The sequence below is a fragment of the Butyricimonas sp. RTP31003st1_G1_RTP31003_210430 genome (assembly GCF_040920905.1).
Lineage (GTDB): Bacteria > Bacteroidota > Bacteroidia > Bacteroidales > Marinifilaceae > Butyricimonas > Butyricimonas paravirosa.
In genome coordinates, this window is the sequence record NZ_JBCOSQ010000028.1 from 1 (window position 1) to 57,671 (window position 57,671).

The 57,671-nt window shown below is 44.1% G+C and carries 57 protein-coding genes, 3 tRNA genes and 1 pseudogene (1 of these 61 running past the window's edge); 14 read left to right on the top strand and 47 right to left on the bottom strand.

All coding sequences use genetic code 11. The annotated features are described in order from the left end of the window. A partial coding sequence (locus tag AB5542_RS10275; protein ID WP_368243052.1) for an efflux RND transporter permease subunit occupies window positions 1-2,672 on the top strand: 2,672 nt, incomplete at its 5' end. 245 nt (window positions 2,673-2,917) lie between these two features. Here AB5542_RS10275 and AB5542_RS10280 read toward each other — a convergent pair. From AB5542_RS10280 to AB5542_RS10315, 8 genes are all read right to left on the bottom strand, one after another. Then, window positions 2,918-5,080 carry a S46 family peptidase gene (locus tag AB5542_RS10280; RefSeq protein ID WP_118303816.1) on the bottom strand — a complete coding sequence of 721 codons (2,163 nt, stop codon included), beginning with the start codon at window positions 5,078-5,080 and terminating at the stop codon, window positions 2,918-2,920. 323 nt (window positions 5,081-5,403) lie between these two features. Further along, a complete protein-coding gene (locus tag AB5542_RS10285; protein ID WP_279037016.1) occupies window positions 5,404-6,495 on the bottom strand; it encodes a TlpA disulfide reductase family protein in 1,092 nt (363 codons plus the stop codon). A 91-nt stretch (window positions 6,496-6,586) separates the two neighbouring features. Further along, on the bottom strand, window positions 6,587-9,877 hold the full coding sequence (locus AB5542_RS10290) for a metallopeptidase TldD-related protein (protein WP_279037014.1): 3,291 nt from the start codon (window positions 9,875-9,877) through the stop codon (window positions 6,587-6,589). A gap of 227 nt (window positions 9,878-10,104) precedes the next feature. After that, complete coding sequence (locus AB5542_RS10295; RefSeq protein ID WP_118303810.1) at window positions 10,105-11,679, bottom strand: DUF4998 domain-containing protein; 1,575 nt, start codon at window positions 11,677-11,679, stop codon at window positions 10,105-10,107. Window positions 11,680-11,682: 3 nt separating this feature from the next. After that, window positions 11,683-13,029, bottom strand: coding sequence for a DUF4959 domain-containing protein (locus AB5542_RS10300; protein ID WP_279037012.1), 1,347 nt, complete (start codon window positions 13,027-13,029; stop codon window positions 11,683-11,685). Window positions 13,030-13,079: 50 nt separating this feature from the next. Beyond that, the gene (locus AB5542_RS10305) at window positions 13,080-15,002 is read right to left on the bottom strand and encodes a RagB/SusD family nutrient uptake outer membrane protein (protein WP_118304016.1); all 1,923 of its coding nucleotides are present in this window, start codon (window positions 15,000-15,002) and stop codon (window positions 13,080-13,082) included. A 17-nt stretch (window positions 15,003-15,019) separates the two neighbouring features. After that, window positions 15,020-18,457, bottom strand: coding sequence for a SusC/RagA family TonB-linked outer membrane protein (locus AB5542_RS10310; RefSeq protein WP_087421424.1), 3,438 nt, complete (start codon window positions 18,455-18,457; stop codon window positions 15,020-15,022). Window positions 18,458-18,545: 88 nt separating this feature from the next. Further along, on the bottom strand, window positions 18,546-19,769 hold the full coding sequence (locus AB5542_RS10315) for a FecR family protein (RefSeq protein WP_279037008.1): 1,224 nt from the start codon (window positions 19,767-19,769) through the stop codon (window positions 18,546-18,548). Between the two features lie 208 nt (window positions 19,770-19,977). On the opposite strand from AB5542_RS10315, the gene AB5542_RS10320 reads away from it, so the two are divergent. From AB5542_RS10320 to AB5542_RS10350, 8 genes are all read left to right on the top strand, one after another. Next, window positions 19,978-20,511, top strand: a complete 534-nt coding sequence (locus AB5542_RS10320) for a sigma-70 family RNA polymerase sigma factor (protein WP_087421422.1) — start codon at window positions 19,978-19,980, stop codon at window positions 20,509-20,511. Between the two features lie 79 nt (window positions 20,512-20,590). After that, the gene (locus AB5542_RS21295; protein ID WP_410518799.1) at window positions 20,591-20,758 is read left to right on the top strand and encodes a hypothetical protein; all 168 of its coding nucleotides are present in this window, start codon (window positions 20,591-20,593) and stop codon (window positions 20,756-20,758) included. An 86-nt stretch (window positions 20,759-20,844) separates the two neighbouring features. Then, window positions 20,845-21,723: a PDDEXK nuclease domain-containing protein gene (locus AB5542_RS10325; protein WP_410518798.1), complete on the top strand. Its 879-nt coding sequence runs from the start codon at window positions 20,845-20,847 to the stop codon at window positions 21,721-21,723. A 139-nt stretch (window positions 21,724-21,862) separates the two neighbouring features. Continuing rightward, entirely contained in the window at window positions 21,863-22,897 is a 1,035-nt protein-coding gene (rlmN, locus tag AB5542_RS10330) for a 23S rRNA (adenine(2503)-C(2))-methyltransferase RlmN (RefSeq protein ID WP_118303802.1), read from the top strand. Window positions 22,898-23,241: 344 nt separating this feature from the next. Next, window positions 23,242-23,805, top strand: a complete 564-nt coding sequence (locus tag AB5542_RS10335; RefSeq protein ID WP_229128297.1) for a lipocalin family protein — start codon at window positions 23,242-23,244, stop codon at window positions 23,803-23,805. Between the two features lie 40 nt (window positions 23,806-23,845). Further along, on the top strand, window positions 23,846-25,159 hold the full coding sequence (locus tag AB5542_RS10340; protein WP_279037004.1) for a DNA recombination protein RmuC: 1,314 nt from the start codon (window positions 23,846-23,848) through the stop codon (window positions 25,157-25,159). Between the two features lie 119 nt (window positions 25,160-25,278). Beyond that, window positions 25,279-26,181 carry a sugar phosphate nucleotidyltransferase gene (locus AB5542_RS10345; RefSeq protein WP_087421419.1) on the top strand — a complete coding sequence of 301 codons (903 nt, stop codon included), beginning with the start codon at window positions 25,279-25,281 and terminating at the stop codon, window positions 26,179-26,181. A gap of 39 nt (window positions 26,182-26,220) precedes the next feature. After that, entirely contained in the window at window positions 26,221-27,303 is a 1,083-nt protein-coding gene (locus AB5542_RS10350; protein ID WP_087421418.1) for a phosphotransferase enzyme family protein, read from the top strand. 55 nt (window positions 27,304-27,358) lie between these two features. On the opposite strand, the gene AB5542_RS10355 is transcribed toward AB5542_RS10350, so the two are convergent. The 3 genes from AB5542_RS10355 to AB5542_RS10365 all read right to left on the bottom strand — a co-directional run bounded on the left by AB5542_RS10355 (window position 27,359) and on the right by AB5542_RS10365 (window position 30,847). Next, window positions 27,359-27,907: a heavy-metal-associated domain-containing protein gene (locus AB5542_RS10355; protein WP_270546460.1), complete on the bottom strand. Its 549-nt coding sequence runs from the start codon at window positions 27,905-27,907 to the stop codon at window positions 27,359-27,361. A 55-nt stretch (window positions 27,908-27,962) separates the two neighbouring features. After that, on the bottom strand, window positions 27,963-30,251 hold the full coding sequence (locus AB5542_RS10360; RefSeq protein ID WP_118303794.1) for a TonB-dependent receptor: 2,289 nt from the start codon (window positions 30,249-30,251) through the stop codon (window positions 27,963-27,965). 170 nt (window positions 30,252-30,421) lie between these two features. After that, a complete protein-coding gene (locus AB5542_RS10365) occupies window positions 30,422-30,847 on the bottom strand; it encodes a hypothetical protein (protein ID WP_279036996.1) in 426 nt (141 codons plus the stop codon). Window positions 30,848-31,022: 175 nt separating this feature from the next. Between AB5542_RS10365 and AB5542_RS10370 the strand changes: the two genes are divergently transcribed. From AB5542_RS10370 to AB5542_RS10380, 3 genes are all read left to right on the top strand, one after another. After that, on the top strand, window positions 31,023-32,183 hold the full coding sequence (locus tag AB5542_RS10370; protein WP_279036994.1) for a DUF4369 domain-containing protein: 1,161 nt from the start codon (window positions 31,023-31,025) through the stop codon (window positions 32,181-32,183). A gap of 23 nt (window positions 32,184-32,206) precedes the next feature. Beyond that, a complete protein-coding gene (locus AB5542_RS10375) occupies window positions 32,207-32,968 on the top strand; it encodes a UDP-2,3-diacylglucosamine diphosphatase (protein ID WP_279037186.1) in 762 nt (253 codons plus the stop codon). A 73-nt stretch (window positions 32,969-33,041) separates the two neighbouring features. Continuing rightward, window positions 33,042-34,577, top strand: a complete 1,536-nt coding sequence (locus AB5542_RS10380) for a YifB family Mg chelatase-like AAA ATPase (protein WP_118303788.1) — start codon at window positions 33,042-33,044, stop codon at window positions 34,575-34,577. 84 nt (window positions 34,578-34,661) lie between these two features. Here AB5542_RS10380 and AB5542_RS10385 read toward each other — a convergent pair whose 3' ends face one another. The 10 genes from AB5542_RS10385 to AB5542_RS10430 form a co-directional block, all read right to left on the bottom strand. Then, window positions 34,662-35,333: an inorganic pyrophosphatase gene (locus AB5542_RS10385; protein WP_087421411.1), complete on the bottom strand. Its 672-nt coding sequence runs from the start codon at window positions 35,331-35,333 to the stop codon at window positions 34,662-34,664. 31 nt (window positions 35,334-35,364) lie between these two features. Next, on the bottom strand, window positions 35,365-35,943 hold the full coding sequence (gene lpcA, locus AB5542_RS10390) for a D-sedoheptulose 7-phosphate isomerase (RefSeq protein ID WP_279037185.1): 579 nt from the start codon (window positions 35,941-35,943) through the stop codon (window positions 35,365-35,367). A 17-nt stretch (window positions 35,944-35,960) separates the two neighbouring features. Further along, window positions 35,961-36,911, bottom strand: a complete 951-nt coding sequence (locus AB5542_RS10395) for a hydrogen peroxide-inducible genes activator (RefSeq protein WP_087421410.1) — start codon at window positions 36,909-36,911, stop codon at window positions 35,961-35,963. Between the two features lie 12 nt (window positions 36,912-36,923). Beyond that, window positions 36,924-38,072 (bottom strand): molecular chaperone DnaJ, encoded by a 1,149-nt coding sequence (dnaJ, locus tag AB5542_RS10400; protein WP_087421409.1) that lies wholly within the window; start codon window positions 38,070-38,072, stop codon window positions 36,924-36,926. A gap of 17 nt (window positions 38,073-38,089) precedes the next feature. Further along, complete coding sequence (locus AB5542_RS10405; RefSeq protein WP_279036989.1) at window positions 38,090-38,683, bottom strand: nucleotide exchange factor GrpE; 594 nt, start codon at window positions 38,681-38,683, stop codon at window positions 38,090-38,092. A gap of 177 nt (window positions 38,684-38,860) precedes the next feature. Next, entirely contained in the window at window positions 38,861-39,556 is a 696-nt protein-coding gene (gene radC, locus AB5542_RS10410; RefSeq protein WP_087421869.1) for a RadC family protein, read from the bottom strand. A gap of 142 nt (window positions 39,557-39,698) precedes the next feature. After that, complete coding sequence (rpsT, locus tag AB5542_RS10415; RefSeq protein ID WP_027201645.1) at window positions 39,699-39,950, bottom strand: 30S ribosomal protein S20; 252 nt, start codon at window positions 39,948-39,950, stop codon at window positions 39,699-39,701. 28 nt (window positions 39,951-39,978) lie between these two features. After that, window positions 39,979-40,050: transfer RNA gene (locus AB5542_RS10420), tRNA-Glu, on the bottom strand. Between the two features lie 22 nt (window positions 40,051-40,072). Beyond that, window positions 40,073-40,144 (bottom strand) — tRNA-Glu (locus AB5542_RS10425). A 29-nt stretch (window positions 40,145-40,173) separates the two neighbouring features. Beyond that, window positions 40,174-40,245: transfer RNA gene (locus AB5542_RS10430), tRNA-Glu, on the bottom strand. Window positions 40,246-40,549: 304 nt separating this feature from the next. Here AB5542_RS10430 and rsmI point away from each other — a divergent pair. Further along, window positions 40,550-41,245 (top strand): 16S rRNA (cytidine(1402)-2'-O)-methyltransferase, encoded by a 696-nt coding sequence (rsmI, locus tag AB5542_RS10435; protein WP_027201646.1) that lies wholly within the window; start codon window positions 40,550-40,552, stop codon window positions 41,243-41,245. A gap of 34 nt (window positions 41,246-41,279) precedes the next feature. On the opposite strand, the gene AB5542_RS10440 is transcribed toward rsmI, so the two are convergent. Both AB5542_RS10440 and eno read right to left on the bottom strand, forming a co-directional pair. Beyond that, window positions 41,280-41,933, bottom strand: coding sequence for an MIP family channel protein (locus AB5542_RS10440; protein ID WP_027201647.1), 654 nt, complete (start codon window positions 41,931-41,933; stop codon window positions 41,280-41,282). 129 nt (window positions 41,934-42,062) lie between these two features. Further along, window positions 42,063-43,346, bottom strand: a complete 1,284-nt coding sequence (gene eno / locus AB5542_RS10445) for a phosphopyruvate hydratase (RefSeq protein ID WP_118260062.1) — start codon at window positions 43,344-43,346, stop codon at window positions 42,063-42,065. A gap of 228 nt (window positions 43,347-43,574) precedes the next feature. Here eno and AB5542_RS10450 point away from each other — a divergent pair, with 228 nt between their 5' ends. Further along, a complete protein-coding gene (locus tag AB5542_RS10450) occupies window positions 43,575-46,040 on the top strand; it encodes a TonB-dependent receptor domain-containing protein (RefSeq protein ID WP_279036986.1) in 2,466 nt (821 codons plus the stop codon). Here AB5542_RS10450 and AB5542_RS10455 read toward each other — a convergent pair. From AB5542_RS10455 to rpsC, 24 genes and pseudogenes are all read right to left on the bottom strand, one after another. Then, window positions 46,037-46,213: pseudogene (locus AB5542_RS10455) on the bottom strand (winged helix-turn-helix transcriptional regulator); the annotation flags it as partial. The gene AB5542_RS10450 and the pseudogene AB5542_RS10455 overlap by 4 nt on opposite strands. 127 nt (window positions 46,214-46,340) lie before the next feature. Continuing rightward, window positions 46,341-46,847, bottom strand: a complete 507-nt coding sequence (gene rplQ / locus AB5542_RS10460) for a 50S ribosomal protein L17 (RefSeq protein WP_087421406.1) — start codon at window positions 46,845-46,847, stop codon at window positions 46,341-46,343. A gap of 5 nt (window positions 46,848-46,852) precedes the next feature. Continuing rightward, complete coding sequence (locus AB5542_RS10465) at window positions 46,853-47,845, bottom strand: DNA-directed RNA polymerase subunit alpha (RefSeq protein ID WP_027201651.1); 993 nt, start codon at window positions 47,843-47,845, stop codon at window positions 46,853-46,855. A gap of 16 nt (window positions 47,846-47,861) precedes the next feature. Continuing rightward, window positions 47,862-48,470 carry a 30S ribosomal protein S4 gene (gene rpsD / locus AB5542_RS10470; RefSeq protein WP_087421405.1) on the bottom strand — a complete coding sequence of 203 codons (609 nt, stop codon included), beginning with the start codon at window positions 48,468-48,470 and terminating at the stop codon, window positions 47,862-47,864. 106 nt (window positions 48,471-48,576) lie between these two features. After that, window positions 48,577-48,966: a 30S ribosomal protein S11 gene (rpsK, locus tag AB5542_RS10475; protein WP_027201653.1), complete on the bottom strand. Its 390-nt coding sequence runs from the start codon at window positions 48,964-48,966 to the stop codon at window positions 48,577-48,579. An 18-nt stretch (window positions 48,967-48,984) separates the two neighbouring features. Then, window positions 48,985-49,362, bottom strand: coding sequence for a 30S ribosomal protein S13 (gene rpsM, locus AB5542_RS10480; protein ID WP_027201654.1), 378 nt, complete (start codon window positions 49,360-49,362; stop codon window positions 48,985-48,987). Window positions 49,363-49,395: 33 nt separating this feature from the next. Next, window positions 49,396-49,512 (bottom strand): type B 50S ribosomal protein L36, encoded by a 117-nt coding sequence (ykgO, locus tag AB5542_RS10485; RefSeq protein WP_072025884.1) that lies wholly within the window; start codon window positions 49,510-49,512, stop codon window positions 49,396-49,398. An 11-nt stretch (window positions 49,513-49,523) separates the two neighbouring features. After that, a complete protein-coding gene (gene infA / locus AB5542_RS10490) occupies window positions 49,524-49,745 on the bottom strand; it encodes a translation initiation factor IF-1 (protein ID WP_009137817.1) in 222 nt (73 codons plus the stop codon). Between the two features lie 3 nt (window positions 49,746-49,748). Continuing rightward, a complete protein-coding gene (gene map / locus AB5542_RS10495; protein ID WP_118303780.1) occupies window positions 49,749-50,525 on the bottom strand; it encodes a type I methionyl aminopeptidase in 777 nt (258 codons plus the stop codon). A gap of 23 nt (window positions 50,526-50,548) precedes the next feature. Further along, window positions 50,549-51,892 (bottom strand): preprotein translocase subunit SecY, encoded by a 1,344-nt coding sequence (gene secY, locus AB5542_RS10500; RefSeq protein ID WP_027201656.1) that lies wholly within the window; start codon window positions 51,890-51,892, stop codon window positions 50,549-50,551. Between the two features lie 101 nt (window positions 51,893-51,993). Next, entirely contained in the window at window positions 51,994-52,440 is a 447-nt protein-coding gene (gene rplO, locus AB5542_RS10505; protein WP_087421403.1) for a 50S ribosomal protein L15, read from the bottom strand. A 28-nt stretch (window positions 52,441-52,468) separates the two neighbouring features. Beyond that, window positions 52,469-52,651 (bottom strand): 50S ribosomal protein L30, encoded by a 183-nt coding sequence (rpmD, locus tag AB5542_RS10510; RefSeq protein WP_087421402.1) that lies wholly within the window; start codon window positions 52,649-52,651, stop codon window positions 52,469-52,471. A 13-nt stretch (window positions 52,652-52,664) separates the two neighbouring features. Then, window positions 52,665-53,171, bottom strand: a complete 507-nt coding sequence (rpsE, locus tag AB5542_RS10515) for a 30S ribosomal protein S5 (protein ID WP_027201659.1) — start codon at window positions 53,169-53,171, stop codon at window positions 52,665-52,667. Between the two features lie 12 nt (window positions 53,172-53,183). After that, window positions 53,184-53,540 carry a 50S ribosomal protein L18 gene (rplR, locus tag AB5542_RS10520; RefSeq protein ID WP_027201660.1) on the bottom strand — a complete coding sequence of 119 codons (357 nt, stop codon included), beginning with the start codon at window positions 53,538-53,540 and terminating at the stop codon, window positions 53,184-53,186. A gap of 22 nt (window positions 53,541-53,562) precedes the next feature. After that, on the bottom strand, window positions 53,563-54,117 hold the full coding sequence (gene rplF, locus AB5542_RS10525; RefSeq protein WP_087421401.1) for a 50S ribosomal protein L6: 555 nt from the start codon (window positions 54,115-54,117) through the stop codon (window positions 53,563-53,565). A gap of 15 nt (window positions 54,118-54,132) precedes the next feature. Next, window positions 54,133-54,528 (bottom strand): 30S ribosomal protein S8, encoded by a 396-nt coding sequence (gene rpsH / locus AB5542_RS10530; RefSeq protein WP_018337672.1) that lies wholly within the window; start codon window positions 54,526-54,528, stop codon window positions 54,133-54,135. Window positions 54,529-54,546: 18 nt separating this feature from the next. Then, window positions 54,547-54,816, bottom strand: coding sequence for a 30S ribosomal protein S14 (rpsN, locus tag AB5542_RS10535; protein ID WP_027201662.1), 270 nt, complete (start codon window positions 54,814-54,816; stop codon window positions 54,547-54,549). Window positions 54,817-54,827: 11 nt separating this feature from the next. Further along, window positions 54,828-55,376, bottom strand: coding sequence for a 50S ribosomal protein L5 (gene rplE, locus AB5542_RS10540; protein ID WP_087421400.1), 549 nt, complete (start codon window positions 55,374-55,376; stop codon window positions 54,828-54,830). 119 nt (window positions 55,377-55,495) lie between these two features. Beyond that, window positions 55,496-55,819: a 50S ribosomal protein L24 gene (gene rplX, locus AB5542_RS10545; RefSeq protein WP_027201664.1), complete on the bottom strand. Its 324-nt coding sequence runs from the start codon at window positions 55,817-55,819 to the stop codon at window positions 55,496-55,498. A gap of 91 nt (window positions 55,820-55,910) precedes the next feature. After that, window positions 55,911-56,276, bottom strand: a complete 366-nt coding sequence (gene rplN, locus AB5542_RS10550) for a 50S ribosomal protein L14 (RefSeq protein ID WP_087421399.1) — start codon at window positions 56,274-56,276, stop codon at window positions 55,911-55,913. Between the two features lie 2 nt (window positions 56,277-56,278). Further along, the gene (rpsQ, locus tag AB5542_RS10555) at window positions 56,279-56,533 is read right to left on the bottom strand and encodes a 30S ribosomal protein S17 (RefSeq protein ID WP_027201666.1); all 255 of its coding nucleotides are present in this window, start codon (window positions 56,531-56,533) and stop codon (window positions 56,279-56,281) included. A 7-nt stretch (window positions 56,534-56,540) separates the two neighbouring features. After that, entirely contained in the window at window positions 56,541-56,735 is a 195-nt protein-coding gene (gene rpmC, locus AB5542_RS10560) for a 50S ribosomal protein L29 (RefSeq protein WP_027201667.1), read from the bottom strand. 44 nt (window positions 56,736-56,779) lie between these two features. Beyond that, window positions 56,780-57,199 (bottom strand): 50S ribosomal protein L16, encoded by a 420-nt coding sequence (gene rplP, locus AB5542_RS10565; protein ID WP_027201668.1) that lies wholly within the window; start codon window positions 57,197-57,199, stop codon window positions 56,780-56,782. Between the two features lie 29 nt (window positions 57,200-57,228). Next, window positions 57,229-57,671: the 3' portion of a 30S ribosomal protein S3 gene (gene rpsC, locus AB5542_RS10570; protein ID WP_027201669.1), read on the bottom strand. It continues 286 nt past the right edge of the window; the window shows 443 of its 729 coding nt (coding positions 287-729); the start codon falls outside the window, past its right edge — the gene reads right to left on this strand; it ends in the stop codon at window positions 57,229-57,231.

The following is a 57,671-nucleotide window of genomic DNA, read 5'->3' on the forward strand; positions in this document are numbered from 1 at the left end:
CTCTTTACCTATCCAATTATGCAGAATTGAACCTCGTGAACGAATTATCACGGGTAAAAGGAGTAGGCAGTGTAGGGGAATTCGGAGCCGGAAATTACAGTATGCGTCTCTGGCTGAATCCCGATTTACTGACCATCCGAGGCATCAGCCCGCAAGAGATTATCTCTGCCATCGAAAGCCAAAACATACAGGTAGCACCCGGAGCAGTCGGGGCTCCCCCGCTTGCCAGCCCGGTAGCCTTCCAGTACACGCTGGAAACCCAAGGATTGCTGGTCAGTGAAGAAGAATTCGGAAATATTATTGTGAAAACACTTTCCGACGGAAGATACTTACGCTTGAAAGACGTGGCCACAATCGAGCTGGGAAGTCAGACGTACTCGACAAACGCCCTGTTAAAAGGTCAGGCGGTGGCCGCCATAGCCATCTATCAACTTCCGGGAGCAAACGCCCTGGATGTGGCACAACGTATCAAAGCCCGGGTAAACACATTATCCTCGTATTTACCCGAAGGCGTACACCTAAATATCACGCTTGACACAACCGAATTTATTCACGCATCTGTTAAAGAGATATATAAAACGCTGGGAACAGCTTTTCTACTCGTGTTGATTGTCATTCTGATCTTCTTACAAAACTGGAGAGCCATGCTGATTCCCCTGATCGCCATTCCGGTATCACTTGTCGGAACCTTCACGTTCATGGGACTCATGGGCTTTTCCATCAATACACTAACCCTTTTCGGGTTGGTGCTGGCCATCGGCTTGGTCGTGGACGACGCAATCATCATTGTCGAGAACAGTTACCGCCTGATCGAGACCGGAAAATATGCAGACATGAAATCTGCCGTCACCCAAGCCATGAAAGAGGTGTCGGGGGCTATCGTGGGAATTATCCTTGTCCTCCTGGCCGTGTTCATCCCGACCGCATTTATTGGCGGGATCACGGGAATGCTTTACAAACAATTTGCTTTAACCATCGCGGCTGCAACCGTTATCAGCGGGTTCAATGCCCTGACTCTAAGTCCCGCATTATGCGCCCTTTTCCTAAAACCCGCCAAACCATCCAAATTCTTCCTGTTCAAGGGATTCAACAAGTTTTTCGAGAAAACTACGAACGGGTACACGTGGGTGGTACAAGGTTTTATTCGGAAATCGGCATTGGCAATTCTGGCATTCTTGGTTCTTGCCATACTGGCATTCATCGGTTTCTTACGACTACCGACAACTTTCGTCCCGAACGAGGATCAGGGGTATTTCGTGGTCTCCATGCAACTACCGGACGGTTCATCCCTCTCCCGGACAGAATCCGCATCAGCCAAAGCGGGTGAGATATTAAAGCAAATCGACGGGGTAAAAACCTATATTGCCATCAATGGATTCTCTATGATGGACAACGCCCAGAACTCTAACGCGGCCTCCATCTTCGTCATGCTCGAAAACTGGGACAAACGAAAAAGCAAAGCCTTGGGAGTAGATGCCATCACGACCCGATTCAATGAACTGGCCTATCTCGAAATCCCGGAGGCTCAAAGTTACGCCGTTTCCCCTCCCCCGATCCCCGGCCTGGGAGAAAGTAGCGGGTTCGAGCTCATGGTGGAAGACATCAATAACTACGGTTCCACATCCCTGCAACAAGCCGTCGATCATCTGGTTGATGCAGGAAACGGAACTCCCGGTTTGTCCATGCTCCGGTCCACGTTCAGCGCCAGCGTTCCGCAATATTACCTGAACATCGACCGAGACAAGGTTGAATTAATGCAAATCCCGATAGGAGACGTGTTTAACGCTCTCTCGGCATACATCGGCTCTATTTACGTGAATAACTTCGTGAAATACGGCAGGACCTTCCAAGTTAAACTTCAAGGCATTCCCGACAGCCGGAGAGTGATTGATGACGTTTTGTTTCTGAATGTCAAGAACACGCGGAACGAAATGGTTCCCTTCTCTGCCTTCACGACCGTGGAACAACGCCTAGGGACAGAACTTCTTCCCAAGTACAACACCTATTCGGCAGCCTCCCTATCCGGAAGTGCAGCCCCGGGATATAGCTCCGGTCAAGCCTTGACTATCATGCAACAGGTATTCGAGCAAGAACTAGGCAACACGTTCGGTTACGAATGGACCGGACTGGCCTACCAGGAAGAGAGTGCGGGATCGACCACGACAATGATTTTCATACTCGCCATTCTCGTGGCTTTCCTCATTCTCGCTGCTCAATATGAAAGCTGGACTTCACCATTTGCCGTGATCATGGGACTACCCATTGCCCTGTTGGGAGTTGTCATCGGGTGTCTCGTGATGAATCTTCCGATCAGCGTCTATACCCAAATCGGTATCATCCTGTTAATCGCTCTAACCGCCAAGAATGCCATCTTGATCGTGGAATTTGCCCGAGACTATCGAGCTGCCGGGAAACCGATCTCCGAGGCAGCCATTGAGGCCGGAAAGGTTCGGCTACGCCCGATCCTGATGACCTCATTCGCTTTCATCCTCGGTGTTTTCCCTCTGGTCATCTCCACCGGAGCCGGAGCAGCAAGTCGAATCTCGTTAGGGATAGCCGTTTTCGCCGGGATGCTGATGACCTCGTTGGTGGGTACACTTTTCATGCCCAATTTCTACTACGTCATGCAGTCTTTACAAGAACGACTAACCCGAAAGAAACAGAAATCCTAAGGAAATAATACCTATTATTCGAACTTTATTCAGAGATTATTCGGAGCTTCTCCATACCGTGATATTTAAGCCACGAATAAACTCTGAATGATCTCTGAAGGAGTGAGATTATTTGGGTTAGATTACTTCTTTATTTGGGTTAGTTTCGGGTAGAAATACAAAAAAGAGTGTACTCCACAGTTACATGTGTAAAGTACACTCTTTTAAAAACTTAAATTCACCCTCTTAACGAGACTTTCAAACAATTAGAATACAATCGTCATCTCGTTAATCAAGTTCTGAGCATTCGCAATTTTGTCCACGATGAACAGCATATAACGAGCATCCAAGTTGATACATCTTTGCAAGTTTTCCTCGAAATCAATATCACCGGACATAGCCTCTGAGTTTCCATCAAATGCGGTTCCGATCAACTCACCGTTACCATTGATCACCGGAGAACCGGAGTTACCACCTGTAATATCATTGTTCGTGATAAAGTTCACGGAAATGTTGTCAGCACCGTAACGTCCGAAATTCTTCGCGTAATACAAATCTTTCAAATTTTGCGGAACCTCGAACTCGCCACCTTTCGGGCCTTCTTTTTCCATAACACCGGTTAACGTGGTGTAATAATCATAGAACACAGCATCTCTCGGTTTGTAGCTCTTCACGTTTCCATAAGTCAAACGGATAGTAGAATTAGCGTTCGGAGCCCATACTTTGTTCGGTTCCATTGCCATCAATCCATTCACGAACAAACGGTCTCCTTTAGCAATATTGCTACGCATAGAACTCATTTCCCCGCTTAATTTCTGGTAAACCTCGAACAAGCTCTTTCCCGTGATATAACCCAAATCTTTATTCAATTTCTTCATATCCGGTTTTTCAAGGAATGCGTTCAAACGAGCCTCATCCGTGAAAATAGATTTGTCGGACAATTCTTTAGCGAATTTCTCGTAGTTACCTTTGTATTTTTTGTTGATCAAATTGATCACTTCAGGATGCCATTCGGCAGCCACGTTATCACTATAAATTTTGAACAAAACAGCCATCAAGTTTTTATCAACATCTTTGTTGAAATCCTTAAAGAAACCTGCTGCATTTTTCTTGATTGCCTCGATGTACATATCCTTCATTTCAGCCGGAGTATTTGCATCCAAAGCTCTTTCCAAAGTATTAGCCACTTGGAACGCAAACAATGGAACTTCAGGACCTTGCAATGCAGCCTCCTGCATATAAGACATGGCCACGTTATACGGGTGCATAGCCTCGTAACCCTCTTTGATCAAAGTCAAAGCGTTACCATATTTAGCCTTGCGAGCCGGATCAGCATTCACCCAAGCGGTAAATTCACGCTCGATTCTCTCTTTTTCACCCATCGTGTTCAAATTCTCCAAAGCGATATTCTGCTCGTGAGAATATTTCCAATAGTTAGCACATTGTGCATATTTAGATGCATATTGAATACGAGTGGCAGCCGCAGCGTCCATTCCTTCTTTCATGATACGCAACTTCTCGGTACGTACTTTGTAACGAATATCATTGGTTACATCCATCGTCTCTTTCAAACCGAAGCTAGTCAAGAAACGATCGGTTGTTCCGGGGAATCCCATGATCATGGCGAAATCACCATCCTGTACTCCTTTGGCAGAAACAGGCAAATGATGTTTCGGTTTCAACGGAACATTACTCGTGTTATAAGGAGCCGGTTCGCCATCAGGCCCCGTGTAGATACGCATCATACAGAAGTCTGCCGTATGACGGGGCCAAGACCAGTTGTCCGTGTCACCACCGAATTTACCCATACTTTGAGCCGGTGCGCCTACTAAACGAACATCGCGGTAAATCTTGTAAACCAACAAGAAGAATTGATTTCCCTCGAACATCTCCTGTACCTGAGCTTGAAGGTTAGTTCCTTGTACTGCCTTAGCAGAAATTTGTTTAGAAATAGCATCAATAGCCGCTGCACGTTCTTCTTCTGACATATTATCATTCAAAACAGCGTTCACCTGATCGGTCACATCTTCCATACGTTGTAGGATAGATGCAGTAATACCGGGATTCGGTAACTCTTCACTATATTTGTAAGCCCAGAAACCGTTTGACAAGTAGTCATGTTCTACGGTAGAGTGCTTTTGAATCACGCTGAATCCGCAGTGGTGGTTCGTCAATACCAATCCTTTGTCCGAAATAATCTCTCCGGAACAGAAATGCCAGAAAGGACGTCCGTCGTTTCCTAATCCAACGATTGCATCTTTCAACGATGCCTGATTCACGGAATAAATATCTTCCGCCGTCAATTTACAGCCTTGTGCCTGCATCTGCTCGATGTTCTTCCCGAGCAATGACAAAAGCCACATACCTTCATCCGCCCGCACGATTGACGTTGAAAGCAAAGCAAATACAATAATAAAAACTCTCTTCATCTGTTTAAATTTCACGTTTAATATATAATCTGATCTAATTTAATTCCTGTCAAATTATGCCCTCGCCTCCCACAAACGATCGCGAATATACAATTTAATTCAAAGAAACCTTATGTAACTCACCGTGATTTAATATTATTATAACATTTTACAACACGCTGTCTGAGTAAATTAATCTCGTCTTTTTAACCAATTGAATCTCTCCGATTACTTTTATATTCCCGGTGTCATACATACCATTTTAACACCCACACAAAAAAGCGAGTCCCCTCAAAACGAGAAGTGAGGGGACTCTGATCTAAACAACATGCTCTACTATTACTTTACTTATTTTTCTTTTTCAACATTTCATCGATTTTCTTTTCCAACTCTTTGCCCCGAAGGTTTTTAGCCACGATACGATTTTCATCGTCCAGAATAAATGTACAAGGGAGTGTCTTAACCCGGTAGTTTACAACGATCACGGAATTCGGCCCCCGCATATCAGACACGTTCTTCCAATCGCTGCCATCCTCTCCGATAGCCGTCAGCCAGACACTCTTGTTATCATCCAGCGAAACACTGATAATCTCCAATCCCTTAGGACGGTAACGCTTGTATAATCTCAACAAGTTCACGTTCTCATCCCGGCAAGGCTTACTCCAAGATGCCCAAAAATTGACTATTTTCACTTTAGCCCGTGTCTCATGCAAGGCAAGAACACCTCCATCGGCCAATGGCGCACTGAAATCGGGAGCAACAGCCCCCACAGCAATCTTTTGCATCTTATTCAACTCGTCAACAATCCGTTTCCCATAAAACGTGGCCTGCGCCTCCTCTCCCAGTACCTCGTAACGCTCAGTCAATTTTGCCTCGTCAACACCTTCCATTTTGGATGCTACCATCCAAGCCGCAACAATCGAATGATTATACTTTTTCAATAACGCCAATTCCCCGGTCTCCACGTTCAACAGAATCGTCTGGAATTCTCGCTGGAACTCTTGTAACCGAGCAGGATTTGCAATCGCTTGTGCATCTAACCACTCTTGACTCTCCAACAGATAACGATTCAAATCATTGAACTCTGTCCATATCTTCTGGGCCTCTCCACCTCCTTCCACTACCAAAGTTCCGGAAACAGAAGTAATCAGGTAGGGAGCGTTTTCCAACATAATTGTTGCCAATACCGCATCTTTCTTTCCTGTCATCAAGTATACCACGGTCATTTCCGACATTCTTCCCGAAAACTCAAACCGACCATCCGTGACCGTAATATCCCCCAACTCGATCAACCCGTTCTCCGTGTCGGCAATCAACACCATCTGTCCGTTGACCGTGGGATCCAACCGACCTTCAAGCCTGTAACTGCCATCTTGTGCGACGCTTGTAACGATACCACAAAATAACACGCAAACAGCAAATAAAACCTTTCTCATGTCCACTTGTTTTAGGTTAAAAAGTCTCCCGTCTCGATTTTAATATCTCGACGGGAAACTTAAACTCATATGATGAATTGATGTATTATCCCTATTTCCGTTGTTGCGGGAGTGTCAACACCGGCTCTTTCTCCGCTTTCACGGTAGTCTTCTCAATCACCAAACCGTCCACGATTACTCCGGCAGGATAAATCATCGAGGCCGGATAATTGTTCGGCAAGTAATTCAAGACTTCCTCTTTCGAAGATATAGCCACAAACTTCAACAACTTAGTCAAATCCGGTAACCGGAAACTCGTAGCCCGCACACGGGTCTCCCTCCCGTCTTTCAAATCTACCCGGTACACTTCCAGCGTCACACCGGAAATGCCTCTCACGATATAGGCACAGGATTGTCCGGCCTCTTTTGCCGCCTTGATTAAAGCCTTTTTCATCTTTTCGTGAGAGATACCTTTATCCACCTGTACATGAATGGTTCCGGTTCCAGTCGCCACCGTCGGGCTTTGGGGAATCATCATAAACCGGGAACTACCGGTAGTTTCCAAGGCATTTTTCGTCGGGATTCGCCCGTTCAACATCTTCCCGAATACCCCTTTATCCACCAGCGTCATCTCGGCCTCCGGGGTAACCCCCTCCCCGTCAACCTCGTAATAACCATATAATGGCGTCCCATTATATTCTTTTTTCGCCGTGTAATTCTTAACGGTTAAACGACTATCAATAATCCTCTGACCGAACTGATCAGCCAATCCGCCCCGTGTCGGCCCGAGTGAACGGGTAGCAATCAAACCGCCCCGATTCAATAAATTATTTGCTAGAATCGTGGCCACTGCTCCCCCCTCGAACATCACCGGCCCGTTATAATACTCGGTCACCACTGGCGTACTCTTCAAACGCAACAACCCTTCAGCAAAAGCTTTCGCTCTTTCCTTCAATTGCTCTATGGAAGGAAGTTCTGCCGGGTTCTGCAAGGAAAGCGAGAACGAATCACTCAAACTCGAACCATCGTCACAACGCACGCTACCACTAACAGCCAGAGAGATTGCCCCACCGGGTTTCTTCAACTGCACGCCTTCGGTTGTCAACCTGTAAATATCCATCTCCAGCCCGTTAAGCATCACGCTTGAATTGTAAATATCCTTATAATCCTTAAACACGGCCGAAAGCTCCATGACCAACTGGTCAAAAGCAACCGAATCAATCACGAACGGCATTTCCCGTTCCTCCAGATGAGTCACGGCCGGTAGCGGTTGCATATCAGCTAGCCCGGCCTCATCGGCAGGCAACGGATTCTGTTGCAAATAATTCGTCTTTTGGGCCATCATTCCCAGCGAATACTTGTACATCATGTCTGACGATTCCCATAACCCGCGACGAATAACATCATAGTCCACCTCCGAGGGTAATTGCACCGGGGCAATCTGTTCCAGATATTGCACATTACTGTTATTCTGGTAATCACCAAGCATTACCTGCGTTCCGCCATTCATCCTCCACGGGGAGACACTGGAATGTAGCAATCCTCCCAGTGAGCCGATCATCTGAAAATGACGATAACGGGCTATCGTGTATGAAATATAATAGGGTTTCGGACCTCCCGGCAAAATCAATGCCGCACGATTACGATCCAGTTCCGAACGCATGGCAGCAAAAATAATTTTATCCGTATCTCCAACAGCAATATTCTCAGGTTGCGGAGAAGGCAGGATTGGGGCAATATCACGAGCCTGTGCCCGACGCTGAGTCTCGATCTGACTCACGAATATCGTCGGAGAAGATGCCGTCACGGGTACCCATCCCGACTCCGCACCGCAAACGCCCGTGAAAACGCTGGGTTTATCTCCGGCAGCCATGATATTGGAAAACATGGACAAGGGTGTTCCGATCATATCTACCCCTCGCACCAACTCATCGGGACGACCATCCACGAACACCCGGAATACTTCCAACGGGGTCACGTTGAACGAGTTCAAACTTCCACCTTCACCCGTGTACGTGAAACCGCTTGTCACGGTCTGGAAATAGTAACCATACTCTTTCCCTTGTTTCTTGGCCTCCGCAATCAACATGATCCGCAACTCCTTTTCAGAGTATGGCCGGGTTGTCTCGATCACTAGATTCGACTGTCGGGATACGGGATCTCCCCCTCCGGACGTTCGTCCGTGACCGTTACTCACCGGAAATCCATCCAAAGGAATCCGGCTCATCAAAAACTCTTTCAACACACCGTTCTCCACGTTATCCACCCGGCGAGCTTTCACTCCCTCATCATCATACCGATAATAACCATACATATCCGTCCCGGCATAATGTTCCAGCAATGGGTCACAATATACTTGAAATTCAACGGGCAACACTTGTTCTCCCACCATCTTTTTAAACGTCTGACCGCCTGTTTTCAAACGATGGCCTTCCAACCGATGACCGAATATCTCGTGAAAGAATACCCCACTGGCAGATCCCGACAAAATAGAAGGTCCCGTGTATGGGTCGGCAACCGGAGCATCACGCAATGCCAATAATCGTTTAACTATATCTTCCGCATCAGCAATCATTTGCGCATTACCCGGCAATTCATCCGGCGTGTACGCAAAATAACTGGCATTTAATGGCAATTTCATCCCGTCAGCCGCATTCAGCGATGCCGACAATGTCACCCGTGCTGCCACCCGGTTCTGTACCACCATGGTTCCCTCGCTATTCACAAAATAGGTACGCAATACCTGAAAACTGAAATTAGCCGCTCCTTCACGCAAAACCGGACACGCTTTGAACACGGCAGACACCTCATTCATACGCTTTTCCCAAACCCGGATATCCACATTCTGTTTCCCCGCAGGTACAGGAGCCTCATAATAATACTCCACGGGAACCTCTGAAAAACAAGGAGCTTTATCCTCATCCTCCACGCTCATGGAAGTCTTCGTTTTCACTTGGTCATACATATTACGGGCAAACTCGTAACGTTTTAACGTTTCTCGCCAGATGGCCTCCCGGATTGCCTCCGGAGCCGCATCATCCAATGGCAGGAACACGCCTTGGGCTCCCCTGGCCTTTTCTCCGGCCACTCCACCTTGCTGGTTATATTTAAAATTATCCAGTTCCGGACTACCCAAACGTACTTGCGGAACCAACATTCGGGAATGATTTTCATTCGATACCGCCACGGCACCAAATGAACTTGTCACGGTCACCGTGTAATCGTCCATGACCCGTAAATTCATATAATAGGGAGCAGATTCCTGCTTTTTTAACTCCTCCATGTTGTACTTCAATTCCTGTTTCATCAGTTGCAAGAGGCGATCCTCTTGTTCCTGACCAAACACCCCGGAGAAAGTCAATAGCAATACCCCGCTTAGAAAAAGTCTTATAAAATGATTCATTCTAAACATTACTTCTTGATTCTATTTATGGGGCTGTCCCAAAAGTCATTTTTCAAACTCCCTCCCCCCTTCGGGGTACTCCCTCTATAAACAGAGGGAGAGTTAAAATACTCTCTGTCTTCGGGAAGAGTCACCAGCTCCTCCTCTGTTTATAGAGGAGGTGGCACGAAGTGACGGAGGAGTTTTTTGAAATAAAATGACTTTCTGGCCAACCGTTAAATAATATTTTACTTATAGAGAACTATATCCCCCAAGTTAACTTTACAAAAACCACTCGTATCCATCTGATCACGTAGGGAAATCTTGATATAACGAACCAGTCGGGTCCCCTCAACCATCGGTAACAATGTCACCTCACCAGAACTGCGTCCCAATGTGTTATTTTCAAAATAAGTCACATCCTTCCAAATAATCCCGTCCGCAGATGTCTGCACGGAAATCGTGGTAGGCATGAAATTCACCAACCCGGTATTACCGCCCCATTGGCCGTAATAAGGCTGGGCAATCTTTATTCCCCGAATTTCCGTGGCCGTCAACAATTCCATCTGTAACTCATAATAACGTATACTGGCCAAAGGAGTCGTGATCCAAGCACTTTCCGAATTATTATCCATCAGAAGCTCCAAATCTGCATCCGCATAAGGATCAGACGGTACACATTGAATCCGTTTCCCATCCTCATCCTCTTTAAAAGCCTCTTTCGGGATAATCTCCATAGTTGGTAACTGGGAATATCCCATATAAGTCATGTATGGTAATTCCGAATCAAAATAAGGCACAAAATATCTCGCACGCCCATAATAATCAATCTTTAATCCCAATATATCCGACTCATTTGCCTTATCCAATACTTGACGACTTTTTTCCTTATCTCCCAATATATTACTCTTGGCATACTCCGTCACGTTTCTCTCATCCAAATAACGATTCTTACGAAATACGAGCTTTTTCAAATTCGGGCAATACAGGATATCCTCGAAAGTTTCCATATCGTAATCAAACTCCAACTCCTGCGCATTCTCCACGAACTCTTCAAACCGCACTTCATCCTCTTTTGTATCCGTGTGATAACCATAACGTCTGTGGATCGCATTCACGAACCCAGCACTATAATTTTTCTTCCGGCTTATCACGTACGGGTCGAACTCGATAATATCCGGGCAATCCTCCAACTTTCCTCTCCGAAGTACATAAACCGTGTCTGCCGGGTTCATACTCACATCCGAGATCGTGACAAGCGTATTATAACTAGTCTCTTTATCGAACGTGTAATATCGTGTATCTCCGGCAGAATTCTTGTATTTCAATTGTAACTCAATAATATTTTCGTTCCACTGGTCGGAAAAGAAAATCATCTTATTCTTCAGAAAATAAGATCTCGTAACCCCTCTGGTGAATGCCAACATAATCTCATGTTCTCTCGTATAGGGACGCCCGTAGGTTGTTTCAACCAAAGACTGATTTCCCGCGGCATCCACGGCACAGACATCAAACCGATACGTCCCATCCTCTAAATTCGTTAACTCGTAAGAAGTTGACGCTCCCGGCAACATAACCGAATCCCTGCGTTCCTCACATGACCAGATTACTTTTATCTTATCGATCGTGGCATCTGTTCCATTAATCCAGTCCACCATCAACCTCTCCCAACCGGGAGTGGCGTGAACTTCCGTACATTTAGCCACGTAACGGATTTTCCCGTCTCCCGCGAAATCGCTATACGTGTCCTCCAGACTCTCGTTACAAGCAGTCAATAATAGTACTGCCGCAAACCAGTATAATATATTTCTTCTCATTCTCATCGCTTAATTCTTTTTTACATAAACTTCCAGCTCGTGCAAGGTAAAATACTTTTGCTGATTACTGTTTACTTCCGAATTCATCCGCTTGAAGGTATCATGCACAATAATCTTCAAATAGCGATAGGTCTCGTCAATCGTGGGGAAAACAACATCCACGTAAATCGGATCTTTTTGGGCTAGCTCTTCCACGGTCTTCGCAGCCACAGTGGTCGATGACGTGAGGAATGACCACCTGTCACTCGCAGTAGTGGCATCACGCTTTTGATCCAATTTCCCTAGAGGTACCCAATCCCCGGAATCCGGGTCTGAAGAAGTCTTGCTACCGTACACGGTCAATTTACACGGAGTCTTATCCTCGTAACAACCGGACCAAATATATCCTAACTCCTGCCCCGTAAGCGGGTTGGATGCATTACTCAACGGGTACAAACAATACAAACGCAGCCATGCCGGCACCTTTTGTTCTCTCAAATCCAGAACTATCGGCTTGTCATAAGCCTGGGGACCTGCCAGATAGGTAGCATACGTCGTGGTACTTTTACGTTCCGGTTTATTTTCCTCGATAGCCGAGGCAACCAGACGGACCTCTCCTTTCAACTCCCCATCAAACAAATACTGCACGCCAGTTTTAGCGATACCATTCTCCACGGAAAGCCCGAAATCATTAAAATTTTCTGCTTTCATTGTCCATTGTTCCGTCGGGAAAGCATCAATATCCGGGTAAATTTCCTGTCTCACCCGGTAACCCTGGAAATCTTCGGTACGGATCACCACCGTGTTTTTCGCATTCTCTTGCTGCACGGCAAAATTCAACGTATCACCTCCTTGAAGAATAGGAAAACTTCTCATCTGGATCGTGTCCTGTTTCTGCGTCTTCGGGTCTATTCCCAAGTAAAAAATATGTGCCATCCCGGTTACAACCGCGGGACTCTTGTAAATCACCTGAAAACCATTCCAAGAAGAATGTATCTCTACATTATCGAAAAAAGTCCACGGTGCGCTGTCCAGCGTTTTAAAACTATACTCGTACAAGGCCGATTCCTCATCCCGATGATTGACGAATGAAATCCGGACACTCACGTCCTGCGCTTTCGTAAAACCATCCAGCAAAAGCGAATCACCGCTATATCCACAAGTTTTCAATATTTCCAACCCTTGCCAATTCTTATAACGCACATTCATGGCAAAAATGTCACTGTTATTCGGCAAAGAATAGTGCATCATGGCACCTCCCTCCACCGGGGTAAATTTAAGTTCCAAACCTTCCGTCGACACGCCGAAAACTGAATCGTCGTCACTACAAGCCGAAAAGCTGAATATTAACAATAATAACAAAATTGTATTTTTCATCATTCTATCTTTTACGGGTTAAAATTTACAATCGTAAATCAAAACTTCATTTACCATCCGGGGTTTTGAACCATTCCGGAAATCAAGATCTCTTCAGCATTGAACGGTTCCAGATAATCCCGCGGTGCCACGAACTTATTTTTGCTCCACACCACGATCGGGCCGTTCTCGTTATTATAGAATGTTTGGAATGTTGTTCCCAGAATATTCCAACCATACTGTTTCTCGTTCATCACTTGGTGAGCGATTGTCCAACGACGAATATCCCAATAGCGATGTCCCTCGAAAGCGAATTCGATACTGTATTCTTGGCGAATAATTTCACGCATACCAACTTTCGTATCTACTTTGGAAGAGAAATTGGAAAAAGTTTTCCAGGCCTCCCGTACCGGTAGAATACCAGCCCGTTCCCGCACTTTATCAAGAGGATCATACACCCGGTTATCCGGCTGCTCCAGATACTCGTTCCAAGCCTCCGCCTGCATCATATACACCTCGGCCAAACGTAAAACAGGGAATGTTTCCTGTCCTTTCAGATTCGCCACGTAATTCGAGGTCGCAAAATTTCCGAAAGTCTGCTTTTTCAACCAATAACCGTTAATATTTTGCCAGTTATTGCTCACGATAAAGTCTTCTTGTGTACCCCAAGACTCATCTTTATGAGCCTCCACCAATAAGTTATAATTTCTTGTTGCCGTGTTTGTCCCACGCTGCCAGTACATCCGGTCGCCCGCAATACTCGCGTAAAAACGGGGTTCCCGACGCAGGTGAAGATTCACCACTGACGTGTTCATCGGGATCACATCCTCGTAAGTCACGCTACTCTCAGAACCCAATTTATAACGATTCGCGTAGCTCCATGAATTATCGGCATCAATCGGTAACCCGTGACTGGTGTAATACATTTCCACCATTTTCATCGAGGGAGAAAGACAACCAAGTAAACTCTCGTTAAAATTCACCTCGTCATCCAATAACCGGGGCAATGTAAACCGATAAAATTGCAAGGTTCCCCATTTCATTTCCAACAAATACTCTTTATTATCGAAACGAGAGAACATACTACTTTCGATGTCATTCATCTGGTTCAACAACTTAGTCTTTTTCGTGGTTTCCTCCGTGTATAAATCCCGGTCTCCCACGGCACAAATCTCGGCAGCCTTATCCGCAGCCTCTGCAGCCAGCAACCATTTATTCCGGTCGTAAGAAGAATTAAAAAGTAACTCCCCGTTCTTATTCTTGAAATCGGAATAGAAAGCGTTCCCGTTAAAAAGAGGGGATGCGGCATAAAGCAATGCCTTAGCTTTTAAAGCATACAACGCCTCCAGACAAATCGTGTGCCCGTAAGCCGGGTCCCGCTGATTATGCATCGGTATATACGGCGCCGCCTCATCTAACAACCTGACAATCTCTTTGAAACAAGTATCCACGTGCTGACGCGGCAATTGATAAGCACTCACATCCAGCTCCATCGGCATATTCTGAGGTACGAGACAAATCGGCCCGTAACGACGCACTAACTCGAAATAAATAAACGCTTTCAAGGCCTTCACGTCAGCTTTCCACCATTCCCGGTCTTCGTCGGTAATATTGTAAGTATTATCGATATTCTCCAAAAAAGTATTCGCGTTCCGAATAACCGTGTACATCTTGTACCACAACGACCCGTAAGGACTTTGTGACATCTGCAATCCATCCGCCACCTTCAGCCCGTCAAGACGGAACGTAGTTGAATTGTACAATGCCTGACAAGTCACGAATTCATCGGCCCCCAAAAAGGAGGTATTATTCGTCAAACTCGTAAGCACCGTATTTACCTCTCCATACAGCCCCTTCCACCAGGATTCGGCTTTCGTTCGTTGCTCGAAAAGCGATTCCACCGTTTCAATATCCTTCTCCGGTACCCGGTTCAGATAATCGCATCCGGTCAGCAAAAGCATTCCGCAAAGTATATATAATAAATGTTTTCTCATCATCGATATATATTAAATTAAAAACTTATGTTCAAACCGACTGACCAAGTACGCTGAATCGGGTAGTTGAAACCGCTGTCCCCCAACTCCACGTCCCAGATCTTAAAACTGGAAATCAGGAAAGGATTGTTTACCCGGGCATAAAACTTCACGTTCTGCATTTTGATCTTGCTCAGGAAATCCTGCGGTACATTGTACGCCACTTCGATCGAAGTGCAACGTAAGAAACTACTCTCCCGCATGAAATAAGTAGACTTCCGTATCTCTGTATTATTCTTCCAGTTTTCCTGAGGATTATGCGCATCAATGGATTGCGTGGAAAGACGCGGCCAGAAAGGACGTTCTTTCATGTTATTTTCGTTCCAATGATCATCGTAAATCGCCTTCAACATCGCCCGGTTTTTCACAAACGGACTGATTTTCATCGGGTCCATAAAGAACGCCCGTTTGCCCGCTCCCTGAAAAGCAAAACTTAACTCGAAATCCTTCAAATTGAAAAAGGCACTGAAACCGTAAATCAATCGAGGGGTTGTCGGGAAACCGATATACGTGGCATCATTCACGTCAATCACGCCGTCCCCGTTCAGGTCGCGATAGCGAATATCACCCGGCATCACGTCCCCACCTTGTCGGGGGGAATTATCAATCTCTGCCTGATCACGGAAAACGCCCTCGGCAATGTAACCGATTTGCTGTGAAATCTCATGTCCGACCTTCTTTTGCCATTTCGGCTTATTGGCAGCCTCTTCAATATCTCTATACTCCGCCTTATTATAGGTAAACGTACCACTTAGAATGGTCCAAAAATCCGGAGTAAAAGCGTGTTGCACTTTACCCGAAAGATCAATACCTCGGGAACGAACCTCTCCCACGTTTCCGATCTGTAAATACTCCAACCCGGTAGATGCCGGCATCGTGTAACGATAATCTATAATATTATGGCGAACCTCCTGGTAAATATCGGCATTCAATTCCACGATTCCACCAAAGAATTTCGTTTCGATACCCAAATTCGTCTGTTCTGCAATTTCCCAAGTAATCTTGTCGTTAGGATAAGACTTCACCACGGGACGCTGTAAAACGGTACCACCCGGTGCCGGGTCCATGATACTCACTTTATCCAACAAGGGTAAATGGGCAAACCGCGGGGAATCAATCACCCCGTCGTTTCCGACCTTACCCCAAGAGAGACGGAATTTCAAGAACGAGAACCAACGTCCCACGTTGTCTGCCATAAAACGTTCCTTGGATGCAATCCATGCACCACCAACCGCCGGGAAAAATCCCCATTGATTGTGCTTGGCAAAACGCTCCGAGCCGTTGTAACCGAAACTCGCCTCGGCAAAATATTTATCCTTAAACCCGTAGGTTCCACGCATGGACATACCCATATTCCGGTGAGGAATACCGTCCAGTACAGTTTCCGTATTAGAGTACGTCGACTCCTGCACGTTAAACACGGCAGTTAAACTGGTTTGGTGTTCACCCCAGGCTGCCACGTGCAACCCCCGTACCTCGTAACTCATTTGTGTAGACTGAGAACTATTACCATACGCTTTCGACAACGTCCGCGATGCGTTACGTTCATTCAATGCCAGTAATCGATGCTTTCCGGTTTCAAAACTATAATCGGCTAACGAATACAAATAAGGTTCCGTTTTGTAAGCATTGGTATAATATCCCGTCTGGTTCATGGACACGGATGCCCGTAACTCCAATCCTTTCAACAAGGCAGAAAGATTATGAATATACTCTGCACGTGCCACAGCCGAATAACGGCGGCGGTCCTTGTACCCTTGGTGAAGATCCTTGTAAGGATTAATCGTGTTCAAATCCACGGCTCCAAAGCGAAGGTGCGGCCAGCCATACGTCTCGTCTCCCGGATAAAGAGGAGCAAAATCCACCGGAGAGGCATTGAACGCCATGTAATAAGCCTCCGTCACGTCCGCATAAGGCCCGTGATATTTATCCAGATTGGCTGATGTATTAATATTCAAGCGAATCCCCGCACTCAAATCGATATTCAGGTTCGCCCGGAAAGAAAACGTGTTGTTCTCGATGTTACACTTGAACTGGTTCAAACGGTCGGTCTTCAACATCCCCTCGTCCCGAACATAGTTAACAGATGCATAATACTGCACCAACCGGGAACCACCCCGCATATTTAACCCCGCACGATGGTTGATCGAATAATCCTGAAACATGATATCATACCAGTCATTGGCAGGATATACCCAATCAGGATAAAGTCCGGATTCCGTACGCTGGATACGTTCCACACTATACTGCGGGGTTGCCGACGGATTACGAGACAACAAAGCCCGGTTATACATCTTCATGTAATCCACGGGATTAACGACATCAATTTTCTTGGTCGGAGCGCTCACTACCATCTCGTAACGAACCGAGGTATAAACACTTCCCTCCTGTCCTTTCTTGGTCGTAATCAGAATTACACCGTTAGCCCCGCGAGCCCCATACATTGCCGTAGCCGACGCATCTTTCATCACGCTGAAACTCTCGATGTCCTCCGGAACCATACGGGAAAGGTCCAACTTGGATGATTCCACCCCGTCAATCAAGATCAGCGGGTCAACGTTGGCCGAGGTCTGGAAAGAGGTTATACCCCGGATATAAAATTTCGTGTTCATCTCTTCTTCCGTCAACGCACCGGGAATACCTCCCGTCTGCCAACCGATCATACCGGCAATTTTCCCGGTAAACTGGCTGGTCAAATCACTACTGGAAGACTTTAAACTTCTAGCGTCCACGGTCGTGATAGCCGACACGACACTCTCTTTTTTCTGTTCACCGAACGCCACTACTGTCACTTCCTCGATATTCTCGGCCGTGGGATTCAAGTGAACGTTCAACCTCGTTTTCCCCTTGATCGGGACAACTTCCGGCTTATAACCGATAAACGAGAATCTCAACGCATCCTCCGGCCTAGCGGTAATCGTGTAACGCCCATCTGCATCCGTGGCAACCCCTTGAGTGGTTCCCTGTATGAGTACCGTGGCACCGGGAATAGGATTCCCTTTCTCATCAACAACCCGACCGCTAACAGTCAACATTGTCGTTTCCTGTTTCGGCCCCACGAGAATCTTACCATTCCCTTGCTGGGAACAAGTCAGCCCTGTGCCTTCCAAACAGGCCTTCACCGCCTCGAAAACCGTGATGTCATCCAGTTTCAAGGTAATCTTTTTCGACTCTTTTATGACAACTTCCTCCCGGAAATTGACTAAGTCCCCACTCAAGCGGTTGATCTCATGTAAAGCACGCGTCAGACTGTACTCCTTGAAATCAATGGAGATAATTTTCTGATTCTTCTGCTGGCTAAAAACAGAGGCAGAAGATAGTAACAGCGTTGCCAAGAAAAGTAAAAAAATACTAAACATTCTTTTGCAAACGCATAAAAGTCCCAAAAAGACTTTCGGTTTCGTTCTTTTTGTCATAAATTTGTGTTATTAAATTTAACATGGGCCTTGTCTCGCACAAGGTCGTCAAAGTGGAGCCGCCTGCCAAAGTTGCTCCATTTTGTTTTTATAGTGGGTCCGTCACGTAAACGGTATCTCCCTCTTTTCTAAACTTCGGCCCTCCGGTATAAGTGAAGGCATCTAATATGGATTCCAACGTCTCGTCCTTACTGAAATACCCGTTAAACGTGTATTGATTCCGGTCTTTGACCTGGTATATAAATCTCACGCCATACCAGCGCTCGATCTGGCGAGTAACGACCTCGATATTCTCTTTGTTAAACATGAACATCCCCTCTTTCCAAGCCATAACACGATCCAGATTAACCTCCCGTACACTTAACTTACGAGCTTGCACATCCCAGCCGGCCTGTTTCCCAGGTTGCAAGATGATTTTTCGGGTCGTATCTGCTAAAGGTTCCACGGCGACCTTCCCGGTAAAAAGCGTGGCATAAATATCCGATTCATCCTTGTACGCCTTTATATTGAATGACGTTCCCAGTACCCTCGTCCGGATCTCGTTCGCCTCGACAATAAAAGGACGTGCCGCATCCGGCGTTACTTCGAAAAAAGCCTCCCCGACCAGCTTCACCCGTCGTTCCCCTTTCCCGAAAAATACCGGGTATTCCAACTCGCTCTCGGAATTCAACCAAATCCGAGTCCCGTCACTCAATATCAACGAATAAAACCCTCCCGTGGAAGTAATCACTTTATTGATTTCCGGCTCCGGGGAAACGTCCCCCGCTCCTTGCCCCGTATTCGTATCGTAAACCAATTTCGCCTCTGCCCCGACAACCACCGCAGACTTCAACCTCAAACTATCCCTGTGCAGTCCCTGCATTCCAACTCTTTTCCCATCGCCTAACACTAATATCACCTTATCCTGCACGATCGGCTCTGATTCGATTTTAGCCACCCGCATCTCTTCCATCCTTTCCGGATGCGACTCTCCGACATACTTATACACGAACAGACACGCCACCAACAAAACGGCAGCCACGCTTCCTCCCCACAAGGAGATTCGTTGAAGTTTTCTCTGCCTGTTCCGTTTCGCCAAGGTTCCCAATATATCAGACTGCAATTTTCCGTAATCCGTCACCCCTTCAAATTCTGCTTTCAAATCCCGATACTCTCTCAAGCTTTCGTCAGAAACAATTCTGTCATAAATTGCCTGCCGCCCATCCCCGGCTTTCATCCAAGCCTCAAGAACCCGCTTTTCCTCTTCCGTGGCGGTTTCATATCTCATCTTTAAGATAATCCGGGCAATTTGATGACTATTTAATTCTCCCATTATTTCTATTATTTTTACTAAAGACACCACTAACCCATATTTGGTATTACACGGGAATAAAAAAAATTCAAAAAAGTGAATTTCCGCCTCTTTTATATAAAGCACCATACATAACATTTAATTTATAAAGTTTTTTCGTAAGTTTGTGACGTCAGTATTCATACAACATTGTATCGAGAAGGTAGGTCTGATCAATGAAACGTTTTTTATGCGAAAAAATAAAGATGCTATGGGCGGTCACTTTGATCTGGGTAATTTTATCCGGGATCATTTTGCGTCTTTATGTGCCATCGCCTTTAAAATCACGGGAAATTCGGAAGTCGCCAAAGATTTAGCCCAAGATGTTATCATCAAGTTCTGGGAAAATCAAGGACAACACAAACAATTGGATTCCATCGAAAATTACCTATTTATCATGATCCGCAACGAAGCACTAAATTACCTCCGGGGTCTCTCCCGCGAGAAGAACCGCCACGAAAAAGCCTCTCTAAACTCCGAACAGGAGGAATCCTTGTGGGACACCATCATCGAACAAGAAGCCAACCAGCTACTTCAAACTGCCATTGCAACTCTCCCCCCGCAATGCAACCGAATCGTAGAACTCTCCCTCACGGGCAAAAACACGAAAGAGATCGCAGAAACCCTCGACATCGCCGTGAATACCGTGAAAGTCCTAAAAAGCAGGGCCATCCATAAACTAAGGGAATATTTCTCCCGAAATGATATTTGGATCGAGTTTTAAATCGTCTCCATATAACGATTTCACACAAAGAATAGCTTATCTTTGTTACATATTTCCAAAATCAATACAATAATTCATTATGGCACAAATTACATATAGCAAACAATATTCCGATGCCATTCAGGCAATTAAACAGGCCATTTTGCAGAGTCGCTACACGGCAGCTCGATTGGTCAATCGAGAAATGCTCGCCCTATATTATGCCGTAGGTGAATACATCTCACTCAATAGTCGAACAAACACGTAGGGAACCGGTGCATTAGAGTTCATATCGCAACAATTACAACAAGAATTACCCGGACTGCGAGGATTCTCTATCACCAGTCTAAAAAAATGCGTACTTTTTTCGAAAACTGGAATAGTATATTTTCAAACCGTCCGTCAACAACGGACAAAAACACATCCTCATTAATCCCAGAAAATATAACTATTACAATTCGTCCGTTGACAACGGACGAATTGAATATTTCTGACTTGGAATCTTTTATAAGTATCGGGTTCACACACCATTATGAAATACTTTTAAAAACATCAGATATAGAAGAACGTTTATTCTACATCCGTCATTGTGCTACTGAATTTTGGAGTGTCGAAAAATTAAGATACTATTTGAATGAAAAATCCTATTTTAAACAAGCGGTAGCCAATAATTTCAATCAAACCATCACAAATGTAAATTATCGTAAACGAGCCATACAATCATTCAAAGATGAATATCTCCTTGATTTTATCAACATCAAGGACATTGATGAGATTGATGAACGAGTTATTGAAAACCAGATCATTCAAAACATAAAGAAATTTATCATGGCACTCGGTTCTAATTTCTCATTTTTAGGTAACCAATACAGACTTATTGTAGATGAACAAGAGTATTTTATCGATTTACTATTTTTCAATCGCCATTTACAAGCGCTCGTTGCCATCGAACTAAAACGAGGCGAATTCAAACCCGAATACGCAGGGAAACTCAATTTTTATCTCTCGGCTCTGGATGAATATGTGCGTCTTCCACACGAAAACCCCTCTATCGGGATTATCCTCTGCAAATCGCAACGTTCGAAAACCGTTGAATTCGCCTTTCGCGACACTTCAAAACCGATGGGTGTTGCCACATACAAATTGGCCAACGAATTACCTAAAGATTATGAGGGGATTTTACCTAGAGCCGACGAATTGAAGAAACTTTTAGAAGAAGAAAATAATGACTAATACGAAGTAAAATTTCAAGAGAATCAATTTCTTACAAAAACAAAATATTTTTCTAAACCATTAATTCACATCATTTTTCCATTATATGAACTCCTTATCATTTTCTTGTTGTATTTTTGCAGCGGAAAAAAGCGATGACATGGAAAAAACGAACATAAGAGCGTACACGTTACAAGAGTTAGCAAACGTCCTCGTACAACACGGGGAAAAAGCATTCCGGGCAAAACAAATCTGGCAGTGGCTTTGGCAAAAGGGAGTGACCCGTTTCGAGGACATGACCAACTTGTCAAAAGACTTCCGGGAATTCTTGGACAACCACTTTATCCTACAAACGGCCACACTCACCCATAAACAAGAGAGTAGTGACGGTACAACGAAACTCGGCTTTACCCTTCCCGACGGGAACCTGATTGAAACCGTACTTATCCCAAGCAAGGATAAATCAACCGTGTGTGTCTCCTCGCAAGTAGGATGCAAACTGAAATGTAGCTTTTGTGCCACGGGAGGGTTGGGGTTCACCCGAAACCTGTTACCGGAAGAAATATTCGACCAAGTAGTTGCCGTGAAACGCCTGGGAGAAGAACGGGGACTACCGCTATCCAACATCGTACTGATGGGCATGGGCGAACCACTTCTGAACTACGAGAATGTCCTTGCCGCCATAGAACGCATCACGGCAGAGGATGGATTGGGAATGTCCCCCTATCGCCTCACGCTATCCACCTCCGGCATCGTGGAAGGCATCAAGCGACTGGCAGATGACGACGTTCGTTTCAACCTTGCCATTTCACTCCACTCGGCAGTCAACACGACCCGGGACAAAATTATGCCGATAAACAAGGCTTACCCGCTTACCGAACTCGCCGAGGCTATTCGGTATTTCGTGGATAAAACGGGGACACGTCCCACGTTCGAGTACCTGTTACTAAAAGGTGTCAATGATAGTCTCGACGATGCCAAGGCTCTCGCCTTGTTCTGTCGACAATTCCCCGTGAAAATCAACATTATCGAGTACAACGAAGTGGACAACGCCCCCTACCGTCACAGCCCGGATGCCTGCAGGGATCAATTTGTTCGCTACCTCGAAAGCAAAAATATCGTGGTGAATATCCGTCGCAGCAAAGGAAAAGACATTGATGCGGCTTGCGGACAACTGGCCAACAAGAATAGTTAGCCTACTACATTTTTAGCTATTCTGACTTAGGCTTATAGTAAACTTTTTCAAGGTAATACACCGTGTTTACCCGTTGCACATTCGATGCACTTAGGGATTAAAGACGTATCAACTTCGCTACAAAGACGTATCAAAGACGTTCGTGAACGTCTTTGATACGAATTCGATTTATCTTTAATTTTTGATTATCTGGTGATTACCTTAAGTACTTATCTATTCTTCATTTGATAATACCTCCCCAAAGGCATTATGAACTTTACAGACTTTATAAATCTTATAAACGAACATCGGCCCCCGACTTCTCGTATTACAAGAAACTAAACACCTAATTATCAACTCATAGTATGAAGTTCTTCTTATTAGCCGTATTGCTCGTCGGATGCAATATCATGGCGACAACAGCACAATCCGACAAAATCGTCGATAACCGGGCCATAGACACGCTGGATCTAAAAAAGTACGTCGGCCTATGGTATGAAATCGCACGCTTTGACCATCCTTTCGAACGAGGCTTGGTCGGGGTTACAACCGAGTACACCATCAAACCCGACGGAAACATCGAGGTTATTGGACGAGGTTACCAAGATAGTTTCCAAGGGGAGAGAAAAGAAATCGTGGGGCACGTGCACATCCCAGACACGACCCAACCGGGAGTTCTAAAGGTCACTTTTTTCTTGATTTTCAAGACAGACTATCACATTCTGGAAGTCGAGAATGATTACAGTGCAGCCCTCATCGGAAGTTCTCAATGTGATCATCTCTGGATTGTGAGTCGTACCCCAAAACTCCCTCCCAAGAAATTGAAAGACTTGATGCAACGGGCACAACGCAGAGGGTACGACACGACCGCCCTTATCTTCGTCCCGCATGGGCAGGAACAAATTCAAGAAGAGTTGACCAAACTCTGAGTTATTTTCCATATTTTTGAACAACCAAAGGTTCAGAAATATGGAATTATTTATACTTATATCCTGCGTTTTACTTCTCATTCTCAACATTATCCTCATTGGATTACACGTTCGTTCCCGCAAGGACAACACCGCACGGGATGTATCACGCTCCATCTCGGACCTCGAAAAAGTGATCCGGGACGAATCACGCTATAACCGGGAAAACGATGAGAACCGTTCCCGCAAAGACCGGGAAGAACTCGCCTCTACCCTCAACCATTTCCGGACAGAACATCGAGAAACCTTAAAGAATATCACCACCCAGACTAACTCCGCCATACAAGCTTTCCAGAAAAGTTTTGCAGAAAGCATGGAATTATTCAACCGCCTGCAACGGGAAAAATTCGGGGAGCTATCACTCCGTCAACAGGAACTCCTGCAAAACACGGAAAAGAAACTGGAAGAGATGCGAGCCACCGTGGATGAAAAATTACAGAAGACCCTACACGAACGTATCGGGCAATCATTCGAACTCGTCAGCAAGCAACTGGAAAACGTGCAGAAAGGCTTAGGGGAAATGCAGACGCTGGCACAGGATGTCGGTGGGCTGAAACGGGTGCTTAGTAACGTGAAAATACGGGGAACGATCGGGGAAGTACAACTTTCCATGCTATTGGAGCAAATTCTAGCCCCGGATCAATATGATGCTAACGTAAAAACTAAACCCGGATCGGACAAACTGGTCGAATTCGCCGTGAAACTTCCCGGACGGGCGGAAGGAGACGAATCGGTCTACCTTCCCATCGACGCCAAGTTCCCGAAGGACGTTTACGAACAACTCCTTGACGCCTACGAGTCCGGAGACTTACAACGGGTGGAAACCACTTCCCGCGTACTCGAACAGACCATTCGCGGTATGGCAAAGGACATCCGGGACAAATACCTAGCCCCACCGCATACCACGGACTTCGGGATCATGTTCCTGCCTTTCGAGAGCATATACGGAGAAGTTACCCGCCGGGCAGCCTTGTTGGAACAATTACAGCAGGAATACCACGTGATTGTCACGGGGCCGACCACACTAGCAGCGATACTGAATAGCCTACAAATGGGATTCCGCACGCTGGCCATCCAAAAACGCAGCAGCGAGGTGTGGCGTATCCTTGGTGCCGTGAAGGCCGAATTCGAGAAGTTCGGGGGACTTCTGGAGAAAGCCCAGAAAAATCTCCAAACCGCTAACAACCAACTGGAAGAGGTCATGGGCAAACGAACCCGAGCCATACAGCGACAACTACGTTCGGTAGAGGCCCTCCCGGCTAAAGAAGAGCAAAACCCACTACTGGATTCATTTTCAGAAGATGACGAGGCATAAAAACGACAAAGATTTTCACCTAAAATAAAACAAAACACGACTTGCTAGATTCTTTCCGCAGTTTTTATTAGCTTTGTCCGAAAGAAGGTTATACAAGTAAAAAGATTAAATATAAAAACATGGAAACGACGAAGAATAAAACGACCTTGCTCATCATGGCAGCAGGGATGGGTTCCCGGTTTGGTAGCTTGAAACAACTGGCATTGCTCGGCCCCCACAAGAAAACATTGTTGCATTATTCAATCTATGACGCCGTACACGCGGGGTTTGACAAAATTGTTTTCATCATCCGCCGAAGTTTCGAGAACGAATTCAAAGAGGCCGTGGGAAAATATGCCGAGAGCTTGGTTGAAACCGTGTACTGTTTCCAAGAAATGGATCAACTGCCCGGTAACCTGCCCCCGATCCAGCGGGAAAAACCCTGGGGAACGGCTCACGCCATCTGGGCCGCAAAAGACCATATACACGAACCGTTTATCGCAATCAATGCTGACGACTTTTACGGACGGGATGCCTTCGTGAAGATGCACGATTTTGTGGCCAGTAATCCCGACGAGAGATGTTTCAGCCTCGCCGGCTACCGGTTGGCAGCCACGCTATCCGAGAACGGGACGGTATCCAGAGGAATATGCACGGTTGACGGGGACAATTTCTTGACCAGTATCACCGAACGTACGAAGATCGGTCGGGAAGGTGATATGATTAAAGACCTGAACACAGGTGTCGTACTACACGAGGATGACGTGGTTTCCATGAATTTCTGGGGATTCTCACCTATGCTTTTCGGGGAGATCGAGAAACAATTCATCGAATTCTACCACAAGAACAGCGAAAATCCCAAGGCAGAGATTTACATACCTTTCGTGGTAGACGAACTTATCAAGCAAAAAGCCGTGAAAGTGAAGGTATTAAACACCAGTGCCAAATGGTTCGGGGTAACGTACAAAGAGGACACGGAACTAGTGAACAATGCCTTGCAGAAATTCGACGGGGAAGGATTATATACTGACATGGGGCAATAAATAGCATAAAAACGGGTAAACACTAAAAAACAACTAAGCATGGACAAACTGAAGAGAATTTACGACACGTTCGTATCGAGCGGGCGGTTTATATCCGCTACACCGTACGGTTCTGGCCATATTAACGACACCTATCTGGTGAAAGTGGACGAGGATGTCGAGTACATTCTCCAAAGGATCAATGGTAACGTGTTCAAGGACATCCCAAAACTGGTGCGAAACAAAGAACTGGTGTGCGGGCATATCCGCAACCGGCTTATCCGGCACAAAGTAAGCGACATCACCCGCAAATACATCACGTATTTTTACACGGACAAGGGAAACGCTTACTACAAGGATTACGAGGGAAACTACTGGACGCTATCACTCTTTATCAAAGGCTCAAAGAGCTACGATGTTATCCCGGATTCCCAGATCGCTTATCAAGTGGGTATCGGGTTCGGAGAATTCGAGAACCGGATTTCCGATTTCGATGCGAAATTGTTGATCGAGACCATTCCGCTTTTTCACAATGTTCCTCGCCGCCAGCGGGAATTAAAAGAGGCCCTAGCCAAAGCCGAACCGGACCGGATCGAGGCGAGTAAGGAACTGCTCGAATACCTGAAAAAGTTCGATAATGAGATGTTAGAATTACAACGGATGAAAGACGAGGGAATTTTGCCGCTCCGGGTCACGCACAATGACACGAAAGCGAATAATCTCCTGTTCGACCACAATGATCATCCGTTATGCGTGATCGATCTGGACACCGTGATGCCGGGAATCGTGCATTACGACTTCGGGGATGCCATTCGCTCGTCTTGTAACACGGCCGGGGAGGAAACTCGCAATCTTGATGAGGTGCATTTTAACATGAATTATTTCGAGGCTTTCACCGCCGGATTCATGGAAAAAGCCAAACACCTTTTCACGCTCAAGGAAAAAAAGACCCTTGCGCAAGGATGTACGCTAATGACCTATCTACAAGCCGTCCGTTTCCTAACGGATTATTTGGACGGGGATCATTATTACCCGATCACCTATCCTGAACATAACCTGCAACGAGCTAAAGTTCAAGTAAGGTTATTACAGGACATGGAACGACAATTCGACAAGATGAACCAGTTTATTCTGGATCAATAATACCAAAAAACGGTAGCTTTCGCTACCGTTTTTTTGTATCCTTCAAGAATTTTCCTTACTTTTTCTTATTCTTGCAACACTCGTCTGTTTTACCTGTCTTGGAACAGCAATTGTCACCACATTTTCCTTCACATTTACTCTCCTTAGACTCGCAGTTCTGGTCGCATTTACCATCACACTTTTTTTCACCACAACTTTGACCACAGGTCCCGCTGCAATTATGTTTCTCGCCGCAACTTCCCTTGCAAGCTTCTTTATTTCCCTCTTTACAACAATTATGTGCTTTACCGCATTTTATCAACTTACCGTCTTTATCACACATTCCCACTACTTTCACATCATGACGCTCGATAGCAGCCCGCAAAGCCTCAACAGAATTTTTGTCGGTACGGAAAGAAATCAACACGGTTGAATCTTTCATGTTCAACTTATAATCCTTGATTCCTTTCTCGAAAGGCATATCTTTATCCAGTTTAGCCTTACAAGAAGGGCAATGTATTCCTACTTTAAAAATAACGGTTGTATCTTTCTTAGTCTGGGCACTCACTGTTAAACCCATCATAACGAACACTACCAGCGTGAATAAAATTTTCATTGTTTTCATAGTAAACGTATTAGTTATTAAAAACATTGTTTTTCAAAAGTAATTATTTTATTGATTATTCTTTTCGATCTAAGGCAAATCTCAAACCGATATAAAATTTACGTCCGTGAAGAGGTCCCCACACTTTCGACGAGTCAAAGGTATCGCTCCAAGGATTATGGGAATTTACGATCGGGTTCTTTTGAGTAAAATCCCCGATATTCTCGCATCCCGCATAAATACTCCACAAACGGAAATATTTCGTAACCTGCGCATTCATGATCTGGAAATCATCAAAACGGGAGGCTACCCGATATTCATCGGCAATCCCACCCTGCTCCGGCAAACGTCCGGAACCGTTAAACTGGGTCGTGAAATCGAACTGCCATTTCTTCAAGTTGGTGAAGTATGACAAGTTCACCAATCCCTTATAACGGCTCGTTAAAGGAGTACGCTTCAGATCTCCGTTTATCGTCGTCTTCACATCATTGTAACGATAAGCTAACGTGGCTTCCAAACGAGGGATCAACTCGTATTTCACCTCGACCTGGTAACAATTCGAATAGGAATCCCCGTCCAGGTTATAAAAGTTCACCTTGTTGTATGCCGTCTCGTTATCCACCACCACTTGGTCGTTGAATTTCGTGTGATAATAATCTAGGTTGATATTCAAGGTACGCCCGAATACTTCGAACTTCCGGTTCACGTTAGCCCCGAAATTCCAAGAATCCTCCATTTTTAGATCATCCAGTAAAGCCGGATTTTTACCCAACAACTCGCCATTCACGTAGAAGTTCGCAGCAGAGGCCAGCAAGTAACTGTTCTCGGCCAAGATATTCGGTGTACGCAGACCGCGGCCGAAAGTGGCCTTGATGCTGGTGAATTCATCTGGTTTGTACATGATGTGAGCCCGCGGGGTCCAGATACTCCCGAAGATATTGTGATAATCGTAGCGCAAACCTGCCATCACGATAAAACGCTGATCCAGAAATTCCCCCGTGTACTGGAAGAAAGCTCCCGGCACCCGTTCTTCTCGTTTCATATTTATGAAATCGGTAGAAATATCCTCTCCATAATTGAAAACCGGATCACGGAAATCTTCGTCATATTTGTCGTAATTGAAACTCAACCCGGCAGAGTACATCTGGCTGGGATTCGTCCCGAAAATAGACTGGTAGATGTAGTTCACGAACAAACTCTTCTGCCCGGCATTATACATTTTCGGCCCGTAATAAGAATCCTGCGTGTGATCGGAATAGTTCACCAAAATCGCCATACTCGTGTTCTCGTACTGGGGCATCAAGTAACCTAACTTCAAGAAAGCCTCGTAACGACGAGTGTCGATCCCAATTTTATACAACCCGTATTTCTCATCTGCATGAGCATGTCCGCCATGAGTGGTTTGTCCGCCATTCCGTTCCTCGTCGATAAATTTACCCCCGAATTGCAAATACCAAGTATCATCTTTATAAGCCCAACGATTCATCACGTTGTATTGCGTTTTCTCCGGCATATCCAAGAATCCGTCCTTGTTCCCGTCATGAGGCTCTTCCATCCAGTCCCCATGCAAAAGAAACATCGTACTCCACTTGTCATTGAACTTGATACTGAAATTAGAGTTAAATTCGTACATTCCCTCGCTACTCGTGAAGACATTAGCCGAAAGTAACTCCGGATCACGGGGTTTCTTGTAGTCCACGCTGATCTGCCCGGCCATCGATTCGTAACCGTTAATCACCGATCCCGTCCCTTTTGAAACGGAAATCGCAGACATCCAGGGACCAGGAATATAAGTCAAACCGTACAAAGAGGCCAATCCCCGGAAATTAGGCATATTCTCGGTCATCATCTGCACGTACTTTCCGGTTAATCCCAATAGCTGGATTTGCTTTGCACCCGTCACGGCATCGGCATACGACACGTCAACCGAAGCATTCGTCTCGAAACTCTCACCCAAGTTACAGCAAGCCGCCTTACACAACTCTTCGCCCGTGATCAATTGCTCGATCAAAGGCCCCTGAGTCGACATCACGGTACTCTGTTTACGGGCAGCCACACTCACCTCGTCCAATTGCTCCCCGGATTTCAACGTGCAGGTCACGAATTTATCCGTGGATTTTACCTCTATCGTATCCGAGCGGTACCCGATAAAACTAACGACCAACTTCCCAACCTTCTCCCACTTGATTTTAAATTCCCCGTTCGCATCCGAAACAGATCCTTTCGAAGTCCCTACCCAATAGACATTCGCCCCGGGTAACGCCACCTCTCCGTTTTCCGTTTCTTCCATAACACGCCCTTTTATGGTCTGTGCCTGTAAGCCAACAGAGGCAAGTAAACACATTATAATAAACAAATTTCTCATATAGATTCCACGATTTTCAGGAACGTGCCGGGGATATTTCTTTTACCCAATGCCACGAAACACGTTCTCTCTTGATTAAATTTTAAATAACGTTTCAGTCAAGTCAGACGCATACACACGACTCGTCGAAAGATACTTTTAAAGCATCTTCGTCACGGATCAAAATTTAATCAACAACGGAAAATACATAGCAACTCCAAGGGCGGAGACGTGTCTATGTATGCAACAGGAGAATTAAAAGGTTGTACATTAGAAATAACCGCATCCGGTAAAGACATCATAAAATTACACTCCTGCACCATATCGCAGAATTGTATTTCGAAATGGGACATTGCCCAATCACCGGAAACTTTATAATAAGTATGTTCTTGTTTTGCGTTATCGCAATTCTTTTTGTGCGCATTGTGGCACATACGATGACAGCAGTGACAACCATGCGTACACGGACACGGGATGTCCTGGGGAATAACCATCACGTGCAAGTAAGTTTCCTGGCAACGCTGACAGTACACTTTACTTACATTCACACCTATCGTACCTAACAAAAAGGTAAACAATAGCAAAAATGCTGGTATATTCAATTTTTTCTGTTTCATCGTTTGCAAAAATAAAACAATTTTCAAATTTCAATCTCCCAAAATACACCATTAACAATTAATTAACGGTTTTTTCATTCAAAATCTGATCCGACGATGTGAAAAATAGAAAAAAAGTATTACTTTCGAACTTCATAAATCAAGATGTAGATTATTTATATCATTCCAACAAATTATGAGAAAAATACTATTACTTGGACTACTTGTAGTTCTTATCGCATCCTGTACTGAAAAGACGAATGTCGAAATTACAGGGGCCATCAAAGATGCAGCCAACACGAAAGTATATCTGGAACAAATAGATGTAAGTTCAAGAAAAACAATCGACTCAACAAAAATTAACAAGAACGGGGAGTTTAAATTTAAACTCAACATCGAGCTCCCGACATTCTATTCTTTAAGATTTTCTAACAACGAGCAAGTGACCTTGATCGCCAGCCCGGACGAGGTGCTTGAAGTCAGTGGTACGCTGAAGGACATTAAAAATAACTACTGGGTGGATGGTTCTGAAAACTCGTTATGGATTAAACTCCTGAATTTCCAGATCACCCGTACAATCACGCTAACGGATTCTTTGAAGAGATCCTATCAGGCTCTCCCACAAGGAACCGAGTACGACACTCAACGTCAGGAATACGCCAAGGCATGGGAAGAGGCAATAAACAAACAGATCAGTTTCACCCGTGACTTCATTATCAAACACGCCACCTCTCCGGCATCTTATTATGCCCTTTATCAAAAAATTGATGATAATATCGGAGTGATGGACGAGTTCGAAGACCTTCACTATTTTAAAGTGGTGGCATCATCCTTGACCGCCCTTTATCCCGAATCCCAGTACACGAAGGCAATCATGAATCACTTGAAACAAATATCCCAAGCAATCCGCAATCAACAACTTGCTGCCGTGATTAACAACACGGAAGGGTCTCTACCGGATATTAACCTGCCGGATGTGAATGGCAAGGATATTTCACTGAACTCCCTCAAATCGAAACTCATCGTGCTTGACTTCGGGCTGATCACGGCCAAAGAGAGCCAAGAGTACATTGACCAGATGAAAAGCGTATACAACAAGTTCAAAAACCGGGGAGTGGAAATCTACATGGTTTGTCTGGATAAAAACAAATTTCTTTGGGAAGACGTGATAAAAACGAACAAGATCAACTGGATTTGCGTATGGGATCAAGGAGCGTTACAAAGTCGGGCAGCCTCGACTTGGAACGTGAAGAGTGTTCCGGCAAACTACATCATTAACCAAAAGAAAGAAATTGTTGGTAAAAACTTGTACGGCAGCCGTTTGGAAGACCGTTTGAACGACTTGTTGAAAAAATAATTATATTGGACGAACATATCATCATGCAGGGCAAGAAGGTTTATTTTCTTTCAGACGCACACTTGGGTGCCAAACTATTGAAAGATAATCGGGAGAGAGAAATTATGCTCGTGGAGTTTTTGCAAAGCATCAAACCTGATTGCTTGGAACTTTACCTGCTTGGTGATATGTTTGATTTTTGGTTCGAATACAAACACGTTGTACCCAAAGGCCACGTACGCTTTCTTGCCGAACTGGCCAATTTCACGGACCAGGGAATTAAGGTACATTTCTTCACGGGTAACCACGACATCTGGGCTTTCGACTACTTGGCAAAAGAATGTGGTGTTATCCTGCATACTTCCATGATGGAAACCACGATAAACGGAAAATCTTTCCTTATCGGACATGGTGACGGTCTGAATCCGAACGACAAAGGGTATCTTTTCCTGCGTAACGCTTTCCATAATCGCTTCCTACAAAGATGTTTCCGATTTATCCATCCCGACTGGGGGATCGCTTTGGCCAATAAATGGTCATCCCATTCCCGACTGAAAGGAAACGGACAGATCGAGGCGAGGGGCTATCTGGGAGACGACAAAGAAGAAATCGTTATTTATTGCCAGAATATCTTGAAAGAACACCACGTGGATTATTTCATTTTCGGCCATCGCCATTTGCCTCTCAATCTTGAACTTGAATCCAACAGTCACTATATCAACACGGGAGACTGGATCACGCATTTCAGTTATGCCGTATTCAACGGAGAGAAGGTTTCTCTTGAAAAACTTGATCGCAAAAAATAACCTACTTTGCATTGTTTTTCTGTGAAATAATCTTAACTTACATGCTTGTATGTGAAACATAAGATCAGACGGTATGTTAGTTAAAATTTTCGGGGGTGCAGTGTACGGAATCAATGCTTTGACCATCACAATCGAGGTCAATATTCTTTGGGGAGCGAAATTTATTATTGTCGGTTTACCCGATAATGCGGTAAAAGAAAGCCAGCAACGAATTGATTCCGCCCTCCGGGAAATCGGGTTAAAAATTCCGGGTAAACGAGTAATCATCAACATGGCTCCCGCCGACGTGAAGAAAGAAGGATCGTCTTTCGACTTACCGCTAGCCATTGGAATCCTTGCGGCTAATGACCAGTTACCTAATGCACAACTGGATAAATACCTGATCATGGGCGAGCTGTCATTAGATGGCAGCCTACAAGCGGTCAAAGGGGTACTTCCCATCGCCATACACGCCAAAAAGGAAGGTTTTAAAGGTATTCTTCTGCCCTATCAGAATGCTAACGAGGCTGCAGTGGTTCAAGGCTTTGAAGTTTACGGTTTCCACCATCTGAGTGAAGTGATCGCTTTTCTGAAACAGGAAAAAGACTTCTCTCCCATTTCTTTCGACCAACAAGTCATGACAGCATTTCCCGATGATGACTTGCTTGATTTCAAAGACGTGAAGGGACAAGAAAACGTGAAACGTGCGATGGAAGTTGCAGCCGCAGGCGGGCATAACATGATCATGATCGGCTCCCCCGGTTCGGGGAAAACCATGCTGGCCCGAAGATTACCAACCATTCTCCCTCCCATGACCATCGAAGAGGCTCTGGAAACAACGAAAATCCACTCCGTCGCGGGAAAGATTCAAAATAATCATTCCTTAATTACTTCACGTCCATTTCGTTCGCCGCATCATACCATATCTGATGTTGCACTTGTTGGCGGAGGATCTTGGCCTCAACCGGGGGAAATATCACTTGCTCACCATGGTATTTTATTTCTAGATGAACTCCCAGAATTTCGCCGGGCAGTACTGGAAGTCTTGAGACAACCACTTGAAGATCGGAAGATTACCATCAGTCGTTCCAAGTTCAGCGTGGAATATCCGGCTAACATCATGCTGATCGCATCTATGAATCCTTGCCCGTGTGGGTACTATAATCATCCCACGAAGGAATGTAATTGTCCGCCCGGAGCCGTTCAAAAGTATTTATCGAAAATATCCGGTCCTTTACTCGACCGGATTGACATACATATTGAAGTGATTCCCGTAGAGCTTGACAAGATCACGAATTCCTCGGACAGTGAACCAAGCTCTGTTGTTCGAGCTAGGGTGATCGCCGCCCGGGCTATCCAGACCCAACGTTTTCAATCTTACCCGGGGATTTATTGTAATGCCCAGATGACCTCACCGCTACTAAAAAAGTATTGTCCGCTGGACGATAAATGTGTTGCACTACTAAAGATTGCCATGCAACGTTTCGGACTTTCCGCCCGAGCTTATGACCGGATCATCAAATTGTCCCGAACAATTGCCGACCTAGACCATAACGAGAAAATAACCCCGCAATATATCGCCGAGGCCATACAATACCGAAGTCTCGACAAGGACGGATGGGGAGGATGAGAGAACTAAAAAATAAAAACTAAAAGATAAAAGTTAAGTGAGAATTCAACTTTTATCTTTTAGTTTTTATCTTTTACCTTACCGTTATACCCGGCTTAGTATATCTTCAAGTCCTTGGAAGTGATTTTTATAATCTTCGGCACTCCGGCGAATCACCTCGAAAGCCTCTTCCTTATTATAGACATGAGTGATTTCCGTGCGTCGTTCCTCACCGGGAAGATCCTTGTAGGTTAAAAAATAATGCCGTAACCTGTCAATCACCACGTGTGGTAATTCGGAAATATCATTATAAATATTATACGTGGCATCATGTTTCAACACGGCAATAATCTTATCGTCTGCCTCGTTCTTATCCAACATCCGGAATCCCCCGATAGGACGAACTTCTGCGATAATATCCCCGTGAGAGATCGTTTTCTCGGTCAGGACACAAATATCAAGCGGGTCTCCGTCCCCGTGAATATCCGTTCTCTCGGTCTGCGACATACAATACTCGGCAACTAAATCTCCGCAATAAGTCTGCGGTAAAAAACCATATAAAGCGGGAACCACGTTCGAATACTTCTGCGGACGATCTATTTTTATATACCCACTCACTTTATCCAACTCGTACTTCACCGTGTCCGTCGGTACCATCTCTATGAATGCGGTAACCACGTTCGGCGCATCCGTCCCAATATCCAAACCATGCCACGGATGTGACTTGTACCTAAGTCCCATCAAACGGACAATAGGATCATTAATTTTATTTCCCATAACTTATATTATTAAAAACATATACACCTCTTTATTGTTCCGCAAACAAATGCGCCTCGATTTGCTCAATCAGGATATGAATCACCTTGATGTGAATCTCCTGAATCCGATCGGAATACCCGTTCCAAGGAACACAAATATTCACGTCACACATATTCTTCATTTTACCGCCATCCTTACCGGTTAACCCGATCACCAACATACCCTTGCGGTGAGCCGCATTAACGGCTCTCACAATGTTTTCTGAATTACCGGAAGTACTGATTGCCAATAACACATCACCAGCTTTCCCGTGTGCCTCCACGTAACGGGAGAACACGTACTCAAATCCGAAATCATTGGCCACGCAGGTCAAGTGAGTCGGATCGGAAATTGCCATTGCAGGTAGTGCGGGACGGTCTCCCCTGAAACGTCCGGTAAGTTCCTCGGCGAAATGCATGGCGTCACTCATGGAACCACCATTTCCACAACTTATGACCTTACCCCCGTTTTTCAATACCCGGGATAATATCTCTGCCGCCAATCCGACTTGTTTCAACTTCTCCTCATCCTCCACGAAATCAGCTAACACCTGTTGCGCCTCCAAAAAACTTTTCTTGATATTATCCATATATTCGGGTATTACATTTATCTTATCTTTTTCCATTCAACGATTTTTCCCCTCTCTTTTTTCAACATTCCCGGGGGAACCACTTGTCGTATATCTTCACAAAGCAAATCAATCAACTTTTGTTTCGTGAAATGACGGGAATATATCACACTGACCTCCCGCAAAGGTTTGGACACCGTGAATGAACGAACTTGCTTTTTCTTTTCCTCCGTCATGTACAACGTGGCTAACTCAGGAATCAAGGTAAATCCCCCTTCCCGATCCACGATCTTCATCAAGGTCTCTAAAGAATTACTCTCAAAATCAAAAGGCAAATTCTTATGTTGCGTTCCTCGCATCTCACATAAATTCACTACTTGATCCCGGAAACAATGCCCGTCTCCCAACATCCATAACTCAGGAGTTGCAATATCTTGTGTTTCTACGTCTTTCTTTTTCAAAAGTTCGTGATCAGGGTGAGCGTAGATCATCATCTCCTCGTAAAACACGGGCTGTTCTACAATCTTATCGTCATGATAAGGTGTCACGAATACCCCCACGTCCAACGTGTCATGTTTCAACCGTCGGATAATCTCTTCCGAAATTAATTCTTCCACTTCCACCTGTACCCCAGGATAACGACGAATGTAATCCCCGATGAATATCGGTAATAAATAAGGAGCTAGCGTGGGAATAATACCTATTTTCAAGGATCCCGCTACCTCCTGTTTCTCTTCATTAATAATCTCTTTTATTCTTTGAGTCGAGGCCAGCACTGTTCTTGCCTGCTCGATCAACTTGTAACCGATGTCGGTAGGAACAACCGGTTGCCGACTCCGATCGAAAATGATTACACCTAGATCATCTTCCAGCTTTTTAATTTGCATACTCAGTGTCGGCTGTGTCACGAAACACTTGTCGGCGGCTGTTGCAAAATGCCGGAATTCATCGACCGCAACAACATATTCTAATTGTGTCAGTGTAATCATATATTATTATTTCTAATCAAAAAAATCTTTCATCTTGGAAAAGATACTTTTCTTGTCACCACTTCCCGGCTTAAAGCCTTCCGCCTCTTTCATCTTTTCCACGAGTTTTTTCTCGTCCTTCGACAAGTTCTTAGGAATCCACACGTTCACCTTTGCCAACAAATCCCCTTTACCGTAACCGTTCACATCAGGCAATCCTTTTCCTCGCAAACGCAATATTTTACCCGGCTGGGTACCTGCCTCAATCTTCACTTTCACTTTCCCTTCGATGGTCGGAATCTCAACCGTTTCCCCTAACACGGCTTCCGGATACCCGATAAACACGTTGTATAATAAATCATTCCCATCTCTTACCAACTCCGGATGCTCTTCTTCTTCTATCAACACGATCAAGTCACCGTTCACGCCACCACGACGAGCTGCGTTTCCTTTACCATTCAAAGACAATTGCATCCCTTCACCCACTCCTGCCGGAATATTGATAGAAATCACCTCTTCCGACATCAACACGCCCTCTCCATTACAGAAAGTACATTTTTCATTGATAATCTTTCCTTCGCCCTCGCAAGTCGGACACGTGGAAGTGGTTTGCATCGCTCCCAGTATCGTATTTTGTACCCGGGTCACTTGTCCCGATCCTTTACAGGTCGAACAAGTGGAATAGGATTTTCCATCCTTTGCTCCCGTTCCGTTACAATGCTGACAAGCCACGTATTTCTTTACCTTGATTTTCTTCTCAATTCCGGTAGCAATTTCCTGAAGGTTCATTTTCACCTTCACTCTCAAGTTCGTTCCCCGGTTTACCCGGCGGGCACTACGGCCACCACCAAAACCTCCGAAACCACTAAAGCCACCGAAACTTCCGAAAATATCCCCGAATTGAGAGAAAATATCATCCATACTCATGCCCCCACCAAAACCTCCTTGTCCGGCTCCACCTACTCCGGCGTGACCGAACTGATCATAACGACGTCTCTTTTCTTCATTACTCAGCACATCGTATGCTTCAGCGGCTTCTTTAAATTTCTCCTCGGCCTCCTTGTCCCCCGGGTTCTTATCCGGGTGATACTTTAAAGCCAGTTTTCGATATGCTTTCTTGATCTCAGTGGCATCAGCACTTTTAGATACCCCCAACACCTCATAATAATCTCTCTTTTCCATTACCACGCAACTATATTTTATTCACCAACAACCACTTTCGCAAAACGCATCACCTTGTCATTCAAGTAATATCCCTTCTCGATACAATCCAACACTTTACCCTTTAACTCCGGAGTCGGAGCCGGAACTGTCGTTACCGCCTCGTGAATATCCGTGTTAAAATCAGCATTTTCAGTCTCGATTTCTTTCACGCCATTCTGTGTCAGAAAAGACTTAAAATTAGCATAGATCAAATCCACTCCTTCTTTTAGAGCTGCCACATCCTTCGCCGTACTCATACTCTTCAAGGCGCGTTCGAAGTTATCCACCACGGGTAAAATATTACTTAACAATTGTTCCCCGGCACTCTTGGTTAACTCCATTTTTTCCTTCAAGGTACGTTTCCGGTAATTATCGAACTCCGCGGACAAACGTAAGTATTTATCATTCATCTCGATCAGTTTCTGTCCCAACTCTTCCAATTGCTTATCCTCTTTTCGGCAAGACTTGTCTTCTTTCTTTTTGTGAGCTTCTCCCTGATGTTTTTCTGAATTCACTTCTTCCTTTTCCGTATCGTTCGTCTGTGACTCTTCAAACTCGTTCTCCTGAGTCGATCTCTTCTCTTCTGCCATATCGTATATAATTTTTTTTATGAATAAACATTTTAAGCTACTCTTTCTAAGCAAAATCCCTGCCAACCGTCAATATGCCACATTGACAAGCATTACAAGTGCCAATGTGACACAAATAGCTGCCACAAAGATAGTAAAAGATATTCTTCCGATTCAACTTTTCAGCACTTAATGGGATTAAAGCATCCCATTATCCGCAAAACTATAATACCGATTAGGGCAAACGACAATGTGATCCAGCAACGTGATGTCTAATACACGCCCAGCCTCCTGTACTTTCTTTGTCAAAGTAATATCATGGGAACTCGGACGATCATTACCGCTGGGATGATTATGAGCTATTACGATGGAACAAGCTTTTGATTCCAGTACTTTCCGGAATATCATACGAATATCAATAATCGTACTCTCTATTCCTCCTGAAAACAAGCGATCGCATGACTTAATCCGACAAGCGCTTGACAAAGTGACCACCCAAAATTCCTCATGATCCAGATCTCCAATCAAGGGCTGAAGATAATCGTACAAATCCCTGCTGGTTGTCAACGCCGGTTCCTCCCTTGCTGTCGACAACGCCCGGCGGCGTCCCAATTCCATGGCAGCAATGATTGAGGCAGCTTTCGCCATCCCAACTCCTTTATAGCGATTCATAAAATCCGATACAGAAAGACGAGCCAGCGTATTCAAATCATTACTGGCATCCGTCAAAATCCGGCGAGACAAATCCAAGGCTGATTCCCCTCCACTCCCCGAACGGATTAAAATTGCGAGCAACTCGTTTGTCGAAAGCGCAGTAACACCTTTCAACAACATCTTTTCCCGGGGCTTATCGTCTTCCGCCCACGAGGAAATCGGGATATAATTTCCAGTCATAACTTTTTCTTTATAACTGGCAATGTAGCTATTTTTTTGTAATAAAAAAATCTCGAGAAGTAATTTCTCAAGATCAACCGACACATAGAAATAAAGGTAACAAACAAATTGTTTGTTACCTCAATATCTTAAGATAGTAAAATTACAGTTTATTCACATGTAAAGCCAAGCTAGACTTCAAGTTAGCTGCTTTGTTCTTGTGGATAATATGTTTTTTTGCTAATTTATCCAACATAGCCGACACTTTCGGCAACAAGTCTGCTGCAGTCTCCTTTTCGGTCATTGCACGTAGCTTTCTAACGGCATTTCTAGCAGTCTTTGCGTAATAACGATTGTGTAATCTTCTTTTTTCAGTCTGCCTTATTCTTTTTTCTGATGATTGATGATTTGCCATCTCTACAAATTAATTTAATTCAACTTTGTAGTCCGTACGAGAATCGAACTCGTGTTACAAGAATGAAAATCTTGCGTCCTAACCCCTAGACGAACGGACCATAAAACCCACTAAAATCTCGGTAGTCCGTACGAGAATCGAACTCGTGTTACAAGAATGAAAATCTTGCGTCCTAACCCCTAGACGAACGGACCATCGTTAAATATTTTGCTTTTTGCCCTAGTAGTCCGTACGGGAATCGAACCCGTGTTACAAGAATGAGAATCTTGCGTCCTAGCCCCTAGACGAACGGACCATCTTTTGCTTTAGCGGTTGCAAATATACGGCAAATTTCATTCCTACCAAAGAAAACGTGTGTTTTTTTTCACATTACTGATTATTTAACTACAAATACGTCTTCAAAGCATTGAAAATTAATGACATGAAAAACGATACTATATTAACAAAATAACCACCCATTCCCCCATACAGGCAAACACACGTAGCATAAAACCCCAAAAAACATACATTACAATGAAATTAATTCCCTACCTTTGCCTCCATAAACTATTGAAAATAGAAATTCATTTTCAATTTTCAATTTTCAATTTTCAATCATTATGGCTAAATTATATCTGATCCCAACTCCTGTTGGAAATCTTGAAGACATCACGCTGAGAGCGCTTCGTATACTAAAAGAAGTACCTCTTGTACTTGCCGAAGACACCCGTACCTCTGCGAAACTATTAAAACATTACGAGATTAACACCCCCCTGCTCTCACATCATAAATTCAACGAACACCAGCAAGTGAGTCGTATTGCCGAGCGTATTGCACGAGGCGAAGACATAGCCTTAATCAGTGATGCCGGGACACCAGGAATCTCCGACCCGGGATTTCTACTTGTACGTACCTGTATCGAACAAGGAATAGAAACTGAATGTCTGCCTGGAGCCACGGCATTTGTTCCCGCTCTCGTCAATTCCGGTCTACCCTGCGACCGTTTTTGTTTTGAAGGATTCCTGCCACAAAAGAAAGGTCGTCAAAAAAAACTTATAGCTCTTGCCGAAGAGGAACGCACAATGATATTTTACGAATCACCATTCCGTCTGGTAAAGGCCCTCGAACAGATGGCTGAATTCTTCGGCGAAAACCGACATGCTTGTGTAGCTCGCGAGATCAGTAAACTTTTCGAAGATTTCCAGCGAGGTACGTTGAAAGAACTAATTGATCATTTTACCGAAAACGGGGTAAAAGGAGAAATCGTCATGATCGTGGAAGGTAAACCCAAAAAAGAAGAGGAAGAATCAGAATAAAAATGGGGACTCCACCAAGTCCCCATCTTCATATTTATTTACATTTCTGACATTCGAAATATTTCCAGACTCCGGCAGCAAGGATAGCACCTAAAAATGGAGCGATAATGAACAACCATAACTGACTTAAAGCATTACCACCTTCAAAAATAGCAGGAGCAATACTTCGAGCCGGATTAACAGAAGTTCCTGTCACAGGGATACATACAATATGGATCAAAACCAAAGATAGACCAATTGCTAATCCCGCAAATCCGGCAGGAGCGTTAGCACTCGTGGACCCCAGAACAACAAGGATAAAGATAAAGGTAAACACCAACTCCGCCACAAAAGCCGGAACCATATTTCCTTCCCCGTACATATTTGCACCCGTTCCTTCCAACCCCATCCCGGAAGAAATCACGTAAAGAATCGCCGACCCGATAAAAGCACCGATGACCTGAAATAACATATACATCCCAGCATCCTTTCCGCTCATTCGCCCCGTCAAGAAAACACCTAATGTAATAGCCGGATTAATATGACATCCGGAAATACCACCAATAGCATATGCCATTGCTACCACAGACAAACCAAAAGCGAAAGCAATCCCCAAAAAACCGATTTCTGCTCCGGCAATAACAGCACTACCGCATCCCATAAGCACGAGTACCATAGTACCAATCATTTCAGCTACATACTTTTTCATAAATTTGTTTTTAAGATTTTAGGATTACAAATATACTATAAAATTAGGATATGTTATCCTGCTCAAAAAAAGAAAAGACTCCTATAACAATTGTCATAAGAGTCTTTTCCCCTATAAAATAAATTTCAATTACTTGCTGAATTTCCGTCCGTAGAACTGAGCACTATCACCTAATTCTTCCTCGATCCGAAGTAATTGATTGTATTTTGCCATACGATCAGAACGACTTAATGATCCCGTCTTAATTTGTCCGGAATTGGTTGCCACCGCAATATCCGCAATAGTTGCGTCCTCCGTCTCCCCGGAACGATGAGAAGTGACCGACGTGTAGCCGGCACGGTGAGCCATATCAATCGCATCCAATGTTTCGGTTAATGTACCAATCTGGTTTACCTTGATCAAAATGGAATTAGCACATCCCATTTCAATGCCTTTCTTCAAATATTGCACGTTTGTCACGAACAAATCATCCCCCACTAACTGGCAACGGTCCCCGATACGCTCTGTCAGTAATTTCCAGCCTTCCCAATCGTTCTCACTCATACCATCCTCGATAGAATCGATCGGGTAACGGGATATTAATTCCTCCAGATAAGCTACCTGCTCGGCTGAAGAACGCTTTGCGCCCGTTGCTCCTTCAAATTTAGAATAATCGTAAACTCCATCCTTATAGAATTCAGAAGAGGCACAATCCAACCCGATCATCACATCCTCACCCGCCTTATACCCGGCAGCCTCAATAGCTTTAATAATAGATTCCAAGGCATCTTCCGTTCCTTTCAATGCGGGAGCAAAACCACCTTCGTCACCCACGGCCGTACTCAACCCGCGATCGTGAAGAACTTTCTTCAAACTATGGAAAACCTCCGCACCCATGCGCAAAGCCTCACGGAAAGATTCAGCCCCAACCGGACGAATCATAAACTCCTGGAACGCAATAGGGGCATCAGAATGAGATCCTCCGTTAATAATATTCATCATCGGCACCGGTAACACTTTTGCGTTTACACCACCGATGTAACGATATAACGGCATTTCCAATGCGTTAGCAGCAGCTTTCGCACAAGCCAAAGACACTCCTAATAATGCATTGGCACCTAAATTACTCTTGGTCGGCGTACCGTCCAATTCCAATAAAACACGGTCAATCCCTACCTGATCGGTCACATTCATTCCCAATAAGGCATCAGCAATCACCGTATTTACATTATTCACGGCTTTGGTTACCCCTTTACCGCCATATCTTTTCTTGTCTCCATCACGCAATTCCAATGCTTCATGTTCTCCAGTGGACGCTCCGGACGGAACCGCAGCACGGCCCATCGCCCCACATTCCAGAATAACATCTACTTCTACGGTCGGATTTCCTCTTGAATCCAACACTTCTCTTCCGATAACTTCTGTAATATACATTCCTCTTAACTTTAAAAGTTCGTAAATAAATTGTTGTGACTAAGATACGTAAAACAATTGAAAAAGTCACATGATTTGGTTTATAAAGTTTATAAAGTTCCTTGTCATAAACTTTAGCCCCGCAATAAACTTTCCTCGGAAAGATTTGTCTTAATAGTGTGAAGATTTGGTTTGTAATTAAAAACACTCCATTCTTCGACGGAATGTTCAATTGTGTATAAAGTGTATATGAGTAAAGTAAAAGAAGCTGTTTTAGCTATCTTCTTCACGTTGTTTGCCCTATCTACCTTTGCCCAAACGGGAAGTGTCAGAGGACGAATTATAGATGCTAAAACGAAGAAACCCTTAGAGTTTGTCAACGTGAGTATCCGAGCCACGGGAACTCAAACCCCGTTAACCGGAACAGTCAGTGATTCAACCGGAGTTTTCCGTATCAACCGAGTGAAGAACGGGGCTTACACGCTCACCGCCTCGTTTATCGGTTACAAATCCGTGGAAAAAGAATTCACGATCTCACCGACCGCGAGAAACGTAAACGTGAAAAACATCCTTTTGGAAGAAGACAGTCAAGTGATTGACGAGATAAAGGTTGTCGGCCAACGAGCACAAATGAGATTCGAAATCGACAAAAAAGTCTTCGACGTGGAATCCAATATTTCTCAAGCCGGAGGATCAGCCAGCGAGCTACTTGAAAATATTCCCTCGGTGGAGGTAGACAACGAGGGAGAAATCTCTTTACGGGGAAACTCAAGTGTTACGATCTGGATCAATGGCAAGGCATCAGGCCTGTCCGCAGATAATCAAGCCCAAATACTGGAACAAATTCCTGCTGAAAGCATTGAGCGCATAGAATTGATCACGAACCCCTCGGCCAAATTCAGCCCGGAAGGGACTTCCGGAATCATCAACATTATTTTGAAGAAAAACCGGAAAGCCGGATATTACGGTAGCTTCCAAGTCGGGGCCGATATTTTAGGCGGGTATAATGCCAGCGGTAGTATCAATTACAGTAGTGGTAAGATTGAATCTTACCTTAACGTCGGGTACCGCCAAAGGAAATCGGAAGGTAAGGATAATACAGATCGTATTAATCTGGATGACCAAGGTAATCCGGTTTCCTACTTGAACCAGAAAGGCTGGAACGATCGGGATGGCGGTTCACTCTTCACTCGGGCAGGTCTAACACTACACCTCACCCAGACCGACCATATCGGAATTGAAGGATTCGGACATTTCGGGAACCGGAATTCCAACAACACCATTCGTTACGAAAGCGATGTCCCTGGCTCGTTCACCAGTAGCGAACGTATCAGCGATTCTGACAACTCCTCCAAAGGGGGCAACATCAACCTCGACTACAAGCATGAATTCAGCGAAAGCAGTAATCTCGTGGCTCGTGCTTCGTGGGATTTATGGGTTTCTGACGGGACCAGTACATACAAACAACATTCCCTCTACCCAGAAAATAAAGAAACCTCTTCCTGGCAAAAACAGGAAAGTGACAACCGTTCACAAAGCTGGGAATTTCAAGCAGACTACGTGAACCAATTCACGGAAGAAAGTAAGTTGGAGGCAGGTTATAAAGGTACGCTCAGCAGCCAAAAAAGTCCCGTGGAAACCTATTCCGGTGAAACGGAAACGACAGCCGATTTTGACGAGTTATTATATAACAAATACTCTTACGACCGAAATATCCAAGCCTTATACGCCACGTTCTCCACGAAAGTGAATAACTTCGGGTTGCAACTAGGCTTACGGGGAGAATACACGGACACGGAGACCAAATCACTGGGGTACGGAGAAACCGAGGCCACGGCCATTCCTTATAAAGACAACTATTTCAGTTTATTCCCCAGCCTGTTCCTCTCGTACAGTCTTCCGAAAAATCATGAAATACAGGTCAACTACACCCGACGAATTTCACGTCCCAGAGGCTGGCAATTGAACCCGTTTATGAACATGACCGATTCACTCAATATCTCGTTCGGAAATCCTTACCTTTCTCCGGAATATTCCAATTCCTTCGAGTTGAATTACATCAAGACTTGGGAAAAACACACGCTATCCGTCTCCACCTACTACCGGAACACGGACGACGTGATCCAACGTATTCGTTACCGGGAAGGAGATGTCATGAAAAGCACATCGGCTAACATTACACAATCTTCTTCTGCCGGAGCCGAAATTGTGGCAAAAAACAAACTACTGAAATTCCTAGACTTTACAACAACCCTGAATTTCTATTATAACGAACTGGAAGGCTTTTCTTACCTCCCGGCAGGAGCAGACACCCCGGTTACGGGAGAACGGGACGATAACTTCTCCTGGACAGGTAAAATCATTGCCAATGCCATGCTACCGTACGCCATCTCGTTACAGGCTACCGGAAGCTACAACTCCAAACAGATTATTGCTCAAGGCCACCGGGAGGCAAGTTACCGCTTAGATCTGGGAGCCCGGAAGTTTTTCTTTGACCGGAAAATAAACCTTAGTATAAGCGTGCAGGACATTTTGAATTCCCGTAGTTGGCACAGCATCACTTCTGGTAACGGGTTTAAACAAGATAGTGATAGTTGGAGAAAAGGCGGGGTTTTCCGTTTCACGTTAAGCTATAACTTCGGAAACATGAAAGCTTCCAAGCAAAAGCAACAGCGCCCTTCGGAAGAGATGAACATGATGGAAGAAGAGTTTTAATTTTTAATTATCACTTCCCAACGTCCACCTCTGTCCGGCCCGATTCTGCGGAGTATTCCGTCAGCTTTGAGCCGGGCAAAATGTTTTTCTACCGCTTTCGGCGAAATCCCGATCCGTGTCGCAACAGTCGTGGCACTCAACATCGGATCTTCCAATAACAAGGAAATAATTTTCTCCCTACCTTTTGGCGCTTTCTCCCTACCTTTTTTTTATTTTTCTCCCTACGGCCAAAACAATCGTTCCCCTAAAAAATAACCCCGGACGTATTGCCCGGGGTTATTTTTTATCTGGAATAATACTTTATTCAGCTTTCGGAGCTTCTTCCGTAGCAGGAGCCTCAGCCACCTGAGTTTCCTCGGTAGCGGCAGGAGCAGCCTCTTTCTTAGCAGAAGGTCTTCTACGACGAGTAGTTTTCTTAGCCTCTTCTTTCTTCACTTCAGTATAAGTCGTGTTATAATCCACCAACTCAATCATACACATTTCAGCGTTATCCCCCAAACGGTTACCCAATTTCAAAATACGGGTATATCCTCCCGGACGATTAGCAATTTTCTGTGCAACGTCACCGAACATTTCAGCAACAACTTCTTTGCGACGAAGGTAAGAGAAGACGGTTCTTCTAGAGTGAGTCGTGTCGTTTTTGGCTTTCGTCAAAAGCGGCTCAACATAGACCTTTAGGGCCTTAGCTTTAGCTAGTGTCGTTTGGATTCTCTTGTGAAGAATCAAAGAACAAGCCATATTAGAAAGTAGAGCATGTCTGTGAGAACTAGTTCTACCTAAATGGTTAATTTTCTTATTATGTCTCATTTTACTTATTCTTTGTCTAATTTATACTTGGCAACATCCATACCGAATTCAAGGTTATTGTTCTCCAGAAGGGCTTCCAACTCAGTCAAAGACTTCTTACCGAAATTTCTAAACTTCAACAAGTCGTTCTTATTAAATTGAACAAGCTCACCCAAAGTTTCAACCTCAGCTGACTTCAAACAATTCAATGCACGCACGGAAAGATCCATGTCCACAAGTTTCGTCTTCAACAGCTGACGCATATGCAATACCTCTTCATCAAACTCTTCGTTTCCATATTTATCCTCTGTTTCAAGAGTAATTTTCTCGTCAGAGAACAACATGAAGTGATGGATCAAGATTTTAGCAGCCTCTTTCAACGCATCCGTGGGATTGATAGAACCATCAGTTTCGATGTCGAAAACCAAACGTTCATAGTCAGTTTTTCCTTCTACACGGTAGTTCTCAATCTCGTATTTCACGTTTTTAATCGGCGTGTAAATAGCATCGATAGGAATTACACCAATCTCGGCATCTGCAGGCATATTCTCTGAAGCAGGAACATAACCGCGTCCTTTTTGAATGGTCAACTCCATGTCTAGGCTCGTGGAAGTATCCATGTTGCAGATTACCAATTCCGGGTTCAAAACCTCAAACCCTTTCAGGAATTGATTCATATCACCGGCAGTAAACGTCTCCTGTCCAGAAACGGTAACGGTCAACTTTTCATTCTCCACGTCCTCCACTTTTCTTTTTAACCGAACCTGTTTCAAGTTCAAGATAATCTCGGTTACATCTTCAATGACACCAGGGATTGTCGCAAACTCATGATCTACACCTTGAATTTTAATACCGGTAATCGCAAAGCCTTCCAAAGAAGACAACAAGATTCTGCGTAGTGGATTACCAATAGTGATGCCGTAACCTGGCTCCAACGGGCGGAATTCGAATTTACCGAATCTATCCGTTGATTCAAGCATGATTACTTTGTCCGGTTTCTGGAAAGCTAATATTGCCATATATATTTTTATTTTACTACTTAGAATACAACTCTACGATTAACTGCTCTTTAATGTTCTCTGGAATATCTGCTCTTTCCGGAACATTAAGTAGTTTACCACTCATAGCTGCAGCATCCCACTCTAACCAAGAGTATCTGCTACTTCTATTTCCTCTCAATGATTCGTTAATCACTTCCAGTGCCTTAGATTTCTCTCTTACAGCAACAACATCTCCCGGACGAACGTGACATGAAGGAATGTTACATACGTGACCGTTAATAGTGATGTGTCTGTGAGAAACAAACTGACGGGCAGCCGCACGGGTAGGAGCGATTCCTAAACGATAAACCACGTTATCCAAACGACATTCCAACAATTGAAGTAATACCTCACCGGTTACTCCCTTACTACTTTCAGCTCTCTCGAATAAGATACGGAATTGTCTTTCCAACAAACCGTAAGTATATTTTGCTTTTTGTTTTTCTTTCAACTGAGTACCGTACTCAGAGATTTTCTTTCTACGATGAGCAATACCGTGTTGTCCGGGAGGGTAATTACGATGTTCTAACGCTTTATCCGGTCCAAAAATGGGCTCACCAAATTTTCTTGCTATCTTAGACTTAGGTCCTGTATATCTAGCCATTTTATTATGATTTTAAATTTTAGATTTTAAATTTTAAATTGTCGCGATTCTTCAAATCGTTCGAACCTCAAATTTTACAATTTACAATTTACAATTTAAAATTACATTAGACTCTTCTCCGTTTGGGAGGACGACATCCATTGTGCGGAAGTGGCGTAACATCAATGATCTCGGCAACTTCGATTCCGCAAGCGTGGATAGCACGAATTGCTGATTCTCTACCGTTACCCGGTCCTTTGACATATACCTTAACTTTTCTCATTCCCAAATCGAAAGCAACTTTACCACAATCGGTAGCTGCTGTCTGGGCTGCATAAGGGGTGTTTTTCTTTGATCCTCTAAATCCCATCTTACCTGCTGATGACCAAGAGATGACTTGTCCACTTGAATTAGTCAACGAGATAATGATGTTATTAAAAGAGGAGTGAACGTGTGCTTGTCCCACGGCTTCAACTTTAACTAGCCGTTTCTTGTTTGATGTAGACTTCTTTGCCATAATTCAATCTCTAATCAATTATTTAGTTGCTTTCTTCTTGTTAGCAACAGTTTTCTTTTTACCCTTTCTCGTACGGGCATTGTTCTTCGTACTTTGTCCTCTTACCGGAAGACCGATACGATGTCTGATTCCTCTGTAACAACCGATATCCATCAGTCGTTTGATGTTCATTTGGACTGAAGTTCTCAACTCTCCTTCTACTTTGTACCCACCATTGATGACATTACGTACAGCAGCTAGTTGATCGTCATTCCAATCCTTTACCTTAGTGTCAAAATCGATGCCGGCCTTTTCTAATATGGTCCTGGCACTACTTCTACCTATACCAAAGATATAGGTCAGAGCTATCTCCCCTCTCTTGTTTGAGGGCAAATCTACACCAACGATTCTTGCCATAAATCTCTTTTACTCTTTTTACTAAATTAATAATCAACCCTGACGTTGTTTGAACTTCGGGTTCTTTTTGCAAATGACGTACAAAACGCCTTTTCTTCTTACAATCTTGCAATCAGCACTACGCTTCTTAACAGATGCTCTTACCTTCATTGCTCAACAATTTAATTTTTATATCTAAATGTTATCCTACCTTTCGTGAGATCGTAAGGGGACATATCCACTCTCACTCTATCTCCCGGAAGTATCTTTATATAGTGCATTCGCATCTTTCCCGAAATGTGGGCTGTTATAATATGCCCGTTTTCCAGTTCAACACGAAACATAGCATTTGACAATGCTTCCGTTATTACTCCATCTTGCTCTATCGAAGGCTGTTTCGCCATAATTCAATTTTTACAATTTCCTGTCTCTATATATTCAAATGTTGACAAAATATCAGCTTCACCTTTTCTGATAGCCAACGTATGCTCGAAATGTGCGGCGGGCAGATGATCTCTTGTCTTTATTGTCCATCCGTCTGCCATCTGGAAAACGTTACGGGCTCCCATATTAATCATGGGCTCAATAGCGATCACCATTCCGATCTTCAATTTGCATCCCTGTCCTCTTCGTCCGTAGTTCGGCACCTGAGGCTCTTCATGCAAGTTCTTTCCCACGCCATGACCGACTAGTTCCCTGACAACAGAGAATCCATTCGCTTCGGCATACGACTGCACGGCATAACCAATATCTCCTATCCTCATTCCCGCAACAGCCTGTTCTATCCCTTTGTACAAGCTATCTTTTGTCACTTGTAAAAGCTTTTTCACTTCATCACTAATCTCCCCGACAGCAAAAGTATAGGCGCTATCCCCATAAAAACCATTCTTCACAACCCCGCAATCAACGGATACGACATCACCTTCCTCTAAACGACGAGAGGACGGAATCCCATGAACCACTTCGTCATTCACTGAAATACAAAGCGTGTTTGGGAACCCTCCATACCCAAGAAATCCGGGAATGCCACCATTCGAACGAATAAAATCCTCAGCGATCTTATCCAACTCTAAAGTCGAAATACCCGGGCGAATGTGTTTGGACACCTCACCCAGAGTCTTTCCTACTAATTGGTTGCTTTCCCGCAATAACTCAATCTCCTCCTGTGTCTTTAAAAAAATCATGCCGCAAAAGTACAATTTATTTCTTAATATGCAGCAGGTCCTCCAGGATTTTTACCTTTAATACGTCCCGATTTCATCAACCCGTCATAGTGACGCATCAACAAGTGTGATTCGATTTGTTGTAATGTATCTAACACTACACCAACCAAAATCAACAAAGACGTACCTCCATAGAACTGAGCAAACTGGTGGTTAACACCCGAGATCTGGGCGAAAGCCGGAAGAATTGCTACAATTCCCAGGAATATAGATCCAGGAAGTGTGATTCTAGACATAATGGTATCGAGAAACTCCATCGTTTTTCTTCCCGGTTTTACTCCCGGAATAAATCCACCGTTCTTCTTCATATCCTCAGACATTTGCATCGGATTCACCGTGATAGCCGTGTAGAAATAAGTAAACGCGACAATCATGATAAAGAACGTGAAGTTATACCAGAATCCAGTGAAGTTTGAAAACGCTGCAGCAAAACCGGATAATGATTCCGAATTTGCATAGTTAATCAAAGAAATAGGCAATAACATGATAGCCTGAGCGAAGATGATAGGCATAACCCCGGCCGCATTGATCTTCAACGGAATGTATTGACGAACGCCACCGTATTGTTTGTTACCCACGATTCTCTTGGCATACTGTACAGGCACTTTACGTGTTCCCTGCACAAGCAGGATTGACCCACAGAATACCAGGAATAATATGATCAACTCGATCAAGAACGCTACCAAACCTCCTCCTTGTTGAGAAACTCTGGAAGTTAACTCTGCAATGAAAGCGAATGGTAAACGAGCGATGATACCGATCATGATGATAATGGACACACCGTTACCGATTCCCTTATCAGTAATTCTCTCTCCCAACCACAGGACAAACATTGAACCTGCAGCCATGATCACGATGGAAGGGAGCTGGAATTGCCAAAAACCAGTAGATACAAAAGCCTCTGCCGGTACCTGAGCTTTCAAGTTTGTAAGATACGCCGAACCTTGTAATACCAGGATAACTAATGTGAGGTACCGCGTAATCTGGTTAATCTTACGTCTACCGCTCTCGCCTTCCTTCTGTAAGCGCTGGAAATAAGGAACCGCAATTCCCAATAACTGCACAACGATGGACGCGGAGATGTAGGGCATAATACCTAACGCAAATACCGACGCGTTCGAGAATGCACCTCCTGAGAACATATCCAACAAGCCTAATACTCCGCTGGATGTCTGATCTTTCAGAGCCTGCAAACCATGAGGGTCGATACCCGGCAGTACGATCTCTGTTCCTAACCTGTAAACGAGAATAAGCCCAAGCGTAGTAAGAATCCTAGTCTTGAGCTCTTCTATTTTCCAAATGTTCTTTAATGTATCAAATAACTTCATAAGTTCTTTCTTTTAAGGCATTGATTTGGGATTTTGTTAAAGTTGCTTCAAAAATAGTAATTCTATTTTAAAAACAACTTTAAACTCCCAAATTTTTAATCTTACAATTTAACTACTGTTCCGCCAACAGCCTCGATAGCGGCTACCGCTTTAGCGGAGAAAGCATCAGCTTTCACCTCAAGCTTAGCAGTTAACGCTCCGTCACCTAATACCTTAAGAAGATCGTTCTTAGACATTAACCCGGCTTGAATCAATACATCCCGGTCGATCACGGTAAGATTATCTCTTTCAGCCAGAGCCTGAAGCATCCCTACATTGATAGCTTTATATTCTACTCTGTTTATATTTTTAAAGCCAAATTTCGGTACACGTCTCTGCAAAGGCATCTGCCCACCTTCAAAACCAATCTTAGATTTATAACCTGATCTTGATTTGGCTCCCTTGTGCCCTCTTGTAGAAGTACCTCCTTTTCCGGAACCTTGACCACGACCAATTCTCTTTTCTCTGTGAGTTGATCCGGCAGCCGGTTTTAAGCTACTTAAATCCATTGTATACTCTTTAAAATAGGTTTAACAATTACTTTACTTCCTCCACGCGCACGAGATGTTGCACTTTAGCAACCATTCCCATGATTTGCGGTGAAGTTTCGTGTTCAACACTGCTGTTCACTTTTCCGAGGCCCAGTGCGTTCAAAGTAGCAATTTGACGTTTATCACTACCAATTCTACTTCTTACCAATGTAATTTTAATCTTTGCCATCGTTACTTCCAGTTTATCCGTTAAACACTTTGTCAAGACTAATTCCTCTCTGTTGTGCAATCATACGAGGATCTCTCAATAACTTCAAAGCAGCAAAAGTTGCTTTTACCAAGTTGTGAGGGTTGGATGATCCTTTAGATTTTGCCAACACGTCTTTCACTCCTGCACTTTCCAACACGGCACGCATAGCACCTCCGGCAACCAGCCCGGTACCGGAAGAAGCGGGACGCATGAATACAGTTGCACCACTATATTTAGCCTCTTGCTCGTGAGGAAGAGTTCCTTTCAATACAGGTACTTTAATCAAATTTTTCTTCGCAGCCTCAACGCCTTTTGCAATAGCAGTAGTTACCTCGTTAGCTTTACCTAACCCGTAACCCACGGTACCGTTTTCGTCGCCTACAACCACGATAGCAGAGAAACTGAATGTTCTACCTCCCTTGGTAACTTTCGTTACACGGTTGATAGCCACCAATCTGTCTTTCAATTCCAAGTCTGCACTATTAATCTTCTGTTCCATTCTTGCCTACTTTTAAAAATTAAGACCACCGTTACGAGCTGCATCTGCTAATGCTTTCACTCTTCCGTGATATAAATACCCGTTTCTGTCAAACACAACAGCGGTAATCCCGGCTGCTTTTGCCTTTTCAGCAAGCATGGCACCCAACAATTGGGCCTGTTCTGTCTTGTTACCTTTCTTTTCAGCGATCTCCTTGCATAAAGAAGATGCTGATACCAGAGTTTTCCCGGCATTATCATCAATCAACTGAGCAGAAATTTGCGTGTTTGAACGATATACGGACAAACGAGGTCTCTCAGCTGTTCCGAAGATTACTTTACGTATTCTTCTCTTTATTCTTATTCTTCTTTCTACCTTAGTTAAAGCCATAACATTACTTTTTTACAGGTGATTAAACTTTAGCTGATTTACCAGCCTTACGACGAAGAACTTCACCCACAAATTTAATACCTTTACCTTTATACGGCTCCGGTTTACGGAATGAACGAATCTTAGCCGCTACCTGACCGATCAATTGTTTATCGCAGCTTTCCAGCGTGATAATCGGGTTAGCACGTTTTTCATTAAGCACACTTACTTTCACTTCGTTCGGTAACACCATGAAGATTCCGTGTGAATAACCTAATCCCAATTCAAGAACCTGACCTTCAGCATTTGCTCTGTAACCTACTCCGACCAACTCTTGTTTGATCGTGTAACCTTCAGAAACACCTACAACCATGTTGTGAATCAAGGAACGATATAAACCGTGCATGGCTTTATGAGCTTTATCTTCTGACGGACGCTCTACAACAACGTGAGCTCCTTCCACTTTCACGATCATATCTGCGTGTACGTCCTGAGAAAGTTCTCCCTTAGGACCTTTAACTACGACCGTGTTATCAGGATTTACAGTAACTGTAACCCCTTGTGGTATATCTATTGGTAATTTTCCTATTCGTGACATTTTCCGCCCTTTTTATTAATAAACATAACACAATACTTCTCCACCAACATTCTTTTGGCGAGCTTCTTTATCAGACATTACGCCTAATGACGTTGACAAAATCGCGATACCTAATCCGTTTAACACGCGAGGCATATCCTCTACGTTCGTGTAACGTCTCAGACCCGGTTTTGAAACACGTGTCAATGTCCTAATGGCGGGAGCCTTCGTTTCAGGATGATATTTCAAAGCAATTTTAATGTTGCTTCTAACACCATCTTGCTCGAATTTATAATTCAGGATATATCCTTTTTCTTTTAAGATTTTGGTCATTTCCCGTTTCATTTTTGACCCGGGGATATCCACAACTTTATGACCTGCTTTTACTGCGTTCCTAATACGAGTCAGGAAATCTGCTATTGGATCTGTCATCTCTTCAAATTTTAAATATTACCAACTAGCCTTTTTAACTCCAGGTATAAGTCCGGCAGATGCCATTTCGCGGAATTGAATTCTGCTTATACCAAATTGTCTCATGTACCCTCTCGGTCTTCCCGTCAATTTGCATCTATTGTGCAAACGAACGCGACTTGAATTCTTAGGCAGAAGGCTTAATCCAATATAGTCTCCTTCCTCTTTTAATTTAGCTCGTTTCGCGGCGTACTTTTCTACCAATTTTGCACGCTTTACCTCACGGGCCTTCATTGATTCTTTTGCCATTTCGCTTTTTTTTAGTTCTTTTTAAATGGTAATCCAAATTCTCTTAGAAGAGCAAAAGCCTCTTCGTCGGTATTAGCCGAAGTTACAAACGTTACATTCATACCCATGATCTTGTGAACACTGTCCAACACGATTTCCGGGAAAATGATCTGCTCTTCTATTCCTAATGTGTAATTTCCTCTTCCATCAAGCTTATTGTTGATTCCTTTGAAGTCGCGGATACGCGGAAGTGCGGAAACAATAAGTCTTTCTAAAAATTCATACATACGTTCTTTACGCAAGGTTACTCTAACGCCAATCGGCATTCCTTTACGTAATTTAAAGTTAGAAACGTCCTTGGTAGATTTACAAGCAACAGGCTTCTGGCCGGTAATGGTTGCAATCTCGTTCATTGAAAACTCAAGGATTTTCTTATCCTGGATGGATGATCCCACGCCCTGATTGATTACTATCTTCTCCAATCTGGGTGCCTGCATAACTGACTTGTATCCGAACTCCTTCATCAAAGTCGGTACAATTTCTTCGTTATACTTTGTTTTGTAATTTGGTACGTATTTCATTTATAATTATTTAGTTATCATGCCTCACGGCATATTACATTAAATTTGCGGCTGCAAAGCTACAAATTTAAATTAATAATTGCAAGTTGCTCTGGGACAACCTGCAATTATTTATTTTACTATTTCAATTCCTGTCCGGATTTCTTAGCGTATCTTACTAATTTTCCTTCGGCATTCCGTCTACGTCCTACCTTTGTCGGTTTTCCCGTAACCGGATCAACTACGTTCAAGTTGGAAATGTGAATAGGAGCTTCCTTCTTGATAATTCCTCCTTGCGGGTGAGTTGCGTTGGGTTTGGTATGTTTGCTTACCAGGTTGATACCCTCAACAATAGCTCTTTGCTTGTCCGGAATCATTTCAAGTACTTTTCCCTGCTTTCCTCTGTCTTCTCCTGCATTTACCTGAACTAAGTCACCTTTCTTTATATGAAACTTCTTGCTCATCGTATAAATTATTTATGATTTATGATTTACGACTTATGATTCAAGAAATTCGATTATGCAATCTAAAATCCAAAATCATAAATCTAAAATCTTAAAGTACTTCGGGGGCTAATGACACAATCTTGGTATAACCCTCACGAACTTCTCTGGCAACAGGTCCGAAGATACGAGTTCCTCTCATTTCACCCGCGTTGTTCAATAACACGCAAGCATTGTCATCAAAGCGGATATAAGATCCGTCCGGACGTCTGTACTCTTTACTTACACGAACTACCACTGCCTTACTAACTGAACCTTTTTTTACGTCACCGTTCGGGATGGCATTCTTCACGGCAACAACGATTTTATCGCCCACGCGTGCATATCTTTTCTTGGTACCACCAAGAACACGGATACAAAGCACTTCTCTAGCGCCGCTGTTGTCGGCTACGGTCAATCTACTCTCTTGTTGTATCATGATTACTTAGCTCTTTCAATGATTTCAACTAATCTCCATCTCTTGGTTTTACTCAAAGGACGGGTCTCCATAATTCTCACTGTATCCCCGATGTTACATTCGTTTTTCTCATCGTGAGCAGTGAACTTCTTGGTCTTGTTGACGAACTTCCCGTAAATCGGGTGTTTCTCCTTAAAATGAACGGCAACCGTGATAGATTTGTCCATCTTGTTGCTTACCACAAGACCGGTACGCTCTTTTCTAAGATTTCTTTCCATTTTTCTACTACTTATTTAATTCACGTTTGCGTAACTCCGTCATCAATCTAGCGATGTTTCTTCTTGTCGTCCGGATTAACATCGGGTTCTCAAGTGGAGAAACAGCATGGTTCATCTTCATCTTGGTCAAGGCAGCTTTTTCTGTCTCGATCTTTTCTCTTATCTCTTCAGTGGTTAAATCTTTAATCTCTGATGTTTTCATTTCTCTTACAATTTTTCGTTTCGAAATTCAAAATAGTCTCACGACTACTCAGTGTAATCACGTCTAACCACGAACTTAGTAGCGATGGGTAGCTTTTGTGCTGCCAGGCGCAATGCCTCCTTAGCGATTGCATACGGAACTCCATCTGCTTCGAAAAGAATACGACCCGGAGTAACAGGAGCAACGAATCCTTCTGGAGATCCCTTACCCTTACCCATACGAACCTCAGCGGGTTTCTTAGTAATAGGTTTATCTGGAAATATACGAATCCATATCTGACCCTGTCTTTGCATGTAACGGGTTACTGCAACACGGGCTGCCTCAATCTGGCGTTGTTCGATCCACATGTTCTCCAACGCCTTGATCCCGAAAGATCCAAATGCAAGTTCATGTCCTCTTTGGGCATTCCCTCTCATTCTCCCTTTCTGCGATCTTCTGTATTTAGTCCTTTTTGGCTGTAACATAGCTCTTGATCTATTTAAAAGTTAAAAGACTATTTTTTTCTCTTTTTGAAACCGCCTTTTTTGCCGGCATTGTTCGGACGGTTGTTGTTCTCTTTCTGAGCGCCAACCAACGCATTCGGAACCAGCTCACGTTTTCCGTAAACTTCTCCCTTGCAAATCCAAACTTTAATACCCAACTGACCATAGGTCGTCAATGCCTCGGCCTGAGCGTAATCAATATCAGCACGGAACGTGTGCAATGGAATTCTACCTTCTTTGTAGATCTCGGCTCTTGCCATTTCAGCACCGTTCAAACGACCGGAAATCAAGATCTTGATACCTTCTGCACCCATTCTCATGGTAGAAGCGATAGCCATCTTGATTGCTCTACGGTAAGCCACACGACCTTCCAGCTGACGAGCTATATTATTACCCACGATCACGGCATCCAATTCAGGACGTTTGATCTCGAAGATATTAATTTGAACTTCCT

Coding starts and splice junctions, on each gene's coding strand:
- AB5542_RS10280 (WP_118303816.1), bottom strand. CDS start 5,080: ATGAAGAGAGTTTTTATTATTGTATTTGCTTTGCTTTCAACGTCAATC.
- AB5542_RS10305 (WP_118304016.1), bottom strand. CDS start 15,002: ATGAGAAAACATTTATTATATATACTTTGCGGAATGCTTTTGCTGACC.
- AB5542_RS10350 (WP_087421418.1), top strand. CDS start 26,221: ATGGACAAACTGAAGAGAATTTACGACACGTTCGTATCGAGCGGGCGG.
- rpsN (WP_027201662.1), bottom strand. CDS start 54,816: ATGGCAAAAGAATCAATGAAGGCCCGTGAGGTAAAGCGTGCAAAATTG.
- eno (WP_118260062.1), bottom strand. CDS start 43,346: ATGTATATTACAGAAGTTATCGGAAGAGAAGTGTTGGATTCAAGAGGA.
- rsmI (WP_027201646.1), top strand. CDS start 40,550: ATGGCTAAATTATATCTGATCCCAACTCCTGTTGGAAATCTTGAAGAC.
- AB5542_RS10290 (WP_279037014.1), bottom strand. CDS start 9,877: ATGAATCATTTTATAAGACTTTTTCTAAGCGGGGTATTGCTATTGACT.
- AB5542_RS10355 (WP_270546460.1), bottom strand. CDS start 27,907: ATGAAAACAATGAAAATTTTATTCACGCTGGTAGTGTTCGTTATGATG.
- lpcA (WP_279037185.1), bottom strand. CDS start 35,943: ATGGATAATATCAAGAAAAGTTTTTTGGAGGCGCAACAGGTGTTAGCT.
- rpmD (WP_087421402.1), bottom strand. CDS start 52,651: ATGGCAAAGATTAAAATTACATTGGTAAGAAGTAGAATTGGTAGTGAT.
- AB5542_RS10405 (WP_279036989.1), bottom strand. CDS start 38,683: ATGGCAGAAGAGAAGAGATCGACTCAGGAGAACGAGTTTGAAGAGTCA.
- AB5542_RS10310 (WP_087421424.1), bottom strand. CDS start 18,457: ATGACAAAAAGAACGAAACCGAAAGTCTTTTTGGGACTTTTATGCGTT.
- rpsK (WP_027201653.1), bottom strand. CDS start 48,966: ATGGCAAAGAAGTCTACATCAAACAAGAAACGGCTAGTTAAAGTTGAA.
- AB5542_RS10285 (WP_279037016.1), bottom strand. CDS start 6,495: ATGAGAAAGGTTTTATTTGCTGTTTGCGTGTTATTTTGTGGTATCGTT.
- AB5542_RS10395 (WP_087421410.1), bottom strand. CDS start 36,911: ATGATTACACTGACACAATTAGAATATGTTGTTGCGGTCGATGAATTC.
- AB5542_RS10380 (WP_118303788.1), top strand. CDS start 33,042: ATGTTAGTTAAAATTTTCGGGGGTGCAGTGTACGGAATCAATGCTTTG.
- AB5542_RS10365 (WP_279036996.1), bottom strand. CDS start 30,847: ATGAAACAGAAAAAATTGAATATACCAGCATTTTTGCTATTGTTTACC.
- dnaJ (WP_087421409.1), bottom strand. CDS start 38,072: ATGGAAAAGAGAGATTATTATGAGGTGTTGGGGGTATCTAAAAGTGCT.
- AB5542_RS10320 (WP_087421422.1), top strand. CDS start 19,978: ATGCGAAAAAATAAAGATGCTATGGGCGGTCACTTTGATCTGGGTAAT.
- infA (WP_009137817.1), bottom strand. CDS start 49,745: ATGGCGAAACAGCCTTCGATAGAGCAAGATGGAGTAATAACGGAAGCA.
- rpmC (WP_027201667.1), bottom strand. CDS start 56,735: ATGAAAACATCAGAGATTAAAGATTTAACCACTGAAGAGATAAGAGAA.
- radC (WP_087421869.1), bottom strand. CDS start 39,556: ATGACTGGAAATTATATCCCGATTTCCTCGTGGGCGGAAGACGATAAG.
- AB5542_RS10465 (WP_027201651.1), bottom strand. CDS start 47,845: ATGGCAATATTAGCTTTCCAGAAACCGGACAAAGTAATCATGCTTGAA.
- rplO (WP_087421403.1), bottom strand. CDS start 52,440: ATGGATTTAAGTAGCTTAAAACCGGCTGCCGGATCAACTCACAGAGAA.
- rplR (WP_027201660.1), bottom strand. CDS start 53,540: ATGGCTTTAACTAAGGTAGAAAGAAGAATAAGAATAAAGAGAAGAATA.
- AB5542_RS10300 (WP_279037012.1), bottom strand. CDS start 13,029: ATGAAAAATACAATTTTGTTATTATTGTTAATATTCAGCTTTTCGGCT.
- secY (WP_027201656.1), bottom strand. CDS start 51,892: ATGAAGTTATTTGATACATTAAAGAACATTTGGAAAATAGAAGAGCTC.
- ykgO (WP_072025884.1), bottom strand. CDS start 49,512: ATGAAGGTAAGAGCATCTGTTAAGAAGCGTAGTGCTGATTGCAAGATT.
- rplP (WP_027201668.1), bottom strand. CDS start 57,199: ATGTTACAGCCAAAAAGGACTAAATACAGAAGATCGCAGAAAGGGAGA.
- AB5542_RS10335 (WP_229128297.1), top strand. CDS start 23,242: ATGAAGTTCTTCTTATTAGCCGTATTGCTCGTCGGATGCAATATCATG.
- map (WP_118303780.1), bottom strand. CDS start 50,525: ATGATTTTTTTAAAGACACAGGAGGAGATTGAGTTATTGCGGGAAAGC.
- AB5542_RS10360 (WP_118303794.1), bottom strand. CDS start 30,251: ATGAGAAATTTGTTTATTATAATGTGTTTACTTGCCTCTGTTGGCTTA.
- rpsQ (WP_027201666.1), bottom strand. CDS start 56,533: ATGGAAAGAAATCTTAGAAAAGAGCGTACCGGTCTTGTGGTAAGCAAC.
- AB5542_RS10315 (WP_279037008.1), bottom strand. CDS start 19,769: ATGGGAGAATTAAATAGTCATCAAATTGCCCGGATTATCTTAAAGATG.
- rplF (WP_087421401.1), bottom strand. CDS start 54,117: ATGTCACGAATAGGAAAATTACCAATAGATATACCACAAGGGGTTACA.
- AB5542_RS10385 (WP_087421411.1), bottom strand. CDS start 35,333: ATGGGAAATAAAATTAATGATCCTATTGTCCGTTTGATGGGACTTAGG.
- AB5542_RS10325 (WP_410518798.1), top strand. CDS start 20,845: ATGCGTACTTTTTTCGAAAACTGGAATAGTATATTTTCAAACCGTCCG.
- AB5542_RS10370 (WP_279036994.1), top strand. CDS start 31,023: ATGAGAAAAATACTATTACTTGGACTACTTGTAGTTCTTATCGCATCC.
- AB5542_RS10340 (WP_279037004.1), top strand. CDS start 23,846: ATGGAATTATTTATACTTATATCCTGCGTTTTACTTCTCATTCTCAAC.
- rpsT (WP_027201645.1), bottom strand. CDS start 39,950: ATGGCAAATCATCAATCATCAGAAAAAAGAATAAGGCAGACTGAAAAA.
- rlmN (WP_118303802.1), top strand. CDS start 21,863: ATGGAAAAAACGAACATAAGAGCGTACACGTTACAAGAGTTAGCAAAC.
- AB5542_RS10345 (WP_087421419.1), top strand. CDS start 25,279: ATGGAAACGACGAAGAATAAAACGACCTTGCTCATCATGGCAGCAGGG.
- rpsD (WP_087421405.1), bottom strand. CDS start 48,470: ATGGCTAGATATACAGGACCTAAGTCTAAGATAGCAAGAAAATTTGGT.
- rplN (WP_087421399.1), bottom strand. CDS start 56,276: ATGATACAACAAGAGAGTAGATTGACCGTAGCCGACAACAGCGGCGCT.
- rplX (WP_027201664.1), bottom strand. CDS start 55,819: ATGAGCAAGAAGTTTCATATAAAGAAAGGTGACTTAGTTCAGGTAAAT.
- rpsM (WP_027201654.1), bottom strand. CDS start 49,362: ATGGCAAGAATCGTTGGTGTAGATTTGCCCTCAAACAAGAGAGGGGAG.
- rplE (WP_087421400.1), bottom strand. CDS start 55,376: ATGAAATACGTACCAAATTACAAAACAAAGTATAACGAAGAAATTGTA.
- rpsH (WP_018337672.1), bottom strand. CDS start 54,528: ATGACAGATCCAATAGCAGATTTCCTGACTCGTATTAGGAACGCAGTA.
- rpsE (WP_027201659.1), bottom strand. CDS start 53,171: ATGGAACAGAAGATTAATAGTGCAGACTTGGAATTGAAAGACAGATTG.
- AB5542_RS10295 (WP_118303810.1), bottom strand. CDS start 11,679: ATGAGAATGAGAAGAAATATATTATACTGGTTTGCGGCAGTACTATTA.
- AB5542_RS10450 (WP_279036986.1), top strand. CDS start 43,575: ATGAGTAAAGTAAAAGAAGCTGTTTTAGCTATCTTCTTCACGTTGTTT.
- AB5542_RS10440 (WP_027201647.1), bottom strand. CDS start 41,933: ATGAAAAAGTATGTAGCTGAAATGATTGGTACTATGGTACTCGTGCTT.
- AB5542_RS21295 (WP_410518799.1), top strand. CDS start 20,591: ATGGCACAAATTACATATAGCAAACAATATTCCGATGCCATTCAGGCA.
- AB5542_RS10375 (WP_279037186.1), top strand. CDS start 32,207: ATGCAGGGCAAGAAGGTTTATTTTCTTTCAGACGCACACTTGGGTGCC.
- rplQ (WP_087421406.1), bottom strand. CDS start 46,847: ATGAGACATAATAAGAAAATTAACCATTTAGGTAGAACTAGTTCTCAC.